The following is a 57,671-nucleotide window of genomic DNA, read 5'->3' as shown; positions in this document are numbered from 1 at the left end:
GATGATCGGCGCGTCCTTGACGGCGTCGTAGACCGTGCGGGCGACCGCGCGCGCTCCCGGGTCGGCGGCGAAGAGCCGGTCGGGGTGCGGGGCGAGCGGGGTGGCGGTGCTGAGCTGGGTCATCGTCGACTCCTTCAGGACGGGTGCGGGGCGGGCGCGGGGCCGGTGGACTCGCGGACGGTCAGGTGGGTGGGCAACGCGACGGCGCCGCTCATGTGCTCACCGGGCAGCTCCTCGGCGGGGATCGCGCCGAGTCGGCCCAGAAGCATGCGGATCGCGACCCGTCCGGCGCGCTCGATCGGCGACGTCATGGTGGTGAGCGGCGGGTTGCAGAAGTCGGCGCCGAAGATGTCGTCGCAGCCGACGATGCTCATGTCCTCGGGGACGCGGACGCCGCGCTCCCGCAGCCGGGTGAGCATGCCGATCGCGATGAGGTCGTTGAAGGCGATGCAGGCGGTCGCGCCGGCGTGCACGGCGGCGTCGGCGGCCGCGGCGCCGGAGTCCACGAAGGGGGCGTGCGGACCGACGCGGGCGACCCGCACGCCGAGCCGCTTGGCGACGCGCACGAGGGCCTTCCACCGGCGTTCGTTCGACCACGAGCTGTCCGGGCCGGCGACGTACAGGATGTCCCGGTGGCCGAGCGACACCAGGTGCTGTACGGCCTGCTCGACCCCGCCGGGGGTGTCGATCAGGACGGAGGGGACCCCGGCGGGCCGGCGGTTCACGACGACGAGCGGGGTGCGTTCGGCGAACCGGGCGATCTGCGCGTCGGAGAGTCGCGACGCGGTGAGCACGGCCCCGTCGGCCTTCCCGGCGATCGCGCTGAGGGCGGCCATCTCGGCGTCGGCGGACTCCTCGGTGTCGACGAGGAGCTGTGTCCACCCGGCACCGGCGAGCTGGTGCTGGGTGCCGCGGATGACGTCGAAGTAGAAGGGGTTCGTGATGTCGGAGACCAGGACGGCGACCGCTCGGGTCCGGCCGGACGTGAGCGCCCGCGCCTGCGAGTTCGGGACGTAGCCGAGCTCGCGGGCCGCCTGCTGGATGCGCTGCTGCGTGGTGTGGTTGACCCGGTCGGGGAGCGACAGCGCACGGGACACGGTCGACGGAGCCACACCGGTCGCGTCGGCGATGTCGCGGATGGTCACCCGCCGGGCGGTGTCGGTGTCTGCGCTGCTCACGCTGCCGAACGTAGGCCGGTCTGGCAACAAGTGGCAACCGGTTGCCGGATGTTGCCATGACGGGAACAGTGGTGTCACGCCGGGGGCACGACCACCCGGCACCCGGGACGCAGCGTCGCTCCCGGGAGGAGGTCTCGAGGAGGAAACCCCCGCATGAGCACAGGAAGACTCAGGACACGCACCCTGATCGGTGCCGTGGCCGTGGTCGCCCTCACCGCGCTGTCCCTGCAGGGGTGCGCCGTGGTGAACGGCAGCGGCGACGACCCGAACACCCTCCGCGTCATGATGGGCGCGGACACCACCTACCCCAAGGAACGCAAGCAGTGGCAGCAGGACGTCGCCGCCGAGTTCCAGCGCACCACCGGGGCGAAGGTCCAGTGGGAGACGTACTCCTCCGCGCAGGAGGAGTTGACGGCCATCCAGACGAGCGTCATCTCCGGGCAGGGCCCCGACGTGTACGCCATCGGCAGCACGTTCACCCCCACCGCGTACGCCACCGGCGCCTTCGTCGAGATGGACTCGAAGGACTGGAAGGCGGTCGGCGGCAAGGACCAGTTCGACCCTGCGTCCTTCGGCATCTCGGGTCCGAGCAGCTCGAAGCAGATCGGCATCCCGTTCGCCAGCCGTCCGTTCGTGATGGCCGTGAACAAGGACCTGCTCGCCGACGCCGGGATCGACTCGATGCCCACCACCTGGGACGAGCTCACCGCGGACGCGAAGGCCACCACCACGGGTGACCGGCACGGTATGGCGATCGCCTACGCGGACGGCTTCGACCCATGGAAGTTCGTCTGGGGCATGGCGCAGAACGCCGGCAACACGATCGTGTCGAAGGACGGCAAGGCCGAGATCGACACGAAGGCCGTCCAGAACGCCTACCGCACCTACTTCGACTGGGTCACCAAGGACGGCGTCGTCGACAAGGCCGCGATCGGGTGGAACAACGCCCAGGCCCTCGCGCAGTTCACCGAGGGGAAGGCCGCGTTCTTCCCGATGACGACGACCACCGCGATCAACTCGTTCAAGAACACCCCCGTGGACGGCAAGTACGAGTTCGCCCTGCTCCCGACGGTCCCACCGGGAGCCGACGAACGGCCGGCCGACGGCATCGAGGCCGCGAGCATCCTCTCCGGCGACAACTGGGTGGTGGCCGACTACGGGAAGAAGCAGGACCTGTCGTTCGACTTCATCAAGCAGCTCAGCACGCCGAAGGCCCAGCTCGAGTACTACAAGCTCTTCGGCAACCTGCCGACGAACACCGACGCCGCGGCCCAGCTCGCGGCGGCGAACCCGCAGCTCAAGCCGATCATCGACGCCGGGAAGCTCTCGAAGCCGACCGCCTTCACCGGTGCCTGGTCGGACATCCAGCTCTCGCTCGTGGACGTCGTCGTCCAGTCCATCCCGTCGCTGAAGAGCGGCGAGGTGACCGACGACCAGCTCCGGAAGCGTCTGCAGGACGCCCAGAAGGACGCCCAGTCCACGCTCGACCGGCAGAAGAACGGAGGCCTGTGATGACGCAGGTCCAGACCCCCGCACCGCGTGCGGGCGAGCAGCACGGCCGCGAGGTGCGGCCGCACGGGAAGACCCCGCTGTACAAGCGCGAACGTCCGCTCTGGATGCTCCTGCCCGGCGGCGTCCTCATGCTCGCCGTCATCGTCGTGCCGCTCCTGGTGGGCGTGTACATCGCGATGCTCGACCTCGACCAGTACACGCTGCGCCAGTGGTTCAGCGCCCCGTTCATCGGGTTCCAGAACTTCGCCGAGGCCTTCACCGACTCGCCGCTGCTCCACTCGATCTGGATCTCGGTGTCGCTGTCGGTGCTCGTCACCGCGGTCACCGTGCCGATCGGGGTCGCCGCGGCGATCTCCACGCAGAACCGGTTCCCCGGCCGCGGACTCGTCCGGTCGATCTACCTCATCCCGTACGTGCTCCCGGCGTTCGTCGTCGGCACGTTCTTCCGGACCATGCTCCAGCCGCAGGGCGTCGTGAACTCGATCCTGCACACCGACGTGCTCTGGCTGAACGGCTCGGCGTCGTACTGGGCGCTCGCCGGCGTGATGATCTGGACGAGCTGGCCGTTCGTCTACCTGCTCTCCCTCGCCGGACTGCAGGCCGTCGACAACGAGGTGCACGAGGCCGCCGCCCTCGACGGGGTGACCTGGTGGGCGAAGCTGCGCTACATCATCTTCCCGTACCTGCGCGGACCGCTGTCGCTCGCGATCATCATCTCGATCCTGCACAACATCAACAACTTCACCCTGCCGTTCGTGCTCTTCGGCATCCCGTTGCCGTCGAGCGTCGAGGTGATGCCCGTCCTGACGTACATCGCCAGCTTCCAGTCGTTCCGCTTCGGCCTGTCCGCGGCGATGGCGATCTGCTCGCTCGTGATCGTCGCCATCCCGCTGTTCGTCTACCTCCGGGCCGTCAAGCTCGACACCGGTGACGACGCCGGCCCCAACCGGAAGCAGCGCCGTGCCGACCGGCGCACCCTCGCCGCAGCGACCCCGGCCGCTGCCGCCGACATCGACGGAGCCCGAGCATGAGCGCCTTCACCACCTCCACGCGGACCCGTCCCACGGCGACGCTGACCGAGAGCATCACCGCCGGCGACCGCGGCCGTCGGCACAAGCGCCCCTACGACACGGACGTCACCCGGCTCCTGCCGCGCTGGCTGCTCGTGACCGTGATCGCCGTCATCATCGCGTTCATCGCGGTCCCGGTGCTCTACATCCTGTTCGGCTCGGTGAACTCCGACGTCGCGGTCGCCCGCGGCGAGTACTTCCCGTCCGAGTTCACCCTGTCGAACTACGTCAACATCTGGTCGACGGTCGCGCTCGGGTCCGGGCTGGTCAACAGCATCCTGACCGCCGGTGCCGTCGCCGTCGCGAGCGCCGCGCTCGCCGTGTCCACCGCCTACGTCCTCGTCCGCTTCCGGTTCCTCGGACGCCTGACGTTCCTGCGCGGACTGCTCGCGCTGCAGTCCATCCCCGGCACCCTGCTGCTCCTGCCCGTGTTCGTGGTGTTCTCGAACATCGCGAGCGCGACCGGCGTGCAGATCATCGGGACGCGCTGGGGCCTGTTCGTCACGTACCTGACGTTCGCCCTGCCGTTCTCGACCTGGGTGATGGTCACGTACCTCCGTGGCCTGCCGAAGGAACTGGAGGAAGCCGCCCGCATCGACGGCGCCTCATCGACGAAGATCCTCACGAAGATCGTCCTGCCGCTGTCGTGGCCGGGCATCGTCGTGTCGGCGATCTTCGCGTTCCTGCTCGGCTGGAACGACGTCCTGTTCTCGACGATCATGACCACCCCGAACACGCGCACCGTGGCCGTGGTCCTGCAGGTGCTCGGCACCACCCAGGAGGGCGGGGCCGTCCCGATCTACGGCCAGATGATGGCCGCGTCCATCGTCTGCGCCGTACCGGTCGTCGCCCTCTACCTGATCTTCCAGCGCTACCTGGTCGGCGGTCTCACCGCCGGTTCCGTCAAGTAGCGCTGTGGAGTCTGCCGAACTCTCCACAGACTGCCTGGAGGCGCGGTGCCAGCCCGCCCCGCGCCGCCAGGCTGGTCTTCCGGTCACCACGAAGGGAATGCAATGACCCAGCTCAGTTGGGAGCTCTCCGGTTTCGGCGACGAGATCGACGCCGATCCCGCGATCCAGGTCGCGGTCCTCCAGGCGCTGGGAGCCAGCGCCATCGAGGTCCGCAGCGCCTGGGGCGTGAACGTCGTCGATCTCGACGAGGACCAGCGCGCCGGCCTGCACCGCCTGTTCCAGGAACGCGGGCAGACCGTCTCCGCGATCGCCTCACCGATCGGCAAGGTCGCCGTCGACGAGCCCGTCGAGCACGAGGTCGAGCGACTCGGCCGCGCGATCGCCGCCGCACACGCGCTCGGCACCACGAACATCCGGATCTTCTCGTTCTACTTCGAGGGCCGCGCGCCCGAGGCCGTCCGCGACGACGTGCTCGTGCGGATGCGCGCCCTGGCCGACCTCGCAGAGCGCGAAGGCGTCACGCTGCTGCACGAGAACGAGAAGGACATCTACGGCGACGTCCCGGAGCGCGTGCTCGACATCGTCGAGAGCGTCGGGTCCTCGGCGCTCCGCCTGGCGTGGGACAACGCGAACTACGTGCAGTGCGGCGTCAAGCCGTTCACCGACGGCTGGGCCCGGCTCGCGCCCTACGTCGACTACCTGCAGGTCAAGGACGCTCTCGCCACCGACTCCTCCGTGGTACCCGCGGGCGAGGGCGACGGCGAGCTCCTCGAGACGCTCACCGCGCTCCGCGACGCCGGGTACTCCGGCTACGCCTCCCTCGAGCCGCACCTCAGCGACTTCACCCACCTCGGCGGGTTCTCCGGTCCCGCGGCCTTCGGTCGCGCCGGCCGCGCCTTCCGGACCCTCACCGACCAGATCGGAGTCACCCTGCGATGACCACCCCACTGAAGTTGGCAGTCGTCGGCGCCGGCGTCATCGGACGCCACCACGCCAAGGTCGCCGTCCACCACCCGGACCTGCAGGTCGTCGCCCTCGTCGACGCCGTCCCCGCCGCGGCCACGAGCGCCGCCGACGAGATCGAGGCGATGGGCGTGGCGCGCCCGATCACCACCGAGACCATCGAGGAAGCGATCGCGCAGACCGACATCGACGTCGTCGCGATCTGCTCGCCGTCCGGCATGCACGTGCAGCTCGCCGAGGCCGCCTTGGCCGCGGGCAAGCACGTCGTCATCGAGAAGCCGCTCGACACCACCATGCCGCGCGCCCGGCAGATCGCGTCGCTGGCCACTGCTGCCCGTGACCGCGGCCTGGTGACGAGCGTCATCAGCCAGCACCGCTTCGACCCGGCGTCCGCCGCCGTCGCGGCAGCCGCCCACGACGGCGGGTTCGGCACGGTGACCTCGGGCCTGGCGAGCGTCGCCTGGTACCGGTCGCAGGGCTACTACGACTCCGGCGACTGGCGCGGCACCTGGGCCCTCGACGGCGGCGGTGCGGTGATGAACCAGGGCGTGCACACCGTCGACCTGCTCGTCTGGGCACTCGGTCGACCGGTGGAGATCTCAGCGCAGACCGGGCTGCTCGCGCACGACCGCATCGAGGTCGAGGACACCGCCGTCGCCACCGTCCGGTTCGCCGGCGGGGCGCTCGGGGTCATCCACTGCACGACCGCGGCGTACCCGGGCCTCTCCGCCCGCTACGCCGTGTACGGCACGCACGGGTCCGCGATCGTCGACGACGACCGGCTCGCCTACTTCCACATCGCACCCGACAGCGCGACGCTCGAGTCCGCCTCGACGACCTCGAACGCCTCTGCGGTCGAGGGAGCGGTCGACCACAAGGACCAGGTCGTCCCGCCGGAGCACGTCGTCGGCGGCCCGGCCGAGCCCGACCACTTCGCCGCCGGACACGGACGGCAGTACACCGACATCGTCGCCGCGATCCGCGAGGGTCGTGACCCCGGCGTGACCGTCGACGCAGCCCTCGTGTCCCTCGCCACCGTCCGCGGCCTCTACGTCAGCGCGACGCTCGGCAAGCCCGTCCGGATCGACGACGTGATCGAGGGCGCCTACGACGACGTCGTCCCCGTCGTCGGCGCACACGCAGCAGAAGGAGCCAACCGATGAAGTTCTCCGTGTTCACCGCGTCCACCCCCGACTGGACCCCGTCGCAGGCCGCCTCGACGCTGGCCGAGCAGGGCTGGGACGGCATCGAGTGGCGCATCGTCGACGACCGCCCGGCCGACGGCGCCGAGGTGCCGAGCGGCCGCTCGTTCTGGGCTGGCAACAACTCGACGTGGCAGTTCACCGGCATCGAGGACAACATCGGTGAGATCGCCCGCATCACCGACGCCGCCGGGCTCGAGTACTCCGGCATCGGCGGGTACCAGCAGGCGTCGAACCGCGACGGCGTCGACACGATGCTGCGCGTGACGAGTGAGCTCGGTGCCCGCCAGGTCCGCGTCTCGATGCCGATGTACCGGCAGGAGAAGGAGCGGACGGGGGAGACCTACGCGCAGATCTTCGACCGCACCCGCGCCGACCTCGAGTGGGCGGTCTCCCGTGCGACGGAACTCGGGGTGAAGGCCCTCGTCGAGCTGCACCACATGACGATCACGCCCTCGGCGTCGGCCGCGCTCCGGCTCGTGGACGGCCTCGACCCGGCGCACGTCGGGGTCATCCACGACCTCGGGAACCTCGTGATCGAGGGGCAGGAGGACCACCTCGCGGCGTTCGAGCTCCTCGGCCCGTACCTCGCGCACGCCCACGTGAAGAACGCCCGCTGGGTCGACTCCGGCGACACCCGGGCCGACGGCAGCACCGTCTGGCGGAACGAGTGGGCACCGCTCCGGACCGGCCAGGCGTCGGTGTCCGAGTACCTCGACGCCCTGCGCCAGGTCGGCTACGACGGCTGGGTCACCATCGAGGACTTCTCCACCGACCTCCCGCTCGAGGCCCGGACCGCCGACAACCTCGCCTACCTCAAGTCCCTCGTCCCGGTGTCGGCATGACCGATCGCCGACCCGGCATCGTCCACCTCGGGGTGGGTGCGTTCGCGCGTGCCCACCTCGCCTGGTACACGCAGCACGCGGGGGAGTGGGGCATCACCGCCTTCACGGGTCGTTCGCCGGCCGTCGCCGACGCGCTCGTCGCCCAGGGCTGCCGGTACACGCTCGTCACGCGTGCCGCGTCGGGTGACGACGCCGCCGTGGTCGACGCGATCGTGGCGGCGCACCCCGGCAGCGACGACACGGCCTGGAGGTGCGCGGTCGCGTCCCCGGAGACGACCATCGTCACGCTGACGGTCACCGAGCAGGGCTATCGGGCCGGTTCCGACGTCCCGGCTCGCCTGGTCGCAGGGCTCGACGCGCGGCGTGCCGCCGGCTCCGGCCGGATCGCGCTGATCAGCCTCGACAACCTGACCCACAACGGCGACGTCCTGCGCGACGCCGTCCTCGGAGCCACCACCGACGCCGGACTGCGCTCGTGGATCGAGGCGAACGTCTCCTTCCCGTCGTCGATGGTGGACCGGATCACCCCCGCCACGACCGAGGCCGACGTCGCGGACCTCGCCGCGCTCCCGGGAGCGCTCGACGGCGACCGTGTGCCCGTGGTCACCGAGCCGTTCTCGGAGTGGGTGCTCGAGGACGCCTTCGACGACATCGACCGGCCGTCGTGGGAGACCGCCGGCGTCCGCATCGTCGACGACGTCACCCCGTACGAGCAGCGGAAGCTCTGGCTCCTGAACGGTTCGCACTCCCTGCTCGCGTACCTCGGCCTGCAGCTCGGGCACGAGACCGTCGCGTCCGCGATGGGCGACCCGGTCTGCCGCGCGGCCGTCGAACAGCTCTGGGACGAAGCAGCGCTCGAACTCCCGCTTCCCTCGGCCGAGATCACCGCAGCTCGCGATGCCCTCGTCGACCGGTTCGCGAACCCCCGCATCCGGCACACCCTGCGGCAGATCGCGTCGGGAGGCTCCGAGAAGCTCCCCGTCCGGGTCGTCGACGTGCTCCGGCACCGGCTCGCCCGCGACCCGTCCGCCGGCATCGGTCCCGGAGCCGCGACCGCGATCGCCGCGTGGTGGCTGCACGTCACCGACCAACCCGAGTTCGTGAGCGACGCCGGAGCGCCCGGGGCAGACTCGGACCTGCACGACGTACTGCGCGTCATCGCCCCCGACCTCGACACCGAAGCGACCGTGACGGCGGTGACGGCCGCCGCCGACCGCATCCGTGCCAGCACCACCACCCGCACCGACGAAGGAGTCCCCGCATGACCGACACGACCACGAACCCCGCGGCCCCGGTGCCGGGTGCGGCGGACACGGGTGCCGCGAGCGACCCGACCGCCGGCCGCCCGGACACGTGGGCGTCCACGGACCGCGGCCAGCTCATCGAGCGCGCCGAGGTCATCGTGACCAGCCCGAACCGGAACTTCGTCACGCTGAAGATCACGACCGTCGACGGTGTCACGGGTCTCGGCGACGCGACGCTGAACGGGCGCGAGCTCGCCGCAGCCGCGTACCTGTCCGAACACGTCGTCCCGCTCCTCATCGGTCGTGACGCGAGCCGGATCGAGGACGCGTGGCAGTTCCTCTACCGCTCGTCGTACTGGCGCCGGGGTCCCGTCACGATGGCCGCGATCGCCGCCGTCGACATGGCGCTCTGGGACATCAAGGGCAAGGTCGCGGGGATGCCCGTGTACCAGCTGCTCGGCGGGGCCTCCCGCACCGGGCTGATGGCGTACGGGCACGCATCGGGCAAGGAACTGCCGGAGCTGTTCGACTCCATCCGGGAGCACCAGGCCGAGGGCTACCGGTCGATCCGCGTGCAGACGGGCGTGCCGGGCCTCGAGTCCATCTACGGCATCGCGTCGAACAAGACCACGGTCGGCAACGACGGCGTCCGGTACGACTTCGAGCCGGCGCAGCGTGGGGCGTTCCCGGCGATGGAGGACTGGGACACCCGGGCGTACCTGCGGCACGTGCCGACCGTGTTCGAGGCCGTCCGCAACGAGTTCGGCCCCGAGCTGCCGCTGCTGCACGACGGCCACCACCGGATGACCCCGCTGCAGGCCGCGAAGCTCGGCAAGTCGCTCGAGCCGTACGACCTGTTCTGGCTCGAGGACTGCACCCCCGCCGAGAACCAGGAGGCACTCAAGCTCGTCCGCCAGCACACCACCACGCCGCTCGCGATCGGCGAGGTCTTCAACACGATCTGGGACTTCAAGGACATCATCCGCGACCAGCTCATCGACTACGTCCGCGGCGCGGTCACGCACATGGGCGGCATCAGCCCGCTGAAGAAGACGATGGACTACGCGGCGATGTACCAGATCAAGTCCGGGTTCCACGGGCCGACCGACATCTCCCCGGTGGGCCTCGCGGCGCAGATGCACCTCGGGCTCGCGATCCACAACTTCGGCATCCAGGAGTACATGCAGCACGGGCCGAAGACGAACCAGGTGTTCCGGCAGACGTTCACGTTCACCGATGGGTACCTGCACCCCGGCGACGAGCCGGGCCTCGGGGTCTCGCTCGACGTCGACGAAGCGGGCAAGTACCCGTACGAGCAGGCCTACCTGCCCTTCAACCGGCTGGCCGACGGAACCGTCCACGACTGGTAGCGGGCAAGCTGGGCCGCATGGGGTTCGCGGACGTGGCGAGGGAACTGCTCCTCGTCGCGCCCGCGGACTTCGTGGCCGAGCGGACCGCACGGCAGCGCGCGGCCCGGAAGGACGACCGCGACCTCGCGACGGCGATCGGTGCGCTGCGGAAGCCGGCCCCGGCCGCGTGGGTGATCGACCTCCTGGCGGACGAAGGTGCACTCGACGACGCCGTCGACCTCGGACCCGCACTGCGGAAGGCCCAGGCGGACGCCGACCCGACGGAGATCGCGACGCTCCGCCGGCAGCGGTCCGGTGTCGTCGGAGCACTCGCCCAGGCAGGCGCCGACCTCGCCGAGCAGGCCGGACACCCGGTGACGAGGGCGGTGCTCGACCAGGTGCGAGCGACGATCGAGGCCGCGATGGCCGATCCGCACGCCGGAGCCGCCGTCCGGTCGGGGCTGCTCATCCGGCCGCTCGAGAGCGTGGGGTTCGACGAGGTCGACCTCGACGGCGCACTCGCGGATCCCGATGCAGTGCCGGATGCCTGGTCCGGCAGCGACGCACCACCGATCCCCATCGACCAGGCGCGCCGTTCCCGGAAGCCGAGCCGCGCCTCCAGGCCTGCTCCCGCACGGGAACCGAAGCCGGCGCCGCAACGCGAGCCGAAGACCGACCCGGCGGCGGAGCGCCGGGCTGCCCGCGAGGCCGAAGCCGAGGCGCGCACGGCCTCCCGCGAGGCAGATGCCGCGCTCGACCGCGCGGAGAGTGATCTGGAAGCCGCGGAAGACCGTCGCGCCGAGCTCGAACGCGCGCTCGCAGCGGCGACGGCCGAGGTCGAACGCCTCGAGCGCAGCCGCGACGACGCCGAAGCCGCGAGCGACCGCGCACGCGATGCCTTCACCGCAGCGCGGAAGGGACGCCGGGCCTAGAGCGAGATCTGCATCCCGTCCGACGTCCGGTGGGGGCCGAGCGTGCCCGTTCCTTCCCATAGCGGTCGAGGTAGCGAGCGGAATCTCGCGTACCGGGTCGGAAGGAACGGCTGAGTACGCCCGGAACGGCCAGGTACACGCGGAACGGCCAACCACGCGCGGAACGGCACACCACGAGCGGAACGGCCTCCTACGCGCGGAACGGCCCCGCCGCCCACATCGTTACGCAACAGTTGTCGTTCTTGACGACGGGCGTTGGAGCGGTCTAATGTCGGGCACCATGCCTCGGGCCGGCGATGGTCCGCCGGGGATCGGCACGCGCGGCACCCGCAGCAGCAAGCGCACGCCGCAGCACGCCGCCCCGGGTTCAGGACCCACATCATCGCCGAAGATCGACCACCCGCAGCCACTGCGCGGGTGGCGTCACGGTGCGCGGCGCACCCCGGAGAATGCCGCGATGCGGGTCGAGCACTCCGGGGGCCCACCAGGAGAGACGACCACATGTCGGAACCCCGCACCAACCGAACCAGCACCCTGACCCCGCCGAACGGCGTCCCCGCACCCGTAGCGGGACCCGCCACGCGCACGCCCACGCAGCGCACCCCGTTCCTCGCCCGCCTCGGCATCCCGCACCCACTGCGCTGGGGCTTCCTCGGCGTGCTCGTCTTCATGACGGGCGACGGCATCGAGTCGAACTTCATCTCGCCGCACATCGCGGGCGTCCTGGGGAGCGGCGGGGCCGACAGCGCCGCCATGGTCATCGGCATCTACGGCGTGGCGGTCCTCGTCGCGTCGTACTTCGCCGGGGTCCTCTCGGAGCTCTGGGGTCCACGCCGCGTCATGACCATCGGCGCCGTGCTCTGGGTCGTGTTCCAGGTCGCCTTCCTCGCGGCGCTGCCCACGGCGTCCGTCGGGCTCATCGCGCTGACGTACTTCCTCCGCGGCCTCGGCTTCCCGCTGTTCGCGTTCTCGTTCCTCTGCTGGATCAACCACACCGTCGCCCGGGAGCGGAACGCCACCGCCGTCGGCTGGTTCTACGTCGTGTTCACCGGCGGCCTGCCGACCCTCGGTTCGCTCATCGCCATCGGCACGATCCCCGCGTTCGGCGGCGGCTCGCTCGGTGAGACCTGGTCGATGGCGGCCTCGCTGGTGTTCGTCGTCGCCGGGTGGCTGATCGTCCGCTTCGGCGTGCACGAGTCCACCGGCCTCGGTCGGATCGCTCCGCGCGAGCACTCCGCGGCCCGGGTCATCGCGTCCGGCATCGAGGTCTGCATCCGTCGCCCCAAGGTCCTGCTCGCCGTCGTGATCCGGCTGGTCAACACGGCACCGGAGTTCGGCATGTTCGTGATCATGCCGGCGATCATCGGCACGGAACTCGGCTGGGGGCAGTCGAAGTGGCTGACCATGACCGTGATCGTCTACGCGGGCAACATCCTCTTCAACGCGTTCTTCGGCGCGCTCGGCGACCGCATCGGCTGGATCCGCACCGTGAAGTGGTTCGGCATCGCGGCCTCCGCGGTGGGGCTCCTCGCCTGGTGGTACGTCCCGCACCTCGTGCCCGCGGGCTCCGAGTGGGGCTTCTGGCTCGCGACGGCGGCCGGCACGGTGTTCGGCATCATGCTCGCCGGCTTCACCCCGATGGGTGCGATCGTCCCGGCCTTCGCGGGCGAGGAGCGTCGCGGCCCGGCGATGGCGATGTACGCCACCGCGGCCGGCGGCGCGACCTTCCTCGGCAACGCCGTCGTCAGCGCGGTCCTGCCCTGGGGCGGCCCTGGTGGCGTCGTGTGGACCTTCGTCCTCCTGTATGTCCTCGCGTTCGTGGTCCTGTGCTTCCTGAAGGTGCCGGAGGGCGCGGAGGCCGCCGGCCACTAGGCGACCCACGAGCGGTCTGGAGGCGCGGTGCGGGCCCGCCACGCGCCTCCAGGCCGCCCTGTACCCACGTCCAGGGCGTGGGCCGACACGCCCGGACCGGTGCTGCTAGACTCGGTGACTGACTTCGGCGAGGGCCGCGCATGCGCGGCCGTGATCGACGCGGTGGGAGAGCCGGCCCAGTCCTGGGAGCGTTCCTCACGCGTGTACGCGTTCGAGTTGCAACACCACAGACCCCCACGATGCCGGCACCCCGGTGTCGCCCCCGAGACCAGGAGACATCATGGCCGACTACACCAAGCTCGCAGCGGAAGTCCGCACCAAGTTCGGCAAGGGCGCTGCTCGCAAGCTCCGTGCCGCCGACAAGATCCCCGCGGTCGTCTACGGCCACGGCACCGAGCCCAAGCACATCACCCTCCCGGGTCACGAGACCATGCTGCTCGTCCGTACCGCCAACGCGGTCGTCGACCTCGACATCGAGGGCGCGGCGCAGCTCGCCCTCGTCAAGGACGTCCAGCGTGACCCGGTGCGCCAGATCATCGAGCACATCGACCTCGTGGTCCTCCGCCGCGGCGAGAAGGTCACGGTCGACGTGCCCGTCGTGGTCGAGGGCGAGTCCTTCTCCGGCACCATCCACGTGCAGGACCTCAACACGGTCTCGCTGCTCGTGCTCGCGACCGACATCCCCGAGCACGTCGTGGTCGACGTCGAGGGCCTCGAGGACGGCACGCAGATCCACGCCTCGCAGCTCACCCTGCCCGAGGGCGCCGAGCTCGAGACCGACGCCGAGGCCCTCGTCGTCGCGATCGTGACCCCGCGTGGCACCGCTGACGACGACGCCGCCGACGAGGCAGCTGCCGAGGCCGGCGCCGAAGCCGGTGCCGAGGGCGGCTCCGCCCCGGTCGACGGCGAGTAACACCCCCTTCGCGGACATCTGGTCGACGCTGTGGCGGATCGCACCCTGATCGTGGTCGGGCTCGGGAACCCCGGGCCCGGCTACGCGGGGAACCGTCACAACGTCGGCCAGATGGTCCTCGACGAACTCGCTGCCCGGATGGGCGCGACGTTCAAGAAGCACAAGACCCCGAACCAGGTCGCCGAGGGGCGTCTGGTCCCCGGCGGCCCCAAGCTCGTGCTCGCCAAGCCGGGATCGTTCATGAACACCTCCGGCGGTCCGGTGTCCAGCGTGCTCGGGTTCTACAGCGCCCCCCCGGAGTCGCTCGTCGTCGTGCACGACGAGCTCGACCTGCCGTTCGACACCGTGCGGCTCAAGGGCAGCGGCGGTCACGGCGGGCACAACGGCCTGCGCGACATCATCAAGGCGACCGGGACGAACGAGTTCACCCGCGTGCGGATCGGCATCGGCCGACCCCCCGGGCGACAGGACCCCGCCGACTACGTGCTGCGTGACTTCTCGCCGACCGAGAAGAAGACGCTGCCGAACCTGCTGGCCGACGGCGCGGACGCTGTGGAGGCGATCGCGGACCTCGGACTCCTCGCCGCACAGCAGCGGGTGCACGCCCCGTCCTGACCTGTCCCATCGGCGCACGGTCCCCGAACTGGGGGACCCCCGCGTCCCCCGGCCCCGGTAGCTTCACGCCGGGGGAAGCGCCCCCGTGACGACGACCGGGAGCACCGATGGGGAGCCGCGCGACCACGCCGCAGCGCAGGAGAGGGCCCGTCGTGCTGCCGTGGGCAGCGTCCGTCTGCGTCCTCGCGCTCGTGGCCCTCGGCCTCGCCGGCGCCCTCACCACCACCCGAGCGGCCGCGGCCGGCGTCCCGTGGCGCGTCGACGGCGTCCACACTGCGGCACCTCCGGTCGCATCGTCGTTCGTCGCGCCGAACGACGTCGCGTTCGACGACATCGGCAGGCTCGTCGTCGCGGACTTCGCAGCCAACGGCGTCCTCCGCCAGGGCACCGACGGCACGTGGGAGACCATCGCCGGCTTCGGGACCCACGCCGCAGCGATGTGGAACCCATCGGCGGTCGCCGCCCTGCCGGACGGTGGGTTCGTCGTGGCCGAGGCCGGCCGTCGCACGGTCACGGTGCTCGACGCGACGGGAGCCGTGGTGCGTCGGGTCCCCGCGCCGCCGACCCGCCGTGCCGTGTCCGAACTCGCGGTGGAGGGCTCGACGGTGTGGGCGGCCGCGCCGGGCAGTGGCGCGCTCTGGACGGCCGACCTCGGCGTCGGCGCGTGGACGGCGGTGGACGGGCCCTGGAGCGACCCGGCGGGTGTCGCGCTCACACCGGACCGGACGGCGCTGGTCGTGAGCGACGCCGTCACCGACGAGGTCTGGCGGCTCGCACGTGGTGAAGACGAGCCGTCGGCGGAGTCGCTCGGGTTCCCGACCGTCGACCGTGCGCGGTTGCTCGGTGTGGCGGTCGACCCGAGGGGCGCCGTGTACGTGGTCGACAACGGCGGCGGTCGTGTGTGGTCGCTCGGCGTCGACGGGTGGTCGGTCGTGCTCGACGCGGCACCGGACGGCAGCGTCCTCGTGAACCCCACCGCAGTGTCCGTCGGTGCGGGACGCCTGGCGGTCGCGGACTACAACCGGCAGCGGGTGGTGACGGCCGCTCGGGTGGACGAGGGCAGCGCGTCGGGGACGGCGTCGTCTCCGCAGGACACGGCGTCACCGTCGCAGGCCGTGCCATCGCCGTCGGAGGCAGTTCCGTCGGCGTCGGAGGTGGCGTCGTCGCCGCCGGCGGCCGCCCCGTCACCCGGTGGTACGCCCCCGACGACCGCGGTTCCGACCGGCACGGTCCCGACCCGCGCGGCCCCGACGGGCGCGGACCCGACCGGTGCTGCGACGGGGCCGGCTGCGTCGGCGACGCCACCGCACGGGTCCGGCGCTCCGGTGCTCGCGATGACCGGGACTGCGCTCGTCGTCCCCGGGGCCGCACTCGCGGTGTCCGCCGTCGTCGCCGGTGTCGTCCTCGGAGCGGTCGGCCGTCGGCGTCGCCTCCGCTGACCGCCCCGTTCGCCAGCTGCGCACGCCCGGTCCGGTGTCGGACCTCCCCGGTACCATGTCCTGAGTGACGATCTCGGGCATCATCCCTGCGCTCTCGCGCGCCTCCGCGTTCGATCGCGTCCTCCGCACCGCGAACCGTGACGCCGACTTCTCGGTCGTCGACGGCCTGCGCGTGCCGCTGCTGGGCGCGCTCCTGGCCGAGCGGAACGGGCCGCAGTGCCTCTTCGTGGTCACGGCCACCGGGCGCGAGGCCGAAGCGGTCCGCGACGCGCTCGGCAGCTACCTGCCCGACGCCGAGGTCCTCGAGTTCCCGGCGTGGGAGACCCTGCCGCACGAGCGGCTCAGCCCGAGCGCGCAGACCGTGGGCACGCGCATCGCGACGCTCCGCAAGCTCGCCGCGTGGCAGGACGCCGCAGCGGGGGAGCGCCGGACCACCGTCGTCGTGGCCAGCGTCCGCGCGGCGCTGCAGCCGATCGCGGGCAACCTGACCTCGCTCGCTCCGGTCGTGCTGCGGACGGACTCCCGGGGCAACGACCTCGGAACGATCGCCGGGCAGCTCGTCGACATGGCGTACGCGCGGGTCGACCTGGTCACCCGCCGCGGTGAGTTCGCCGTGCGCGGTGGCATCCTCGACGTCTTCCCGCCGACGGCGGACCACCCCGTGCGCGTCGACTTCTTCGGCGACGAGATCGAGGCGATCAAGGCCTTCTCCGTCGCCGACCAGCGCACCACGGACGACGAGCTCGGCACGGTCGAGCTCACGGCCTCGCGCGAACTCCTGCTGAGCGACGACGTCCGGCAGCGGGCGCGCGAGATGCTGCACGAGTTCCCGAACCTGTCCCAGATGCTCGCGAAGATCGCCGAGGGCATCCCGGTCGAGGGCATGGAGTCCCTCGCACCCGCCCTCGTGCAGGACCTCGTGCCCGTGACGCACTACCTGCCGACCGACGCCGTCATCACGGTGCTCGGGCCGGAGCGGGTCAGCGGGCGCGCGCACAGCCTCGCCGAGACGAACACCGAGTTCCTGCAGGCCGCGTGGAGTGCCGCGGTCGCCGGGGCCCAGGCGCCGATCGACCTCGACGCCGGCAACTTCCTGTCCGTGCAGCAGCTCAAGAACGGCCGCGGGCAGCGCACCTGGTGGACGGTGTCGCCGTTCGACTCCGGGCTGGACGAGGGCGACACCGAGCGCGTCCTCACCGACGCCGAGGCGGTGGCCGAGGCCGGGGACTACATCCGCGTCCGGGCCGAGGCCGTCCCGAGCTTCGCCGGCAGCGCCGACGGGGCGATCGCGCACGTCAAGCAGCTCACCGACGACGGATGGGCCGTCGTGGTGACCGCCCAGGGCCAGGGGCTCGTCGAGCGGGCGGTGCAGGTGCTCGCCGACGCCGGGGTCGCAGCCCGTGCCGAAGCCCTCACCGCGCCTCCCGAGCCCGGCGTGGCCATCGTCACGACCGCCACCGTCGAGCACGGCTTCGCCACCCCGGATCCGCGCATCGCGCTCCTCAGCGAGGCCGAGTTCTACGGTCGCAGCGTCCAGCAGGGCGCCCGCACGGTGAAGAAGCTCGCGAGCCGGCGGAAGAACGTCGTCGACCCGCTGCAGCTCAAGCCGGGCGACGTCGTCGTGCACGCCACCCACGGCATCGGCAAGTTCGTCGAGCTCGTCTCGCGCGAGGTGTCCAGCGGCGGCCGCAACGCCGTGAAGACGCAGCGCGAGTACCTCGTGCTCGAGTACGCGCCGTCGAAGCGCGGCTACCCGGGCGACAAGCTGTTCGTGCCCACCGACCAGCTCGACCAGCTCTCGCGCTACGTCGGTGGCGAGTCCCCGACCCTGTCGAAGATGGGCGGCAGCGACTGGTCCGCGGCGAAGAGCAAGGCGCGGAAGGCCGTCCGCGACATCGCCGTCGACCTCGTGAAGCTCTACTCGGCGCGCATGGCGTCGAAGGGGCACGCGTTCGGCCCGGACACCCCGTGGCAGCGCGAGCTGGAGGAGGCGTTCCCGTTCGCGGAGACCGCCGACCAGCTCACCACCATCGACGAGATCAAGCGCGACATGGAGCGGCCGATCCCGATGGACCGCCTGCTCTCCGGCGACGTCGGCTACGGCAAGACCGAGGTCGCGATCCGTGCCGCGTTCAAGGCCGTGCAGGACGGCAAGCAGGTGGCCGTGCTCGTCCCCACGACGCTGCTCGTCCGCCAGCACATGGAGACCTTCCAGGAGCGCTTCGCGGGCTTCCCGGTGCACCTGCGGGCCCTGAGCCGCTTCCAGACCGAGAAGGAGTCGAAGGAGACGATCGCGGGCCTCGCCGACGGCACCGTCGACATCGTCATCGGCACCCACCGGATCCTGTCCCAGGGCATCCAGTTCAAGGACGTCGGCCTCGTCATCATCGACGAGGAACAGCGGTTCGGCGTCGAGCACAAGGACCAGCTCAAGAAGCTCAAGACGAACGTCGACGTCCTGGCGATGTCCGCGACCCCGATCCCGCGTTCGCTGGAGATGGCGGTGACCGGCATCCGCGAGATGTCCACGCTCGCCACCCCACCCGAGGACCGGCACCCGATCCTGACGTTCGTCGGACCCCAGTCGGACCTGCAGGTCGCCGCCGCGATCCGCCGCGAGCTCCTGCGCGAGGGCCAGGTGTTCTACGTGCACAACCGCGTCAAGGACATCCAGTCGGTCGCCGCGCACCTCGCCGAGATCGTGCCGGACGCCCGCATCGCCGTCGCCCACGGGCAGATGTCCGAGTCGACGCTCGAGCAGGTCATGGTCGACTTCTGGGAGCGTCGGTTCGACGTCCTCGTGTCGACCACGATCGTCGAGACCGGCCTCGACATCGCGAACGCCAACACGCTCATCATCGACAAGGCCGACAAGTACGGGCTGTCGCAGCTGCACCAGCTGCGCGGACGTGTCGGTCGTGGCCGCGAGCGTGGCTACGCGTACTTCCTGTACGACGCCGACAAGCCGCTGTCCGAGACCGCGCAGGACCGCCTCGAGACCATCGCCGCGAACAACGAGCTCGGCGCGGGCATGCAGGTCGCCATGAAGGACCTCGAGCTCCGCGGCGCGGGCAACCTGCTCGGTGGCGAGCAGTCCGGACACATCGCGGGCGTCGGGTTCGACCTCTACCTCCGCATGATCGGCGAGGCCGTCTCGCAGTTCCGCGGGGACGTCGCCGAGGGGCAGACCGAACTCCGGCTCGAGATCCCCGTCGACGCGCACATCCCCGAGGACTACGTGGAGTCCGAACGGCTCCGGCTCGAGGCGTACCAGAAGCTCTCCGCCGCCTCGGCCCCCGCGGCGCAGGCGGAGGGGATCGACATGGTCCTCGACGAGCTCACCGACCGCTACGGCCAGCCGCCGCAGCCGGTGCTCACCCTCGTCGAGGTCTCGCGGCTCCGGCGGATGGCGCAGCAGGTCGGCCTGTCCGACGTCGTCGTGATGGGGTCGAACCTGCGGGTCGCGGGCAAGGAGCTCCCGGACTCGGCACAGGTGCGGCTCAAGCGGATGTTCCCGGGCGCCCGGTGGTTCCCGCAGCAGGACGCCGCGAGCATCCCGCTGCCGAAGCCGCACGGCGAGACCCTGCCGGACGACGCGCTGATCCAGTGGGTCGAGAGCATCCTGACCGCCGTCTACGGGGCGTCGAAGGCGCCCGCCGAGACGCCCGCGGCGTAGCGAGGGCGGCGCACGGAACGCGCCTGACGACGGACTGGAGGCGCGGTGCGGGCTGGCACCGCGCCTCCAGTCCGTCGGTGGTCCCGTCCAGTGGCGTCCGTGGTGCGCGGCGGCGCGGACCCGGTGCGACATCTCCGATGTCGTACGACATCGGAGATGTCGCAACCGCGCGTCCGCGACTGCCCGCGTCCGCAAGGAGCGACTTCGTCGCTGTCGTACGACAGCGACGAAGTCGTTCGGAGTCGATCGGTCAACGCGAGTCCCGGCACGGACGCACCCGCGCGCGGGCTGCTACTCGGTGGCCTCGGCCTCGGAGAGCTCGCGTCGTGCCCGGTAGCGGCGCGCCCGCACGCTGACGACCACGGCCGAGGCGACGATCGCGATGCCCGAGCCGACCAGGACCGCGAGGACGCCCTCGTCGAGGATCTCCTCGTTGCGTGCGAACGCCAGCTCGTTCATGAGCAACGACACCGTGAAGCCGATGCCGCCGAGGACGCCGACCGTGACGATGGACCAGAAGGACAGCGTCGACCGACCGGGAGCCCGGAAGATCCGCGTCGCGACCGCCCCGAACAGCGTGATGCCGATCACCTTGCCCACCGGCAGCGCGAGCACGACGGCCCAGAACGTGGGGGAGAGCTGGCCGATGCCCACTGCCGGAACGACGACGGCAGCCGAGGCGAACGCGAACACCGGCAGGACGATCGCGTTGGACCACGGCTCGACGTTCCCGTGCAGGGTGTGGCCGGGGCGGCGCGGCAGCACGAGTCCGAGCGCGACGCCGGCGATCGTCGCGTGCACGCCAGAGTGGTAGACGAGCCACCACGTCAGGAGCCCGAGCACGACCATGCCCGCGATGACCCACGCCTGGCCGGAACGCCCGGGGCGCAGGGCCTTGCCGAGCAGCCAGAAGGCCGCGAGCACCACCACCGCGCCGGCGAGCGCGAGGAAGTCGGTGTCGTGGGCGAACACCACCGCGATGATGACGATCGCGATGAGGTCGTCGAGCACGGCGAGTGCGAGCAGGAAGACCCGGAGCGTCGAGGGCAGCCCGCGGCCGAACATCGCGAGGACACCGAGGGCGAAGGCGATGTCCGTCGCGGTCGGGATCGGCCAGCCGTGCCCGTACGGGGTGCCGGCCGTCACCGCGAGGTACACGCCGGCGGGGACGACGACACCGCCGACCGCGGCGATGGCGGGGATGACCGCCGTCTTCGGGTTGGACAGCTCCCCGACGACGAGCTCGTGCTTCAGTTCGATCGCGACCAGCAGGAAGAACACCGCGAGCAGGCCGTCGCTGATCCAGTGCGACACCGAGAGGTCGAGACCGACAGGGCCCCACGGGGCGTGGACGTGCAGGACGTGCTCGAGGCCGGGGCCGAGCGGGGAGTTCGCCACTGCAAGACCGAGGAGGGCTGCAGCGAGGAGGGCGACGGCGCTGAACCGAGGGGAGCGGAAGAGTGCGGACATGGAGCTCCGTCGATCGGGATCGGGTGATGGTCCGTCGACCAGACTTCCCGACACGCCACGTCCAGCATACCGGCCGCGTCCAGCCGCCGTCCAGGCATCCCGGCGTGACACGATGACGACATGACCGCCGTCTCGGACCTCGTCGAAGTCGTCGACCGCCTGCTCGCCCCGTCCGGTGGATGCGTGTGGAACCGGGCGCAGACCCACGCCACGCTCGCGCGGTACGCCGTCGAGGAGTCGTACGAACTCGTGGACGCGATCGACGACGAGGACCCGCAGGAACTGCGTGAGGAACTCGGCGACGTGCTCTACCAGGTCGTGCTGCACGCGGGGCTCGCGGAGTCGTTCGACCTCGAGGACGTGGCCGCCGGTGCCCGCGACAAGATGGTCCGGCGCCACCCGCACGTGTTCGGGGCCGAGCACGCCGACACCGTCGAGGAGGTCGTCCGGGTCTGGAGAGCGGCGAAGGCGGCGGAGAAGTCGTCGCGGCGGAGCCTGTTCGACGGGGTCCCGCGGGCGATGCCGCCCCTGGAACGTGCGGTGAAACTGCTGGAACGCCTGGAGGAACGTGGCGATGCCGCCACGGTCGTCGCCACGGTCGTGGCGGACGTCCAGGACGACGTGGTCGCGTCGGGCGGCCCGGTCACGCGTGACGGCGATTCCAGGGCCGTCGACCGATCGTGGGGCGCGGCGCTGCTCGCGTCCGTCGCGGACGCGCGGGACGCCGGGATCGATCCGATCGCGAGCCTGCGTGCTGCGGTCACCGACCTGGAAGCGGCCGGTCGCGCGAGGGACTGAGCGGGGGAGGAGTGCCGCCCGCGCGCATCGCAGCGGCGCGACGATCGGGTCCGCGGACGGCGGGAGAGTGCGGGCGTCCTCCCAACCCGAAAAAAGGAGGACGCCCGCGAGCGGGCAGACGACACCACCAGGGATAGAGGTGTCGGCAGGGAAGCCCGCTCGAACCGCGGGGCACACTGCAGCACGTTGCCCACGCGATCGGTTCGACGAATGGATCAGGCATCCGTCGGACCGAGGTTCTGGATTCAGAATATCACCCGGTCGGGAGGTGCGCAAGCCCGAGTTGCCCATCTGCCAGAATTGCCGCATGGCTTCGACCGTGACGGCACCCCGTGGCATGCGTGACTTCCTCCCGGCGGACAAGGCCCGGCGCGAGCACGTGCTCGGAGTCATCCGCGGCGTGTACGCCCGGCACGGGTTCGACGAGATCGAGACCCCCGTCGTCGAGGACGCCGCGCGCCTGCACTCGGGCCTCGGGGGCGACAACGAGAAGCTCGCGTTCGCGGTGATGAAGCGCGGGCTCTCGACCGAGGACCTGCAGCGTGCCGAGGCTCCGCTCGACCTCGCCGACCTCGGACTCCGGTTCGACCTCACCGTGCCGCTGGCCCGGTTCTACGCCTCGCACCGCGCCGAGCTGCCGTCGGTGTTCCGGTCCGTGCAGATCGCTCCGGTCTGGCGTGCCGAGCGCCCGCAGAAGGGGCGTTACCGCCAGTTCGTGCAGTGCGACATCGACATCCTCGGCGAGCCCGGACAGCTCGCCGAGATCGAACTGATCCGCGCGACGACGGCGGCGCTCGACGCCCTGGGGATCGCTGGCACCACGATCCGGATCAACGACCGCCGCGTCCTGCTGGCGCTCCTCGCCTCGTGGGGGATCACCGAGCCGGCCGCCGCGGACCGGGCGCTCATCACGATCGACAAGCTCGACAAGATCGGCCCGGACGGCGTCGCGGCGGAGCTCCGCGAGACCATCGGCGCCGAGCTGCCGGGGCTCGAGGACACGATCCGCGCGCTCGAGTCCGCCGACTGGGACGCGGTGACCGGCGCCGAGTGGCTCGACGCCGACGCGTTCGACGACCTGCTGCGCCTCCGCTCGGCGCTGCCCGGGGTCGACCTGCGCTTCGACCCGACGCTGGTCCGGGGCATGGGGTACTACACCGGGACGATCTTCGAGGTGGCGCACCCGGACTTCGGCTACAGCCTCGGCGGCGGCGGTCGGTACGACGGCATGATCGGCCGGTTCCTCGGTCAGGACGTGCCAGCCGTCGGGTTCTCGCTCGGCTTCGAGCGCCTGGTGGACCTCGTCACGCTGCCCGAGTCCGCGGAGTCCGACGCCGTCGTGCTCGTGTACGACAAGGACGTCGACCCCGTCCGGCTCGCCGCGCTCAAGGCCGAGGCGCTCGAGTCGCACCGTCGTGTCCGGCTCGAACGGCGGACCAAGAACACGAAGAACCTGCTCTCCGGGCTCGTCGAGCAGGGCTTCGACGCGTTCGCCTCCGTCCGTGCCGACACCGAGTCGCTCGAGGGTGTGGAGTTCCGCCCGCTGGCGTGAGTTGTGCACAGGGGGCGTCATGCGCGCCTCGCGTTCACCCGGCGTCGGTAGGATCGATCCCGCAATCACCACAACCGAACGTGTAGGGAGTACCCCGTGGCCGTGATCGATGCCGTAGGAGCACGCGAAGTCCTCGATTCCCGAGGCAACCCGACGGTCGAGGTCGAGGTCCTCCTCGACGACGGCGTCGTGTCCCGCGCGCTCGTCCCCTCCGGTGCCTCCACCGGTGCGTTCGAGGCGTACGAACTCCGTGACGGAGACAAGGCCCGCTACGGCGGCAAGGGCGTCCTGAAGGCCGTCGACGCCGTCCTCGACGAGATCGGCCCGGCGCTCGAGGGCTTCGACGCCACCGACCAGCGCCTCGTCGACGCCGCGCTCATCGAGCTCGACGGCACCGAGAACAAGTCCCGTCTCGGCGCGAACTCGATCCTCGGCGCCTCGCTCGCCGTGGCCCGTGCCGCCGCCGACTCGGCCGACCTGCCGCTGTTCCGCTACCTCGGTGGCCCGAACGCGCACACGCTGCCCGTGCCGCTGATGAACGTCGTCAACGGTGGTGCGCACGCTGACACCAACGTCGACATCCAGGAGTTCTTCCTGGTGCCCTACGGCGCCGAGTCCTTCTCCGAGGCACTCCGCTGGGGTGTCGAGACCTACCACGCCCTCAAGGGCGAGCTGAAGAAGCAGGGCCTGGCGACCGGCCTCGGCGACGAGGGCGGCTTCGCGCCGGAGCTCGCGTCGAACCGTGCCGCGCTCGACTTCCTCCTCGCCGCGATCGAGAAGGCCGGCTTCACCCCGGGCAAGGACATCGCCCTGGGCCTCGACGTCGCCTCGACCGAGTTCTTCAACGACGGCAAGTACTCGTTCGAGGGCAAGCAGCTCTCGAGCGAAGAGTTCACGGCGTACTTCGCCGAGCTCGTCCGCGACTACCCGCTCGCCACGATCGAGGACCCGCTGGCCGAGGACGACTGGGCCGGCTGGACCCACCTGACCGCCGAGCTCGGCGACAAGGTGCAGATCGTCGGCGACGACCTGTTCGTCACGAACCCGAAGCGTCTGCAGCGGGGCATCGACGAGAAGGCCGCGAACTCGATCCTCGTCAAGGTGAACCAGATCGGCACCCTGACCGAGACCCTCGACGCCGTGTCCCTGGCGCACCGCCACGGCCTCACGTCGATCCTGTCGCACCGCTCCGGCGAGACCGAGGACACCACCATCGCCGACATCGCGGTGGCGGTCGACGGCGGCCAGATCAAGACCGGCGCCCCGGCGCGCTCGGACCGCGTCGCGAAGTACAACCAGCTGCTCCGCATCGAGGAAGAGCTCGGCGACGCCGCGGTCTACGCGGGCCGCTCGGCCTTCCCGCGCTCGGCTTCCCTGTAACCAGCGCACCCCACGAGACGCCGTCCTCCTCCAGGAGGGCGGCGTCTCGTCGTGCACGCGGGGCTGCGCGCGAGGTCGCACGACAGGCCGCCCGCAGGACGTCGAGGTCGCACGACATGCCGCTCGCGCCGGGCGCAGGCGACAGATCGTGCGACCTCGGCGAAGCGCGCGCGGCGTGTGACGCGACCACGGGGCGGACGTGAGCGACGTGGCGGGGGCGAGCCGCGCCTCCAGGCCGCCTGAGAGGGCAACGAACGGCCGCGTGCCGACCGCCCGACGCACCGCAGTCGGGTTATCGTCGGACCGTGCCCAGCCAGAAGCCCCGCGTCCGCCGCGTCCCCGTGGCCATGCCGGAGGGCGGCACGCCCGACCAGCCGTGGTACCGCTCGATCCGGTTCTCCGGCTTCAGCCTGCTCATGCTCGTGATCATCGTGCTGTTCGTCGTGGTCCTCGCCCCGTCGCTCCGGACGCTCATCCAGCAGCAGGAGCAGATCGCCCAGCAGCAGCGTGAGGTCGCGAGCCAGAAGGCCGACGTCGCGCAGAAGAAGAAGGACGTCGCCCGCTGGGACGACCCGGCGTACATCGAGGCGCAGGCGCGCGACCGGCTGCTCTACGTGTACCCGGGCGAGGAGAGTTACCTCGTCATGGGTGCGGAGAACCCGAGGGCCGACGGGCAGCCGACCACAGACTCCGGGACGCCCGTGAGCTCGACGGTGCAGACGCCGAAGGTCGACTGGGTGCAGGCGATGCTGTCGTCGGTGCTGACGTCGGGCCTCACGGACGAGACCACCCAGGACCTCGTCGCGCCGGACGTCTCCGGCACCGGTGACACCAAGTAGGACCTGACGCGGGACTCCGGTAGGCTCACGTTCCCGTGACGACCCCTCCCTTCGACCCGCCCTCCGACCGCGACGTCCAGGTCGTGTCGGCGCAGCTCGGCCGACCGGCGCGCGACGTCATCGGGATCGCGGCACGCTGCGTCTGTGGCAACCCCACGGTCGTCTCCACGAAGCCCCGTCTGTCGAACGGCACCCCGTTCCCGACGTTCTACTACCTGTGCCACCCCGCGGCCACCGCCGCGGTCAGCACCCTCGAGGCGAACCAGGTGATGCCGGAGCTGGCAGCACTGCTCGAGGACGACACCACCGCGGCTGCGTACCTCGCGGCCCACGAGTCCTACCTGGCCGATCGCGAGTCGATCGAGCACGTCGACGAGATCGACGGCATCAGCGCCGGTGGCATGCCCACCCGCGTGAAGTGCCTGCACGCCCTCGTCGGTCACGCCCTCGCCGCCGGACCCGGCGTCAACCCCATCGGCGACCTCGCGCTCGAGCGCGCGGACTGGTCGCCCTCCCGGTGTGAGTGCCGGGCGTATGATGGCGGTGCAGACGCTGGAGTCGGGGCGGGTGGCGGCGAAGTCTGACTCGACTCCGAAACCCCCATCCAAGGAGATCATCCCCCGTGCCCAAGATCCTCGTCGTCGGCGGCGGTTACGCCGGTTTCTACACCGCCTGGAAGCTCGAGAAGCACCTTCGCCAGGGCGAAGCCGAGGTCGTGATGGTGGACCCGCTGCCGTACATGACGTACCAGCCGTTCCTCCCCGAGGTCGCGGCCGGTTCCATCGAGCCGCGCCACGCGATCGTGTCGCACCGTCGCCACCTCAAGAAGACGCGCGTCGTCACCGCGAAGGTCACGAAGGTCGACCACGCCACCAAGACGGCGACCATCACCCCGGCCGAGGGCGAGGCGTGGGAGGAGTCCTACGACCAGATCGTCATGACCGCGGGTGCGGTCTCGCGCACCTTCCCGATCCCGGGCGTCGCGGACGAGGCCATCGGCCTCAAGACCATCGAAGAGGCCGCGGCGATCCGCGACAAGATCCTCACGAACTTCCACAAGGCCGCGAACCTGCCGGCCGGTCCCGAGCGCGACCGCCTGCTGACCGTCGTGGTCGTCGGCGGTGGGTTCGCCGGCATCGAGGTGTTCGCCGAGCTCCGCTCCTTCGTCACCGACCTGCTGAAGAGCTACCCGCAGCTGTCCTTCGACGACACGCACTTCCACCTGGTGGAGGCCATGGGCCGCATCATGCCCGAGGTGTCGCTCGAGACGTCGCACTGGGTGCTCAAGAACCTCGCGCAGCGCGGTGCCACGGTGCACCTCGAGACCCAGCTGGCCTCCGCGGTCGGTGGCGTCTGCGAGCTCAAGACCACCGACGGCGCGATCGAGAAGATCGAGTCCGACCTCATCATCTGGACCGCCGGCGTCATGGCGAACCCGATGGTCAAGGGCACCGACTTCCCGCTCGAGCAGCGTGGACGCATCCGCGTGCAGCCCGACCTCCGCGTCGTCGACGACAACGGCGTGATCGCCGATGCGTGGGCCTGCGGTGACGTCGCGGCCGTCCCGGACCTCACGGGTGGTGGCGTCGGCGGCTTCTGCGTGCCGAACGCCCAGCACGCGGTCCGTCAGGCGAAGCAGCTCGCGAAGAACCTCGTCGGCACCCTCCGCGGCGAGGCGACGAACGACTACAAGCACGAGAACCTCGGCGCCGTCGCGGGCCTCGGTCTCGGCATCGGCGTCTTCCAGTCGGGCAAGTTCGCGATGAAGGGCTTCCTCGCGTGGGGCGCCCACCGCGGCTACCACGGCATGGCGATGCCGTCGTGGGAGCGCAAGTGGCGCGTCATCGGCGACTGGGTCGGTGGCTTCTTCCTCGGCCGCGACATCGCGTCGCTCGACGACCGCGAGACCCCGCGCGCCGCGTTCGAGGCGTTCGCGTCCCGTCCGAAGCCCGCTGCCGAGGCGCCTGCCGCTCCGGCAGCCGCGCAGGCTCCCGCCGAGGGTCAGCCCGCCGGGACCGCTGGCCCGGCGTACGGCGAGCCGGCGAAGGACGTCTCCAACGACGCCGAGCCCGTGAAGGCCGAGGCCTCGGCCGACGCCAAGTAGCGACACGCTCCACACGAGGCGGTCACTCCCGACGGGGTGGCCGCCTCGCTGCGTCCCGGCTGTCGGTAGGCTGTTGCGGCCCGCCCCCGTGGCCCAATCGGTAGAGGCATGCGACTTAAAATCGCCGAGTTGTGGGTTCGAGTCCCACCGGGGGTACCGAGTGCGCAGGGTGCCGGGCGTGCGTGGGGCGCCGGGCGTGCCGAGACTCGGCCTGAGCGACAGTTCTCGCGCTCCGACGTGCGAGAACCGTCGCCTGGCGCGAGACTCGGCCTCGCGCCGCGCGCGCACTACGATCGACTCTCGTGGTCGGAATCGGAAGCGCACTCGCGAACCTGCGGAACGCCATCAACCGACCCGAGGCGCACGTCGAGGTCGTCGACGGCGAGACGGTCCCGGTCGGGATGCTGCTCGGCACGCTCGGCGCCCTGCTCCTCGACGCCGGCAGCTCCGTCACCGACGTCCGGTCGGCGCTCGAGAAGGCGCGTGACGCCGCCGGGGTCGGACCGACGCTCGCGGTCGGGGTCCTGCCCGCCCTGGTGATGGTGAGCGAGGTCGCCACCGGCGCCGCCACGATCGTGAACGCCGAGGGCGTGGAACTGTCCTCGCGGCAGGCCGCCCGGGCGAACCGGCTCGTCCTCGGCCTCGAGAGCGGGTCCATCGCCCTCGCGGAGATCCCCGCACGCGTCCGGGCCATCCGCGCCGGCACCGTGCCGCCACCCGCGCTGCCGTGGATCCTCGGCAACGCCCTGACCTCCGCCGGCCTCGCGGTCGTGTTCCGCTGCCCGTGGTGGGCGATCCTCGTCGCCCTCGGTGTCGGTGCGCTCGTCGGGGTGATCGGCCTGGTCCTCCGGCGCTTCCGCGAGGCCGTCGCGATCATCCCCTTCCTCGCGGCGTTCGCGTCGACGACGATCGTCGGGCTCGTCGCTGCCGGCACCGGGTTCGACCACGTCCCGCTCTTCGCGGTGTGCGCCCCCGTCGCGGTGTTCGTGCCGGGGGCGCTCATCACCAACGCCCTGCTCGAACTCACCGCCGCGGACATCGTCACCGGGTCGTCGAGGCTCGTCCAGGGGCTCATCATGCTGGGCTTCATGGCGGCGGGGATCGCCGCTGGCAGCGCCCTGACCGGGCTGCACGTCGACCCGTCCTCGGCGGCGCTCGTCGGCGAAGTCGCCGGCGTCGGCACGGACCGCGGCGGGTGGGAGGCGGTGCCGTCCTACTGGGTGTCGTGGGTCGCCGTCGCGGGTCTCGCCGTCGGTCTCGGCCTGGTGTTCCGGTCGGGCTGGCGGCTGACGCTCGTGTCCGTCGCGGTCATGGTCACCGCCTACGCGCTCGTGAGTGGAACCACTCCGCTGTGGGGGAGCGTCGTCGCGACCGGGGCGACCGCCGCACTCCTCTTCGTGGCGACGCGCCTGCTGGAACGGCTCGTGCCGGCGATCCCGGCGACGGTGTCGTTCTTCCCGGCGTTCCTGCTGCTCGTGCCCGGGACAGTGGGACTCGTCGCCGTCGCGACCTTCGACCCGGTGGCGTTGGCGACCCCGCTCGCCACGTTCGTCAGCCTGTGCATCGGCACGAAGATCGGCGGGCTGCTGCCCGGCCTGTTCGCGCGGAACGCGCCGCACCGCGGGGTGGACGCGACCGGGTGACGGACTGGAGGCACGGGGCGGCGCCGCCACGTGCCTCCAGTCCGCTACGGCTCGAGCAGCAGGCCCGCGGCCTGGTCGTCCGCGGCCGTCGCCTTGGCGACGTAGTGCACCTTCTTGCCCGTCGCGTTGTAGGGCAGCTCGGTGACGAACCGGTACCTGCGCGGCCGCTTGTAGCGGGCGAGCCCGGGGTGCGTGCCGGTCCACTCCTCGAGGGCGGCTGCAGCGGCCGCGTCGTCCTCGGGCAGCCGGCCGGGCGCGCGCACGACGTACGCGGTCACGACCTCGCCCCAGCGCTCGTCGGGGACGCCGACCACGATCGAGTCCGCGACGCCCGGGTGCTCCTGCAGGGCGGCCTCCACCTGTACCGGGTGGACGTTCTCGCCGCCGGAGATGATCATGTCGTCCTTGCGGCCCACGATGGTGACGCGCTCGTGCTCGTCCCACGTCGCGAGGTCGCCCGGGTAGAACCAGCCGTTCGCGAACTTCTCGGCCTCGAGGCCCGGGTTGCGGTAGGAGTAGCCCGACTTCACCGTGCGGACCGCGAACTCGCCGATCTCCGTGCCGTCCTTCGGCACCGTGTCGCTCGGATCGGCCAGACGGTCCTCGTACACGCGGACCACGGCGACGTCGTCGTCGGTGCTCGCCCGGCCCGTGGAGCCGGCACCGTCGGGGAAGTCCTCGGGGCGGAGGAACGTGTTCCAGAAGGTCTCCGTCGTGCCGTAGCCGTTGAAGATCCTCGGCGACAGGAGCTCCTGGTAGCGCAGGGCGGCTGCACGGTCGAGCGGGGCGCCCATCGTCACGATGCCGTGCAGGGACGAGAGGTCGCGCGGCTTCGACTCCTGGGCGTTCGCGAGCTGCACGAGGTTCGGCGGGGCACCGATGAGGAAGGTGAGGCGCTCGGTCTCGACGAGGTCCAGCACCCGGTCGGCGTCGAAGTGCCGGAGCGTCGTGAGTTCCGCGCCCACGTAGAACACCGGGTTCGGGCCGCCTGAGTAGAGCCCGCCGCGGTGGAACAACGGGGACATGTTGAGGGTCTTGTCGAACGGGCTGAGCGGGAAGTGCATGATGACGTCGTGGGCGCTGAGCACCTCGACGAGGCTCGGGAGCGGCACCGGCTTCGGACGCCCGGTGGTGCCGCTCGTGTAGAGCCGGGTCGTCTCGTCGTAGGTGCTGCGCGGTTCGGTGGCGGCGAGCTCGTCGGCGGTGACGGGGTCGGCACCGAGGACCTCGGCGAAGGGGACGGCGCCGTCGTCCGACACGTCGCCGACCACGACCACGTGCTCGGGGGCGTGCGGGGCACTGGCGAGTGCGGCCCGGATGTCGTCCGCGCGGGCGGCGTCGTACACGAGGACGACGGGTGCGGAGTCCTCGATGATGAACCCGACCTCGTCCGGAGCCAGGCGGAAGTTGGTGGGGGAGAACACCGCGCCGATGCGGTGGCACGCCAGGTACAGGATCGCGAACTCGGGGGAGTTGAACAGCTCCGCCATGACGACGGAGCCGCGGCCGACCCCGTGCCGAAGGAGCCAGCCGCCCACCCGGTCGACGTCCGCGCCGAGCTCGGCGTAGGTCCACGTCCGGCCGCTGTCCGGTTCCCGCAGTGCGGGACGGCCGGCGAAGCGGTGGGTGTTCCGGGCGAAGCCGTTCGCGTACGTGTAGCTGGTCTCGAAGACGTCGCGGAACCGCGTCGGGTCGTAGTCGGATCGGGTCTCGGTCATCGTCGCTCCCTGAAGCGGTCGTGCTGGTGCACCGCGCACCGTTCGTCAGCGTATCCGCCGGACCGGCTCGGGGAAGCGCCTCGCTCGGACGAGTCGTGCCGGCGTGTCAGGCGCGGCTGTCCGCTCGTGCACCGCGCGTCCACAGGGTGCTCGCGACGGCCGCCGCGGTGCAGGACGCGGCGATGACCGCGAGCGCGACGGGGGAGACGTGCGTACCGGCGGTCCCGGAGTAGACCGCCGCGGCCAGGGCGACGGCGACCGCGGCGATCGCGACGTAGCGACCACGGGACTGCGTGAGCAGCGCGTGGCCGGCCGATCCGGTCAGCGGCAGCAGCGTGGCCACCACCGCTCCGAGGCCGCCGACGCACAGGGTGATGGCGAACTCGGACACGAACGAGATCCAGAAGCCGGACCCCGGCGTCAGCGAGTGCAGGACCCACCCAGCGGCCGCGACGACGAGCAGGGCGACCGACCGCCAGGTCGCGCTCCGAGCGCCCGCGACGATCGACGACCCGAGGCGGAGGGCCGCGGTGTCGAGGTCAGGTCGGCCGATCGGGACCAGGACGACTCCGACGATCACCGCCGGCGACAGCTCGAACGACCGGGTCACGGCGCAGGCGACGAGTGCCGCGAGGACCAGCCACGGCGACACCCGGAAGCCGATCGTGCGGCGGTCGGACCCGGCTGCCCACCGCGCGGCGAGCACGACCGTTGTCGTGAGGACCGCGGCACCGAGCAGGACGGCGATCGCCAGGCGGACGTAGCGGGCTTCGAGGGAGACCCCCACGCCGAGGACGGTGCACAGCGCGACGACCACCACGGCGATGCTGATCGAGACCCACGTCGGCAGGACGTCGTCCCCGCGTCGCCGCTCGTCCCGGGAGCGGTTCCGCCCCAGCACACCGGCGAAGGGGTTGTGGACCCGACCCCGGACGGCGCCGGCGACGAGGGCGAGCGGGCCGGCGATGAGCACGAGGAACCCGGCCGCGACCGCGGTGGCCACGAGGACGGTCCGCCACGAGAACGCGGCCTGGATCGTCGGGACCGTGGTGTCGTACGCGGTGGACGCGGTCCAGTCGCCGGCCGGTCCGGACCAGTCGAGGCCTCCGTGCGCGGAACCCGCACCGGTGCCGCCGACGCCGCCGGCGCCATCGGTGGGGCCGTTCGACGTGCCACCGGTGCCCGAGCCGGAGCCGGTGTCGCTGGAAGCGCCGGTCGAGGTCGGATCGCCGTCGGGCGAGCCCGGTCCGGTGCCGTTCCCGGACGCCGTGCCGGTGGCGCTCGTCGGCCCGGAGGCGCTCCCGGTCCCGGGTGCCCCCGGCGTACCGGGACCGCTCGACGAGCCGGTCGGCTCGCCGGACGACTGGGAGACCCGCACCCGCACGGCAGCCGACGACGTCGAGAAGTTGCCGGCGGCGTCCTGCTGCGTCGCGGTGATGCTCCGTGTGCCGCCGAGCAGCGTCGACCCCGCGGTCGAGCAGGACCACCGGCCCGAGGCCGGGACGTCCGTGCGGCACACCGGCGCACGGTCGACGTACACGGTCAGGACCGCGCCGGGCTCACCGGCGCCGGACACCGTGGTGGCCTGGGACCCGATCCGTCCCCCGGTCGCGGGAGCGGTGATGCGCGGGGCGGCCGGGGCGGTGCGGTCGAGCGTGATCGTCACGGGTGCGGAGGCCGCACTGCGCAGGTCGGACCGGTACCCGGCGGCGGTGCTCGCGGTCTGCGTCGCGGTGACGACGGGCCGGGCGTCCCCACCGGCGCCGGGCGTGGCGCCGCCGAGCGAGATCGTCCACCGACCGTCGCGGCCCACGGTCGCGGTGCGGTCGGTCGTCGAGCCGGACACCGAGAGGATCACCGTGGCGCCGGCGTACCCGGTGCCGGACACCGGTCCGTTGGTGGGGCGGGAGGTCGTGACGGCCGGCGGGACGATGACGTCCGACGCCGGGGCCGACGCGGACCCGACCTCGGCGGTCGTGCGGTCCTGGACGGTGAAGACCTGCTGCGGCCCGGACCGGACGGCCGCGACGCACGACCACGAGCCGTCGTCGCGCACGGTCGCCGGACACCCGGCAGAACCGGTCGCGACGGGCCCGGTGACCCGGAGGGCATGACCGGGCGTCCCGGTGCCGTGGAACCGGGCGGTGCTGCTCGTGATGTCACCCGGGTCCGCGATCGTCGGTCGGACGGGCCGTCCGGTCGGCGGCGAGGTGGGTGTACCCGGCGCGGGCGTGAGCTGGTTCTGCGGCACCGGGGTCGACGTCGGCGCGGTTGTCTCCGCGACAGCGACGGACGGCGCTGCGGTCTCAGCGACCGCGACGGACGGCGCCGAGGTCTCAGCGACCGCGACGGACGGCGCCGGGGCCGCGATCACGACCGCCGGGATCGCGATCGCCGCGAGCAGGCCGGCGACCAGGGCGGCCGCGGACATCGCGAGCACGGTGAACCGGGATCGCCGAACACGGCCGTCGCCCCCGACTGCCTGTCCGTCCACGTTCTCCCGCAGCGTGTTCATCCGCCTCCATCCCACGTGATCGAACGGCTGCGGTCAATACGCCGAACGGATGATGTCCGCCGACCGAGCGACACGCCGCTGAGCCCGAACGCCTGGTGTGTGCGACTCGGGAATCGGCCGTGAACCGACGTCCCGGGCGGGAGCACCCGTGCCCGCTCGGTACAATCAATCCCGGCCGTTCTGCGGTCCCCGAACCACCGCGGATCCCGACGCGCAAAGGAGTACGACCTCATGGACACCGGACTCATCACGACGCTGATCGTCGTCGGAGTGGTGGTGGTCCTCCTCGTGATCATCGGGATCTACCTCTGGGTCACGTACAACTCGCTCGTCACGCTGAAGGTGCGCGTCGACGAGGCGTGGAGCGACATCTCCGTCCAGCTGAAGCGTCGCGCGGACCTCATCCCGACCATCGTCGAGACGGTGAAGGGCTACGCCACGCACGAGAAGTCCGTCTTCGACGACGTCACGAAGGCACGCTCCGAGACGCTCAGCGCCGGCGACGCGTCGACGGCCTCCGCTGCCGAGGGGCACATGCAGAAGGCCCTGAAGAGCGTCTTCGCCGTGGCCGAGGGCTACCCGCAACTGCAGTCGAGCCAGAACTTCCTGCAGCTGCAGTCCGAGCTCGTCGACACCGAGGACAAGATCCAGTCGGCCCGGCGCTTCTACAACGGTGGCGTCCGCGAGCTCAACACGAAGATCCGGGTGTTCCCGAACTCCTCGTTCGCGAAGAGCCGTGGCTTCACCGAGGCATCGTTCTTCGAGACCGCCGAGCCCGCGGCCATCGCCGAACCGCCGCGCGTCCAGTTCTGATCCCTCCGGCGTCGTCCTGACGTGTACAGCGCCATCGCGCGGAACAAGCGCAACACCGTCCTGATCGTCCTCGTCTTCCTGCTCGTCATCGGAGCCCTCGGCTTCCTCGGCGGGTACCTCGCCGGCAACGTCTCCATCGGCGTGATCGTGCTCGTCGTCGCGCTCGGGTACGCGGTGCTGCAGTACTTCCTCGCCGGCAGGCAGGCCACGGCGATCGCGGGTGGCATCGAGATCGACCGGAACACCGAGCCGCGGCTCTGGCGGACGGTGGAGAACCTCGCGATCGCGACGGGCATGCCGATGCCGCGGGTCTTCGTCATCGAGGACCCGTCGCCGAACGCCTTCGCCACCGGCCGCGACCCGGACCACGCCATCGTCGCGGCCACCACCGGTCTGCTCGCGATCATGGACGACCAGGAGCTGCAGGGCGTCATGGCGCACGAGCTCGGGCACGTCCGGAACTACGACATCCGGGTCTCGACGATGGTGTTCGGGCTCGTCGTCGCGGTCGGTCTCATCGCCGACGTGCTCCTGCGCATCTCGATCTTCAGCGGCCTCGCCGGCGGGCGGAACCGCAACAACGACAACGGCGGCGGGAACAACCCGATCCTGCTCATCGCGGGCATCGTTGCCGTCATCGTCGCGCCGATCGCGGCCGCGGGCGTCCAGGCAGCGGTGTCGCGCCAGCGCGAGTACCTCGCCGACGCGACCGGCGCGATGACGACCCGGCACCCCGAAGGACTGGCCCGCGCGCTCGAGAAGCTCGGCGCGTACGGGCGACCGATGCAGACCCAGAACTCGTCGATGGCGCACCTCTGGATCGCGGACCCGATGCGTCCGGGCGTGATGGACCGCCTGTTCTCCACGCACCCGCCGCTGCAGGACCGCATCGCTCGGCTGCGCGGCAGCCTCGACCGCTTCTGAGACGGCCTGGAGGCGCGGTGCGGGCCCGCCCCGCGCCTCCAGGATTCAGACGGCCGGTTCCAGGGCCGCGGTCGCCTCGGCGTCGTCCGCCGCGACGTGCGGGACGAGCGCGACGCCGAGCGCTCCCGCGACCGCTGCGGCGGCCGTGCCGCGGTCGGTGACCTCGACCCCGTCGAGCCCCTGCCACGCCGCGGTCCGACGCAGGGTGTCGGCAAGTCGGTCGGGATCGAGTCGTTCGCCCGGTTCCTGCCACGCCGTCCGGACGCGGAGCACCCCGCGCTGCCGATCGCTCTTCAGGTCGATGCGTCCGACCAGCCGGTCGTCCTGCAGCACCGGCAGCACGTAGTACCCGAACACCCGCTTCGGCGCGGGCGTGTAGATCTCGATCCGGTAGTGGAAGCCGTACATCCGCTCGGCCCGTCGCCGGAACCAGACGACGGGGTCGAACGGGCTGAGGACGGCGTCCGCGGTCAGGCGACGGGGGACCCGGGCGTCGGCGTGCATCCAGGCGCGCTCGCCCCATCCCTCGACCGTGACCGGGACGAGCTCCCCGGCGGCGACGAGTTCGGCGATCGCGGCAGCGGTGTCGTCGGAGCGCAGTCGGAAGTAGTCGGCGATGTCGGCGCGGGTGCCGATGCCGAGCGCACGGGCGGACCGGCGGACGAGCTCCCGGATCGCGACGGGCCGTGCGGGTGCCGTCTCGAGGGTCCCCGCGGGCAGGACCTGCTCGGGCAGCGCGTACACGCGTTCGAACCCGGACCGCCCGGCGCTCACGACGTCGCCCCAGCGGAACATCTGCTCGAGTCCGAGCTTGACGTCGCTCCAGCCCCACCACGGCCCGCGGCGGACGTTCGACTCGTGCTCGACCGCGCTCGCCGGCATCGGTCCCTCGGCCCGGAGCAACGCCTGGAGTTCGCGGCGGACGCCCTCGGTCCGGGTGACGCTCTCGACCCGGGTGGGCCAGGAGTCCCGGTCGCGCAGCGCGTCCATCCGCCACCGGAAGAGCGGGAGGTCGGCGCGGTCGACGAACGCTGCCTCGTGCGCCCAGTACTCGGCGTAGGGACCGCGTTTCGCCATCGTCAGCCGGTCGAGCGTCGCCTTGTCGTACGCGCCGAGCCGGGCGAACAGTGGGAGGTAGTGACTGCGCTCGAACACGTTCACGGAGTCGATCTGGAGCAGCCCGAGCCGCGCGAACCCGGCGTTCAGCGCCCGGGTCGAGACGGAGTCGGCCGGCGGCTGCCCGAACCCCTGGGCGGCAAGTGCGACACGGCGGGTCTCGGCAGCGGAGAGCGTGGTCCTGACCATGCGCACGACGCTACCGATCGCCGCCGACACCGCACGTACCCCGGCGTATGCCGCATCTGGTACCTGTCGGTCAGCACATCGGTACACTCCAGGAATGGCATGGGGCAGAAAGCAGCAACCGACGCATCCCGACCCCGTGGTCGAGGACTCGGTCCCGACGGGCATGCGCATCGCGGGTGCCTGGTCGTGGCGGATCCTCGTGGTCATCGGCGTGATCGCGGTCTTCATCTGGCTGATGACGATCTTCAGTCAGATCCTCATCCCGTTCCTCGTCGGCATCGTCGTGTCCGCGCTGCTCGTGCCGATCTCGAACTGGATGCAGCGACACCACGTGCCGAAGTGGCTGGCGGTCGTGATCAGCCTGCTCGGCGGGCTGGCAGCGATCGGTGCTCTCGTGTGGCTCGTCGTCGACCAGATCATCGCGTCGTACCCGTCACTACGTGACCGAACCGTCGACCAGTACGCGAACATCAAGGACCTGGTCCTGAACTCCGGCCTCGGCATCACGCAGAGCGACGTCAACGGTTGGCTGGACGACGGCACGAAGTGGCTGCAGGACAACTCGGCGTCGATCCTGTCCGGCGTCGCGAGCGCGGGTTCCGGCGCCACGCACGTGTTCGAGGCGCTCTTCATCATCCTGTTCACCACGATCTTCCTGCTCATCGACGGCAAGAACGTCTGGCGCTGGGCCGTCCGGCTCTTCCCGAAGAAGGCCCGTGCGACCGTCGACGGCGCCGGTGTCGCCGGGTGGATCACCCTGACGAGCTTCATCCGCGTGCAGATCTTCGTCGCGTTCGTCGACGCGGTCGGCATCGGCCTCGGCGCGTTCATCGTCGGACTGTTCTTCGGCGGGATGCCGCTCGTCATCCCGATCGCCGCGTTCGTCTTCCTCGGCGCGTTCATCCCGGTGGTCGGTGCGATCGTCACCGGCTTCCTCGCCGTCTTCGTCGCGTTGATCTTCAACGGGCCGGTCGCCGCGGTGCTCGTGCTCGCCGTCGTCCTGCTCGTGCAGCAGATCGAGGGGCACATCCTCCAGCCGCTCGTGATGGGGAACGCCGTCAAGGTGCACCCGCTCGCCGTCGTCCTCGGCGTCACGGCGGCGTCCGGGCTCGCGGGCATCGCCGGGGCGTTCTTCGCCGTCCCGCTGATCGCCACCGTGAACACCATGGTCATGACGATCGCGAGCGGTCGGTGGCGCGGACTCGACTCCGAGCACGTGCTCGAAGCGACTCCGAAGCGTGGCCAGCACGGGCAACTCCAGCTCCGCCGGGGCCGTCGCCACAAGGTCGGCGACCCGGTCCCCGCGCCGGGCAGCAAGCCGGAACCCACCGCGGCTGAGGGCACTGCCAGCACCAACTGACGTCACGGGTTCGTCACGAGCGTCCGGACCGAGGATGATGGGACGGTGACCGACACGACTACGCCGCTGATCCCCACGCTCGACGACATCGAGAAGGCGCGCGAGACGATCGCCGGGGTCGCACGGGTCACGCCGATGGAGACGTCGCAGTTCCTCGCGGAGCTGCTCGGGTCCCCGGTGCACCTCAAGTGCGAGAACCTGCAGCGGACCGGTGCCTACAAGGTCCGCGGGGCGTACAACCGCCTGTCGACCCTCACGCCGGAGCAGCGCGCTGCGGGCGTCGTCGCCGCGAGCGCGGGCAACCACGCGCAGGGCGTCGCCCTCGCCGCCCGTGAGCTCGGCATCCCCGCCACGATCTTCACCCCGGTCGGTGTCGCACTGCCGAAGCTGCAGGCCACACGGCACTACGGCGCCGAGGTCGTCCTCCGTGGACACTCCGTCGAGGAGGCGCTGAGCGCCGCCAAGGACTTCGCGGCCCGGACCGGCGCGGTCTTCATCCCGCCGTTCGACCACCCCGCCGTGATCGCCGGCCAGGGGACCCTCGGCCTCGAGATCCTCGACCAGGTGCCCGACGCCGACACCGTCATCGTGCCGATCGGCGGCGGCGGGGTCATCGCCGGCATCGCCCTCGCCGTGAAGGGCGTCGCCGAGCGCCTCGGACGTCCGATCCGCGTGATCGGCGTCCAGGCCGAGAACGCCGCCGCCTACCCGAGCTCGCTCGAGGCGGGCGAGCCGGTCACGGTCACCACGAAGCCGACGATCGCGGACGGCATCGCCGTGGCGCGCCCCGGCGACCTGAACTTCCCGATCATCCGCGACCTCGTCGACGACATCGTCACGGTGTCCGACGACGACGTCGCCCGTGCGCTCCTGGTGCTCCTCGAGCGCGCCAAGCTCGTCGTCGAGCCGGCCGGTGCGGTGGGCGTCGCGGCGATCATGTCGGGCGCGGTGCGGGACACGGGCCGCACCGTCGTGCTGCTCAGTGGGGGCAACATCGACCCGCTCATGATGGAGCGTGTGATCACCCGCGGTCTCGTCGCGGCGTCGCGCTACATCGGCATCCGGATCATGCTGCCGGACCGCCCGGGGCAGCTCGCACGCGTCTCGCAGGTCATCTCCGACGCGGGCGCGAACGTCGTCGAGGTGCTGCACACTCGCCACGGCCAGGGACTCGTGATCAACGAGGTCGCGCTCGACCTCTCGATCGAGGCGCGCGGCCCGGAGCACGCGCAGGAGGTCATCCACCGGCTGCGCGAGGTGGGCTTCCGTCCGGAGCTGCTGGAGCACTGAAACGAGACCCCAGGACGGACTGGAGGCGCGGTGCCAGCTGGCACCGCGCCTCCAGTCCGTCTGCGGTCGCCCGCAGGGCACGCGACCTACGGGACGTAGCGCTCGACGTTCGTCACCTCGACGGCGATCTCCTTGCCGTTCGGCGCGGTGTACGTGGTCTTGGCACCGGGACGGAGGCCGACGATCGCGGCGCCGACCGGGCTGACGGGGCTGTAGACGGTGAGGTCCGAGCCCTCGCCGACGATCTCGCGGTTGCCGACGAGGAAGGTCGACTCGTCACCGGCGATGACCGCCGTGACGACGGTGCCGGGCTCGACGGTGCCGTCGAAGTCCGCCTCGCCCACGGTGGCGTTCTTCAGGAGCTCGGTGAGCTGACGGATGCGGGCCTCGATCTTGCCCTGCTCGTCCTTCGCAGCGTGGTAGCCGCCGTTCTCCTTCAGGTCGCCTTCTTCGCGAGCGGCCTCGATGCGGTCCGCGATCTCCTGACGACCAGCACCGGAGAGCGTCTCGAGCTCGGCCTTGAGTCGGTCGTGCGCCTCCTGGGTCAGCCAGGTGACCTGCGTGTCGTTGCTCATCGTGAATCCCTTCAGCAAAGAACAAGACCGGCCGGTGTGGCCGGTCTTGTCCGCGAATCACAGCAGTCTAGGGAACCCAGCAGTCGTGGATCAACCCGGTGACGCCGCGGGACACGGTCTGCACGGGCGTGCTGACGCTCCGGGTGCGCTGGTCGATCGCGGGGACCCGGATCTCCTTCCAGCCGACGATCGTGTACGACTTGTCGAGCACCTGCACCGCGCACTTCGCTGCCGTCCCGGGGTCCACCGAGATCTGCGAGTGCACGACGGTCTCGTGGTCGGAGACGACCTGGTACCCGATGTCGTCGGTGTCGAGGCCGTGGCTGGTCTGTCCCGGGCCCGCCCAGATCACCCAGACGACGAAGACGAGGGCGACCGCGGCTGCGGCGACGATCCCGATGAACCGTGTCCGGCGGGCGCGTCCGGGGGTGCGGCCGTAGCGGTCGTCCAGCGTCGCGGTGGTGGCGGCGGACGGCTGAGGTGCCGATGGGTGCTGCGGTTCGGACAGTTCGGGGCTCCCGGGGTGATTATCCTGATGACCAGGGTAGTTCACGTGACGCTGTGCGCTGCCCGCGTCCGCCGCACGACCGAGTGAGGATCCCCACGTGCCGTACCGCCTGATGGCCGTCCACGCCCACCCCGACGACGAGTCGAGCAAGGGAGCGGCGACCGCGGCGAAGTACGCGGCCGAGGGGAACGAGGTCCTGGTGGTCTCCTGCACGGGTGGTGAGGCGGGGGACATCCTCAACGACCAGCTCGGCGAGCCCGCCACGAGCCGCGCGCACCGCGACATGGCCGGGTACCGCCGCACCGAGATGGCGGCCGCGCAGGCCGCGCTCGGCATCGACCACGTCTGGCTCGGCTACCACGACTCCGGGCTGCCGGACGCCGAGAAGGGCGAGACGGTGCGTCCGGGCACGTTCTCCACGGTGCCGCTCGAGTACTCGACCGAGGCGCTCGTCCGCGTGATCCGGCGCTTCCGGCCGCACGTGCTCGTCACCTACGACGAGAACGGCGGCTACCCCCACCCCGACCACATCCGGACGCACGAGGTCTCCGTGGCGGCCTGGACCGCCGCCGCCGACCCGGAGGCGTACCCGTCCGCCGGGCCCGCGTGGTCGATCTCCAAGCTCTACTACGAGCGCACCATGAACCCGCGCCGGTTCCGGACGATCTTCGAGGCCCTGCGGGAACGCGACCCGGACAGCCCGGCCGTCGAGCAGCTCCGCGAGTGGGTCGAGCGGTTCGCCGATCGTCCCGACCTCGCGACCACCCACGTCGACGTGCACGAGTACTTCGACGCCCGCGACGCCGCGCTCCGGGCGCACGCGAGTCAGGTGCCGCCGGACAGCGCCTTCTTCTACTGGCCGAACGACCTCCTCGCGACGGTGTGGCCGACCGAGGACTACCAGCTCGTCGAGGCACGCGTGCCCACGTCGATGCCGGAGTCCGACCTGTTTGCGGGGATCCCTGTCGACAAGGACACCACTGCGTGAGCACCATCACGGCGGTACTCGCCGCCACCCCCAGCCCGAGCCCGACCTCGACCGTCCCCGACGTCGACGTGACGCCGGGCGTCGCGGGCTTCATCGCGATCGCGCTCGTCGCGGTCGTGACGATCCTGCTCGTCATCGACATGACCCGGCGCATCCGCCGGACCCGCTACCGGTCCGAGATCCGGGAGCGGCTCGAGGCTGAGGCAGGCGGGGACGACGGTGTCGCGACGGACGAGCCGGAGCGCCGCGCGGCCGAGGACGGCCGGGCCGACGTCGGCGACGACACGGAGCGCGGGTAGACGCGGGCTGTTCCGCGCGCAGGAAGTCGTTCCGCTCGTAGGAGGTTGTTCCGCTCGTGGAAAGCTGTTCCGCGCGTAGGAGGCCGTTCCTTTCAGCCGCCTACGCGCGATTCGGCTTCCCACCGCGGGCGTGATGGGTCGGAACGCACACCGCGCCGGGCTGGGCGTGCCCGGGGGAGGCGAGTCGTGCCTCCAGGCAGTACCCGCACGGCGGGACGAACCCGCGCGGCGGGAGCAACCCGCTCGACGGGACCGACACCCGCGTCAGCGGACCGGGTGCAGGGCCACCAGGAGCACGCCGACCCACTGCGCGCCGAAGGCGACGACGGTGAGGGCGTGGAAGACCTCGTGGAAGCCGAACACCGTCGGTGACGGGTTCGGACGCTTGAAGCCGTACACGAGTGCGCCGAGGATGTACGCCACACCACCCGACAGGATCAGCACGGTCATCGGGACGCTGGCGGCGAAGAACTGCGGCAGGAGCCCGAGCGCCGCGCAGCCGAGCACGAGGTAGATCGGCACGTACAACCACCGCGGTGCCCCGATCCAGAGCACCCGGAACGCGATGCCGAGGGCCGCCCCGGACCACATCACCCAGAGCACGACGACCATCAGCGTGTGCGGCAGGGCGCAGATCGCCACCGGGGTGTACGTGCCGGCGATCAGCAGCAGGATGTTGGTGTGGTCGATGCGCTTCAGGACGGCCTTGACCGTCGGTCCCCACGGGAAGCGGTGGTAGGTCGCCGAGACGCCGAACATCGCGAGCGAGGTGGCCATGAACACGGCACTGCCGACCTTCGCGGCGGGGGACCCGGCGAGGGCGATGAGCACGATGCCCATCGCGATGGCGAACGGGAACGCACCGAGGTGGATCCACCCGCGCCAGGCCGGTCGGGGCTCGGGGCTGCGGGCGTCCGCGGTGCTCGCGGCCTCCTCGGTGAAGGGGACGTGGGGGAGCGTCCCGGTGTCGTTCTCGGCCTGCATGGTCCGACCGTAGGGGCCGTTGCCGAACGAACGCCGAACACGCCCTTCCGAGGTGCGGTGCACTATGTTCGTTCCGTGACCGGCACGGTGGGATGGGCAGGACGGGGAATCCTCTACCGCGCCTACCAGAGCCGCATCCGTCGGCAGATCGACGATGCGGCGAAGCCGAAGCACGTCGCCATGATCGTGGACGGCAACCGACGGTGGGCGAAGCAGCTCGGGCTCGAGTCCGCCGCGCACGGTCACCGGGCCGGCGCCGCGAAGATCCCCGAGTTCCTGACCTGGTGCGACGACCTCGGGATCGAGGTCGTGACGCTCTACCTGCTGTCGTCCGACAACCTCACGGGTCGCGGGGGCGACGAACTCGAGCAGCTCGTCGGCATCATCGCGGACCTGGCCGGCACGCTCGCCGACCACCGGGACTGGCGGGTGCAGCACGTCGGGTCGAACGAGGGGCTGCCCGCGGCGCTCGTCGAGGCCCTCGCTGCGGCCGAGACCCGGTCCGCGGACCACACCGGGCTGCACGTCAACCTCGCGGTCGGGTACGGCGGACGCCGGGAGATCGCGGACGCCATGCGCAGCATCGTGCGGGCGCACGGCGAGGGCGGCGGCACGCTCGACACCCTGGCCGAGGTGCTCACCCCGGAGCTCATCGGCGACCACCTCTACACGCAGGGACAGCCCGACCCCGACCTGGTCATCCGGACCTCGGGCGAGCAGCGACTGTCCGACTTCATGCTGTGGCAGAGCGCGCACAGCGAGTTCTACTTCGTCGAGGCGTTCTACCCGGACCTGCGCGAGGTCGACTTCCTCCGAGCGGTCCGCGACTTCGGGCTGCGTTCCCGGCGCTTCGGCGGCTGACGTCCGCCGATCCCCGCGCTGCGACGACCGACGGGCTTCGATCCCAGTAGACTCACAGGGTTTTTCGTCCCATGGAAGGTTGCCCCTGTGAACATCGACGAGTACGCCGCAGGCTTCGCTGAGGAGCCCGGCTACCTCGACCACGCCGCGTTCGGTCCCGTGCAGACCGCGGTCCTCGAGGAGCAGCGCGTGCTCGGCACGATCCAGGAGCACATGCGCTTCGGCGCCATGGAGACCCTCGACGAGCAGGATGCCCGGGTCCGCACGGTCGCCGCGCGGCTCGTCGGCCGCCGCGAGGACCAGGTCGTCTCGCAGACCGCCACCACCCCCGGGCTCCTGCACACCGCGTTCGGGCTCACCGGTGGTGTCCTCGTCGCCGCGGACGAGTACCCGTCGCTGCCGCTCGCCCTCGCCAGCGCCGCCTCGGCCACCGGCGGGCGCGTGCAGCCCGTCGTCGTCGAGTCCGGTGCCGGGTGGATGACGCCGTCGCTCATCGAGTCGCGGCTGTCGGACGACCTCACCGCCGTCGCGGTCTCGCTCGTCGACTGGCAGACCGGGTACCTCGCCGACCTCGCCGCCATCCGCGAGGTCATCGGCGAACGCCTGCTCATCGTGGACGCGATCCAGGGCTTCGGCGTCGTGGACGCCCCCTACGAGCTCGCCGACGTCGTCGCGACCGGCGGCCAGAAGTGGTTGCACGCCGGGTGGGGGACCGGGTTCACGGCCTTCAGCGACCGGGCCCTGAACCGTCTGCGCCCGGCGTTGTCCGGCCCGCACGGCACGTCCGGCTGGCCGACCGAGGTCCCCTCCGTCCGCCCGGGAGCCGCCGGCTTCCAGATGACGCGCATCGACCCCGTGGCGCAGGCTCGGATGGCCGTGTCGCTCGACCGGCTGACGGCCGTCGGGGTCGCCGCCGTCCAGGAGCGCGTCGCCGACCGGGTCGAGCGGGTGTTCGACATCGCCGACGAGTTCGGGCTGTCCGTGGAGTCCAGCCGCGACCCGCGCGAGCGGGCGGGCATCGTGGTGCTCCGGCCGCCGCAGGGGCGCCTCACGGCGCTGTCCGCCGCGTTCCACAACCACGGGGTCACCGCGACGACGCGGCTCGGCGTCGCGCGCGTGTCGGTGTTCGCGTCCACGACGGACGAGACGCTCGACATGTTCCGCGACGCCTGTCTGTCGTACGCCACGATGCAGTAGCGGCTGCGTCGCGTCGCGTCGCGCCGCGGCGCCCCGCCCGTGTCGTCCCGTGAAAGCGACAGTCCGCGCCCGACGCGAGCCGTCCTTGTCGCGAAAGCGACACTTCTGCGTCGACGGTTCGCGGGACTCTGTCGCTTTGGCGAGTGGGGCAGTGGGGCCGGCTGCGCCGCTTCGGACTGGAGGCGCGGTGCGGGCTGGCACCGCGCCTCCAGTCCGACAGGCGGCTGCGTTGTTCACGTGACCGTAACTCGGGAAACCGCGTGTCGCTGGTGTCGTGTCGGGGGTCGGACGTAGCTTGTCCCCATCGGGCACCGCGCCCGATCGAAGCGGCCACAGTCGGTGCTTCGGGACCCGCTCCACGGCCGCGTTCGAGGACATGGACCGGGCCGAGCGCGGCCCGGGGATGGAGTGGTCGTGACCTCTCAGAACGTCTCTCGCGGAACACAGCAGCAGCACACCGCGGACTCGTCCACATCGGTCGCCCAGCGCACGTACGTGCTCGACACCTCGGTGCTCCTCAGCGATCCGCGGGCACTGTTCCGCTTCGCGGAGCACGCGGTCGTCCTGCCCGTCGTGGTCGTCAGTGAACTGGAGTCCAAGCGCAACGACCCGGAGATCGGGTACTTCGCCCGACAGGCGCTCCGGCTCCTCGACGAGCTGCGCATCGAACACGAACGGCTCGACTTCCCGATCGCGATCGGCGAGGGCGGCTCGTTCCGGGTCGAGCTGAACCACTCCAACCAGTCCGTGCTGCCGTCCGGGCTGCAGCTCGGCGACAACGACTCGCGGATCCTCGCGGTCGCCTCGAACCTGAAGAACGACGGGCTCGACGTCGTCGTCGTGTCGAAGGACCTGCCGCTGCGCGTCAAGGCGTCCTCGATCGGCATGGCGGCGGAGGAGTACCGCGCCGAACTCGCGGTCGACTCCGGCTACACCGGCATCACCGACCTGCAGGTGTCGGGCGAGCAGATGTCCGACCTGTACGAGAAGGAGGAGATCCGCTCGACGCAGCTCGACGGGGTCCCGGTCAACACCGGCGTCGTCATCCACTCCGAGCGCGGGTCGGCCCTCGGTCGCGTGCACACCGCCGGTGCGGTGGCGCTCGTCCGCGGCGACCGCGAGGTCTTCGGCCTCCGCGGCCGGTCCGCGGAACAGCGGCTCGCCATCGACGCGTTGCTCGACCCGGAGATCGGCATCGTGTCCCTCGGCGGCAGCGCAGGCACCGGCAAGTCGGCGCTCGCGCTCTGCGCCGGACTCGAAGCCGTGCTCGAACGGCAGCAGCACAAGAAGATCATGGTGTTCCGCCCGCTGTACGCCGTGGGCGGTCAGGAGCTCGGCTACCTGCCCGGGGACGCCTCCGAGAAGATGAACCCGTGGGCGCAGGCGGTGTACGACACGCTCGGTGCCCTGGTGTCGGACAACGTGCTCGACGAGGTCGTCGAGCGGGGCATGCTCGAGGTGCTCCCGCTGACGCACATCCGCGGGCGCTCCCTGCACGACGCGTTCGTGATCGTCGACGAGGCGCAGTCCCTCGAGCGCAACGTCCTGCTCACCATGCTGTCCCGGATCGGTCAGAACTCCCGGGTCGTCCTCACGCACGACGTCGCCCAGCGCGACAACCTGCGGGTCGGTCGGCACGACGGGGTCGCCTCGGTGATCGAGCGGCTCAAGGGGCACCCGCTGTTCGCCCACGTGACGCTGACACGCTCCGAGCGGTCGGCGATCGCTGCGCTCGTGACGGAGATGCTCGACTCGCCGGACCTGGTGTAGCGAGCGGCGGGTGGCCCGGCGTCGGCGTCGGCCCGGCGTCGGCGAGTCTCGGCCTGAGCGACAGTTCTCGCGCTGATCGGCGCGAGAACTGTCGCTGGGCGCGAGTCTCGGGGCAGCGTCAGTTTCGGGGCAGCGTCAGTTCGGGTGCGTCATGGACAGGACGTCCAGTGCGCTGTCGAGCTGCTCCTCGGTGACCTCGCCGCGCTCGACGTGCCCGAGCGCGATGACGGCCTCGCGCACGGTGATGCCCTCGGCGACGGCGAACTTCGCGACCTTCGCCGCGGCCTCGTACCCGATCACGCGGTTGAGCGGCGTGACGATGGACGGCGACGACTCGGCGAACGCGCGGGCCCGCTCGAGGTTCGCCTGCAGCCCGTCGATCGTCTTGTCGGCGAGGACCCGGGAGCTGTTCGCCAGCAGCCGGATCGACTCGAGGAGCGCCGTGCCCATCACCGGGATCGCGACGTTCAGCTCGAACGCACCGGAAGCCCCGGCCCACGCGATCGTGGCGTCGTTGCCGATCACGCGCGCGGCGACCATGAGGGTGGCCTCGGGGATGACCGGGTTGACCTTGCCGGGCATGATCGACGACCCCGGCTGGAGGTCCGGGATGTGGAGCTCACCGAGGCCGGTGTTCGGCCCCGAGCCCATCCAACGGAGGTCGTTGTTGATCTTGGTCAGGCTGACCGCGATGACCTTGAGCGCGCCGGAGGCCTCGACGAGGGCGTCACGCGCGCCCTGCGCCTCGAAGTGGTCGAGCGCTTCGGTGATCGGCAGACCGGTGTCGCTCGCGAGCTGGGCGATCACCCGCTGCGGGAAGCCCTTCGGGGTGTTGATGCCGGTGCCGACCGCGGTGCCGCCGAGCGGGACCTCGGCCACGCGGGGGAGCGTGGCGTTCACGCGCTCGATGCCGAGGCGGACCTGGCGCGCGTAGCCGCCGAACTCCTGCCCGAGGGTGACCGGGGTGGCGTCCATCAGGTGCGTGCGGCCGGACTTCACGGCGTCGGCCCAGAGCGTCGCCTTCGCCTCGAGCGACTCGGCGAGGTGCTCGAGTGCGGGGACGAGCGTGCGGAGGAGGGCTTCGGTCACCGCGACGTGCACCGAGGTCGGGAAGACGTCGTTCGACGACTGGGAGGCGTTCACGTGGTCGTTCGGGTGCACGGCCGAACCGGCGATCTCGGACGCCAGGGTCGCCAGGACCTCGTTCATGTTCATGTTCGACGAGGTGCCGCTGCCGGTCTGGTAGACGTCCACCGGGAACTGGTCGTGGTGGGCGCCGCCGATGATCGCGTCGGCGGCCTCGGCCACGGCGTCGGCCACGGCGGGGTCGACGATGCCGAGTTCCCCGTTGACGATCGCCGCGGCACGCTTGATCCGGGCGAGGGCGACGATCTGCGCCGACTCGAGACCACTGCCCGAGATCGGGAAGTTCTCGACCGCACGCTGCGTCTGCGCCCGGTAGAGCGCCGACTTCGGCACCCGTACCTCGCCCATGGTGTCGTGCTCGATGCGGTAGTCGCCGTCGCTGTCGGTCACGGTGGTCGCGGTGGTGTCGGTCACGTCGTCGTGGTCCTTCCTGGAGTGCTCGCCGGCCGCGGTCGCGCCGGCTGGTGTGGTGTCCGGGTGGCGGGGTCTCCGCCGGTGCCCGGGACGGTCGTCGTGGCGGTCGGTCAGGCCTGGCCCACGACGGTGTCGATGGTGACCTCGCCCGTGGTGAGGTCGTAAGTCGCCCCGACGACGGCCAATCTACCCTCGGCGATCGCGTCGGAGACCGCGCCGGAGCGTTCGAGCACCTGGCGCAGGGTGGCCTCGAGGTGGGCGGCGCCGACGGATTCCTGGGGGACGTCGGCGTCGGTGGCGCGCACGCGCTCGACGCTCGGGGCGATGGCGTCGACGAGGGCCTGCAGGTGGGGCGCCGGGACGGGCTCGCCGGAGCGGGCGGCCGCGACGGCGCCGCACTTGGTGTGCCGGAGCACGACCACGAGCGGGGTGCCGAGCGCGACGACCGCGAACTCGATCGAGCCCAGCACGACGTCGTCGACGATCTGCCCGGCGTTGCGGATGGCGAAGAGGTCACCGATGCCGGCGTCGAACACGTGCTCGAACGGCACGCGCGAGTCCGAGCAGCCGAGGACGGTCGCGAACGGCGCCTGCGATCCGGCGAGCTCCGAGCGGCGGTCCGGGTCGATCCGGCCGGTGCGGCGCTTGTCCGCGGCGAAGCGGGCGTTGCCGTCGACGAGGAGACGGAGGGCGTCGGACGGAGTGGCTGCGGCGCGGTCGGGCATGGGGCTCCTCGGGTACTGGTCTTCGGGGGACGTGCTGCGGGTGGGTCCGGTCGCCGGTCAGTCCGCGAACTGCTTGCTGACGGCGGTGGCGACGGTACGGAACGAGGACTGGTCGGCGGTGCCGGACAGGACGATGGTGTTCGAGCCGAACGTCGACACGAGCGAGTACGCCTGGTTGGCGGCGTCCTTGCCCTCGGACCGTCGGTCGTACACGGTCCACTTCGTGCCCGCGATCGTGCGGGAGCCGGTGGCCGCGTGCTGGTCGAGCTGGTTCGACACCCACGTGTCGTTCGCCCTGATGCCCTGCTGCAGCCCGATGTACTGCTTGTCGGGCGTGATCAGTCCGACGGTCCAGACGCTGACGCCGTCGGTGGTCTTGTCCTTGTAGTCGGCGCGGTTGGACGAGAACGTGTCGGGCAGGGCCGGTGCCGCCAGGGTCACGCCGGGGACCTTCGCCTGCGCCGCGACCTTCTGGTAGTCGACGTCCCGGTCGACGACGGTGGTGTTCGGTCGGACCACGACGGCGACGAGGAACAGCACGATCCCGAGCGACGCGATGAGCGCGATCACGAGGTTGAACGCCGTCTGGTGCTGCCGTCGCGCGGTGCGTGCGGCGTCCTTCCGGGCCCAGGTCTCCTCCGCCGTCTCGGGGCGACCGAGCTCGGCGACGATCGGGCGGCCGTCGGGGTCGGTCATCGGGCGGCGCCGTCCTCGGTCTCGGAGGCGGCACGGGCGGCGTCGAGGCGTGCACGTGCACCGACGAGCCATTCCTCGCACCGAGCGGCGAGGGACTCGCCCCGCTCCCACAGCGACAGCGACCGTTCGAGCGTGGCGGAACCCTGCTCGAGCTCGGCGACGACGCGCACGAGTTCGTCGCGCGCGGCTTCGTAGCTCAGCGACTGGACGTCGGCCTGCTCGGGTTCCTGCTGGGATGACACACCTCGATCCTACCGAGGCTCCACCGACGTGCGGTCCGTCCGCGCAACCTGTGGACAGCCGGGCGGCGAGTAGGTTCGCGTGCATGACGGACCTCCCCGACGGCGCGACCTGGTACCCGGCCCCGACCATCCCGGACCCCGCGAACGCGAACGCGACCGCCGACGCGCGACCCGCTCTCGCCCTCGTCCTGCCCGGCGGCGGCTACCACGGGCACGCCGCCCACGAGGGCGAGGGCTACGCCCGGTGGCTCAACGCCATCGGCATCCCCGCAGTCGTCTTCGAGTACCCGGTCGTCCCGCACCGGTACCCCGACGCCGTGGTCGCGACCCGCGCGCTCGTCCGCAGCCTGCGCGCCGGAGCCCACCCGGGCCTCCCGTCCGATCCCCGGATCCTGCTGGTCGGTTCGTCCGCAGGCGGCCACCTCGCCGCCCTCGTCTCGAGCGCGCCGACGCCCGGGGAACGCGCCGTGTCGGACGTCGACGACCGGCCCGACCTCGCGCTGCTCTGCTACCCGGTGATCTCGATGACCGACCACCAGCACCGCGGGAGCGCCGACAACCTGCTCGGGAAGGGAGCGACGGTGTGGGCGCAGGGTGCGCTCGACACCGAGCTCATGGTCGACGCCGCGACCCCGCCGACGTTCCTCTGGCACACCGCCGAGGACCCGGCCGTGCACGTCACGCACTCGCTCCTGTACGGGCAGGCGCTCGCGCGGCGGGCGGTGCCGTTCGAGCTGCACGTCTTCGAGCGCGGGGCGCACGGGATCGGGCTCGCCGAGGGGACCGGGACCGCGGCGGCGTGGCCGGGTGTCGCCGAGGCCTGGCTGCGCGACCGCGGGTGGTGACGGCCGCCGGAGCCGCACACGCGAGCCCGTACGCGCGCGACGACGCCCGCGGGCACGCGCGCGACGACGCCCGCGGGCACGCGCGCGGCGGCGTCCGTGCGCGCCGGTCCGGTCAGACCCCGTCGGGGCCGGGCCCGTCCGGCGCGAGCGTCCCCGTCGCCGTCCCGGCGCCGAGCGTCACGTGCACCGGCGTCGCGCCGACGAGGTCCTCCGAACCGCGCACCACGCCGCCGTCCGAGGTCTGCACGATCGCGTACCCGCGGCGCAGGGTGTCCCGCGGCGACAGCGCCCGGAGTCGCGCCGTGAGGTGCCCGACCTCGGAGTGCGACCGTTCGAGCCGTCGGTCCAGGAGCTCCCGGGCGCGGGAGAGGTCGCGTGCGACCTCTTCGGCGCGGGTGTCGACGAGCCACGCGGTCGACGCGAGGGCCGGCCGGGAGCGCAGCGACGCGATGCGGTCCGCCTCGACCGAGAGCGTGTGCGACAGCCGCAGTCCGAGCCGTGCACGCGCCGCGCGGACGTTCGCGAGTTCCTCTGCCACGTCCGGAACGACCCGCTTCGCGGCGTCCGTCGGGGTGGAGGCACGGAGGTCGGCGACCTCGTCGAGGATCGGCCGGTCGGCCTCGTGCCCGATCGCCGAGACGATCGGCGTGCTCGCCGCCGCTGCGGTCCGGACGAGTCCCTCGTCGCTGAAGCCGAGCAGGTTCTGGAAGTCGCCGCCACCGCGGGCGACGATGATCACGTCGACCTCGGGGTCGGCGTCGAGTTCGAGGATCGCCGCGGTGACCTCGCTGACGGCGCGCTCGCCCTGCACGGCGGTGTGGACCGTGCGGAACTCGACCTGGGGCCACCGGAGCTGCGCGTTGCGCTTGACGTCCTTCTCGGCGTCGGAGTCCTTGCCCGTGATCAGGCCGATGCGGTGCGGCAGGAACGGCAGGCGCTTCTTGCGCGCGGGGTCGAACAGGCCTTCCTCGCCGAGGGTCCGTCGGAGTCGTTCGAGTCGTTCGAGCAGGTCCCCGAGCCCGACGTGCTTCATCTCGACGACCTGCATCGTCAGCGAGCCGCCCTTGACCCAGTAGTTCGGCTTGACGGCCGCGACGACGCGGTCACCCTGCTTGATGTCCGCCGGCACCCGGGAGCGCACGCTCGACCAGATGGAGAACGACACCGTCGCGTCGACCTCGACGTCCTTGAGCTTGCCGTAGACGTTGCCGCCGGCGACGTTCCACTGGGTGATCTCACCCTCGACCCAGGCCGTGCCGAGCCGGTCGATCCAGTCCCGCAGCTTCGCGCCGAGCAGCGCGACGGGCCACGGGTTGTCGGCCGTCGGGGGTCCCTGTTCGATCGCCATGGCCCCCATGCTGCCGCATCCCGGCGACACCGGGCCCGCACCCGCCCGGCGACACCGGGCCCGCGCGCTCGGCGACACCCAGGCCCCGCGCGCGCTCGGCACCTATCATCGGGGACGTGACGATCACCAACGGCCACTCCGTTCCGCTCGCCCCGCCGCGGGTCCTCGCGGCGCGCGGCCGCCTGCGGGACGAACCGGTCGCCGGCACGAAGAAGGTCCTGCTCGCCGCGCCCCGCGGCTACTGCGCCGGTGTCGACCGTGCCGTCGTGGCCGTCGAGAAGGCGCTCGAGCAGTACGGCGAGCCCGTCTACGTCCGCAAGCAGATCGTCCACAACGTCCACGTCGTCTCGACCCTCGAGCAGCGGGGAGCGGTCTTCGTCGACGACGTCGCCGAGGTCCCGCGCGGCTCGCACGTCGTCTTCAGCGCGCACGGCGTCTCGCCCGCGGTGGTGGCCGGCGCCGCCGACCGCGACCTGCACGCCATCGACGCGACGTGCCCGCTCGTCACCAAGGTCCACCGCGAGGCAACGCGCTTCGCCAAGGCCGAGCGCACCATCATCCTCATCGGCCACGCCGGCCACGAAGAGGTCGAGGGCACCATGGGTCACGCCCCCGAGCGCACCATCCTGGTCAACGGACCGGAGGACGTCGCCGCACTCGAGGTCCCGGACCCGGACAACCTCGTCTGGCTGTCGCAGACCACACTGAGCGTCGACGAGACGATGGAGACCGTCCGCCTGCTGCGCGAGAAGTTCCCCGCCATCGAGAACCCGCCGTCGGACGACATCTGCTACGCCACCCAGAACCGCCAGGTCGCGATCAAGAAGGTCGCTCCCGGAGCCGACCTCGTGATCGTGGTCGGCTCGGCGAACTCGTCGAACAGCGTCCGCCTGGTCGAGGTCGCGCTCGAGCACGGCGCCCACGCAGCGCACCGGGTGGACTACGCCTCCGAGATCCAGCAGGACTGGCTCGACGGCGTCCGCACGGTGGGTGTCACGAGCGGGGCGTCCGTCCCCGAGGAACTCGTCGCCGAGGTCCTCGACCAGCTCGCGGACGCCGGCTACGGCACCGTGGAGGAAGTGGTCACCGCGCACGAGGACCTCATGTTCTCGCTGCCGAAGGAGCTCCGCACCGACGCGGCGGGCAACCCGACGCGCGCCCTCGGCGGGCGTCGCTCGTGAGCGGCGGGACGGACGGCTGGTCCGCGGTCCCGGCCCGTGACCCGGGTCACGTCGCCGAGACGGCAGACGGCCTGGAGGCGCGGCGCACCCCCGCTACGTCGGCCGCCGGTGTGCAGGACGGTCGTGTCCACGGCCGCCCGGCACCGCAGTACGGCGAGTACGCCCCGGAGGGCTGGGTGAACCCGGTCATTGAGCACGAACGGCGCGAGCAGCAGAGGCTCGAGCAGGCCGAGCGTCCGGCGGAGCCGGTCACGGCGACGGAGGCTCCGGCCCGCGCGACCCCGGCCGCCGGACACTTCGGTGCGTCGCCGCTCGACTTCGTGCTGACCGTCGGCCTGCTCGTGATCGGCCTCTTGACCGTCGTCCAAGCCCTGTCCGTGGGGAAATTCGCGTCAGCGTTCCGAATCGGCATCGAACGTCAGTCCACCGAGCTCGCCGATCCGGGAGCACTGTCCCAGGCGGCCGCCGTCCGTGCCGTCGTGATGGCGATCGTGTTCGTGCTGGTGGCCTGGTGGTCCATCCGACGTCTCCGTGCCGGTCGTCGCACGTTCTGGGTGCCGCTCATCGGCGGAGTCGTCGCGACCGTGCTCGGTGTCGTGCCCTTGTTGATCGTGCTCTTCCAGGACCCGGCGTTCATGGACTACGTGCACCGGATGACCCCGGGCGGCTGACCCGCCCGACTGCCCTGCCGCAACTGCGCGGCCGGACGACGAGTGTTCGTGGTGCGCCCTGCGCAGTTGTCGTCCTGATGTGCGCTTGCGCGGCTCCGGCAGGCACCGCGCACTCTGGTCAGCCGGCCAGGACTCAGCCGGCCAGGAACGCGGCGACGGCGCCGTGCAGGGCCGCGAGGTCGTCGACGTGCACGAGCTCCCGGACCGAGTGCATCGACAACAAGCCGACGCCGATGTCGATCGTCGGGATCCCGAGTCGGGTCGCCGCGATCGGACCGATGGTCGAGCCGCCGGGGATCGTGTTCACGTTGACGAACGGCTGCCACGGCACTCCGGCCGTGTCGCACGCGGCGGCCCAGACGGCCTCGCCCTTCGCCTCGGTCATGTAGCGCTGGTTCGCACTGATCTTCAGGAGCGGACCACCACCGGGGCGCGGACGGTTCGTCGGGTCGTGCTTCTCCGGCTGGTTCGGGTGCACCAGGTGCCCGGCGTCGCTCGACAGCAGCCACGAGGCACGGAACGCCCGCGCGGCCTCGGAGCGGGTGGCGCCGAGGCCCTCCTGCACTCGGCCGAGCACGTCCTCGAGGAACGGCCCACCGGCTCCGGACGGCGTCGACGAGCCGATCTCCTCGTGGTCGAACGCCGCGAACACCGGGATGTGGTCGCCGTCGGTCGGCGCGGCGATGACCCCGCGGATGCCGGCGTGCACGCTCGTGAGGTTGTCCATCCGGCCGGAGGCGAGGAATTCGCGGTCGATGCCGATCCGGGCGGGAGGCTGCGTGTCGGCGAGGAAGAGGTCCCACGACACCGCGTCCGCGCCGACTCGGGCGCGGAGCCACGACACCACGTCGGTGCCGCCAGCGTCGCCGTCCACGCCGACGATCGGCAGGGTGTGGCGCTGGCGGTCGATCTCCTTGCCGTCGTTCACGCCGCGGTCGAGGTGGATCGCGAGGTTCGGGATCCGGGCGACGGCGTCGGTCGACACGAGGCGGACGGTGCCGTCGGCGTCGACCACCCGGCCGGCGATCCGGAGGTCCCGGTCGAACCACGTGGAGAGCAGTGCTCCGCCGTAGACCTCGACGTTGAGCTGCTCCCACCCACCGGTCCGGACGCCGGGGTTCGGCTTGATGCGGAACCCGGGGGAGTCGGTGTGCGCGCCGAGGATGCGGAACGGCGTCGTGCTCGTGGCGCCGGACGGCAGTCGCCAGGCGATGACCGCACCGTCGCGGACCACGACGTAGGCACCGGCCTCGGTCGGCCACGCGTCGAGTTCGGACAGCTCGGTGAACCCTGCCTCGACGAGTCGGTCCCGGGCCGCGGCCGCCGCGTGGAACGCGGTGGGGGACTCGATGACGTACTGGGCGAACTCGAAGGCGATGGCGTCGGCGGTCACCCGCCCATCGTGGCACGCGGTGGAGGCGACCGGACGTAGAACGGGGCGCGTCCGACGGACGCGCCCCGTTCCTCCAGGCAGTTGCTCTGGGTGTCAGCCCTTGGTGTGCCCGGCCGAGCCGAGCACCTTCGCGGCTTCGCCCACGCGAGCCGCCATGGCGGACTCGGCGACCTTGCCCCAGGCGCGCGGGTCGTACTGCTTCTTGTTGCCGACCTCGCCGTCGATCTTCAGGACGCCCTCGTAGTTGGTGAACATCGAGCCGGCGATCGAGCGCGTGAACGCGTACTGCGTGTCCGTGTCGATGTTCATCTTGATGACGCCGTTGCGGACAGCCTCGTGGATCTCGTCGTCGGTCGATCCCGAGCCGCCGTGGAACACGAGGTCGAGCGGGTTCTCGCCGGTGCCGTGCTTGGCCGCGACGGAGGCCTGGATCTCGCCGAGGAGCTCGGGGCGGAGCTTGACGTTGCCCGGCTTGTAGACGCCGTGCACGTTGCCGAAGGTGAGCGCGGCGATCCAGCGGCCCTTGTCTCCGAGGCCGAGCGCGTCGACGACCTTCTCGACGTCGTTCGGGGTCGTGTACAGGGCGTCGTTCGTGCCCTCGTGCTCCACGCCGTCCTCCTCGCCGCCGACGACGCCGATCTCGACCTCGAGGATCGCGTTGATGTTCCGCGTCTTCTCGATCATGGTCTTCGCGATCTCGATGTTCTCGTCGAGCGGCACGGCCGAACCGTCCCACATGTGCGACTGGAAGATCGGGTTGCGGCCGGCACGGACCTCTTCCTCGCTCGCCGCGATGAGCGGGAGGACGAAGCCGTCGAGGGCGTCCTTCGGGCAGTGGTCGGTGTGCAGGGCGACGGTGATGTCGTAGTTCTTCGCGACCTCGTGGGCGAACTTCGCCATCGCGAGCGCACCCGCGGCACGGTTCTTCACGGTGTGGCCGGCGAAGTAGTCGGCGCCACCGGTGGTGACCTGGAGGATGCCGTCCGAGCCCGCCTCGGCGAGGCCCTGGAGGACCGCGTTGATGGTCTGGGACGACGACACGTTGACGGCGGGGTACGCGAACTTGCCGGCCTTCGCTCGTTCGATCATCTCGGCGTACTGTTCCGGCGTTGCGATGGGCACTGGGATCTCCTTCGACGTGGTGGTGTCCGGTCCGAGCCTAGTCAGCCCCACCGGAGTGTGACCCGGACGGACGTCGGGGCAGCCGTCGGTAGGCTGGAGGCTGTGACTCCCACCACTGAGACCGGCAGCCTGTTCCTCCAGCCCGACCGCAACCTGGCGCTCGAGCTCGTGCGTGCGACGGAGGCCGCGGCGATCCGTGCGCAGCCGTGGGTCGGGCGGGGTGAGAAGAACCTCGCCGACGGTGCCGCCGTCGACGCGATGCGGAAGTTCCTCGGTACGGTGAACTTCGACGGCGTGGTCGTCATCGGTGAGGGCGAGAAGGACAACGCCCCGATGCTCTACAACGGCGAGCACGTCGGCAACGGACACGGTCCGGCCTGCGACATCGCCGTGGACCCGATCGACGGCACCTCGCTCACCGCCGCTGGTCGCCAGAACGCCATCTCGGTCATGGCCGTCTCGGACCGCGGCTCGATGTACGACCCGTCCGCCGTGTTCTACATGGACAAGATCGCCGCTGGTCCCGAGGGCCGTGGCGTCCTCGACCTCGAGAAGCCGATCGGTGACAACATCCGTGCGCTCGCGAAGGCGAAGGGCAAGGACCTCGAGGACATGCAGATCGCCGTCCTCGACCGTCCCCGCCACGACGAGCTCATCCGTGCGATCCGCGCGACCGGTGCCGGTACCCGACTGCTGCTCGACGGTGACGTCGCCGGTGGCATCGCCGCGGCGCTGCCCGGCTCGACGATCGACATGTGCGTCGGTGTCGGCGGTACTCCGGAGGGCATCATCACGGCGTGCGCGATCAAGGCGCTCGGTGGTGTGATCCTCGGCAAGCTCCAGCCGAAGGACGACGAGGAGCGCGAGAAGGCGATTGCTGCCGGACACGACCTCGACAAGGTCCTCGACCAGGACGACCTCGTCACGGGCGACAACACGTTCTTCGTCGCGACGGGTGTCACCGACGGTGTCCTCGTCGACGGTGTCCGCCGGTCGCGTGGTGTCATCCACACCGACTCGCTCGTGCTCCGGTCCCGCTCGAACACGATCCGCCGCATCCAGGCGGACCACCGCGCGGAGAAGTGGTTCTGATCCGCTGAGCCGGTCGTGATCTGGACCGATCGCGCCCCGATGTGAACATTGCGCCCCGTCACGACGGGGCGCAATGTTCGTTCGGGGGCGCGATACCGCGAGGGCGGCAGCGGCAGCGGCAGCGGCAGCGGCAGCGGCGGCAGCGGCGGCCGGGCCGGGCCGGGCGGCAGCCGCGCCGGGGC

50 protein-coding genes and 1 tRNA gene (1 of these 51 running past the window's edge) are annotated in these 57,671 nt (G+C 71.4%); 35 read left to right on the top strand and 16 right to left on the bottom strand.

Annotation, left to right across the window (positions count from 1 at the left end):
• On the bottom strand, positions 1–123 hold the beginning of the coding sequence (gene uxaC / locus FS532_RS14175; RefSeq protein ID WP_144755649.1) for a glucuronate isomerase. It extends 1,374 nt beyond the left edge of the window; only the first 123 of its 1,497 coding nucleotides appear in the window; the start codon lies at positions 121–123; its stop codon lies beyond the left edge, outside the window.
• Positions 124–134: 11 nt separating this feature from the next.
• Positions 135–1,178 carry a LacI family DNA-binding transcriptional regulator gene (locus FS532_RS14170; RefSeq protein ID WP_144755646.1) on the bottom strand — a complete coding sequence of 348 codons (1,044 nt, stop codon included), beginning with the start codon at positions 1,176–1,178 and terminating at the stop codon, positions 135–137.
• Between the two features lie 153 nt (positions 1,179–1,331).
• Here FS532_RS14170 and FS532_RS14165 point away from each other — a divergent pair, with 153 nt between their 5' ends.
• The 14 genes from FS532_RS14165 (at position 1,332) to mfd (ending at position 19,721) form a co-directional block, all read left to right on the top strand.
• Positions 1,332–2,690 (top strand): ABC transporter substrate-binding protein, encoded by a 1,359-nt coding sequence (locus FS532_RS14165; RefSeq protein WP_144755643.1) that lies wholly within the window; start codon positions 1,332–1,334, stop codon positions 2,688–2,690.
• Positions 2,690–3,721 (top strand): carbohydrate ABC transporter permease, encoded by a 1,032-nt coding sequence (locus FS532_RS14160; protein WP_144755639.1) that lies wholly within the window; start codon positions 2,690–2,692, stop codon positions 3,719–3,721. Before FS532_RS14165 ends, FS532_RS14160 begins: the two co-directional genes overlap by 1 nt.
• Positions 3,718–4,671 carry a carbohydrate ABC transporter permease gene (locus FS532_RS14155; RefSeq protein ID WP_079238347.1) on the top strand — a complete coding sequence of 318 codons (954 nt, stop codon included), beginning with the start codon at positions 3,718–3,720 and terminating at the stop codon, positions 4,669–4,671. Before FS532_RS14160 ends, FS532_RS14155 begins: the two co-directional genes overlap by 4 nt.
• A 102-nt stretch (positions 4,672–4,773) precedes the next feature.
• Positions 4,774–5,610: a sugar phosphate isomerase/epimerase family protein gene (locus tag FS532_RS14150; protein WP_144755636.1), complete on the top strand. Its 837-nt coding sequence runs from the start codon at positions 4,774–4,776 to the stop codon at positions 5,608–5,610.
• Positions 5,607–6,797 carry a Gfo/Idh/MocA family oxidoreductase gene (locus tag FS532_RS14145; RefSeq protein WP_144755633.1) on the top strand — a complete coding sequence of 397 codons (1,191 nt, stop codon included), beginning with the start codon at positions 5,607–5,609 and terminating at the stop codon, positions 6,795–6,797. Before FS532_RS14150 ends, FS532_RS14145 begins: the two co-directional genes overlap by 4 nt.
• Positions 6,794–7,681 (top strand): sugar phosphate isomerase/epimerase family protein, encoded by an 888-nt coding sequence (locus tag FS532_RS14140; RefSeq protein WP_144755630.1) that lies wholly within the window; start codon positions 6,794–6,796, stop codon positions 7,679–7,681. The genes FS532_RS14145 and FS532_RS14140 overlap by 4 nt, the downstream gene beginning before the upstream one ends.
• On the top strand, positions 7,678–8,946 hold the full coding sequence (locus FS532_RS14135; protein ID WP_144755628.1) for a mannitol dehydrogenase family protein: 1,269 nt from the start codon (positions 7,678–7,680) through the stop codon (positions 8,944–8,946). The genes FS532_RS14140 and FS532_RS14135 overlap by 4 nt, the downstream gene beginning before the upstream one ends.
• Positions 8,943–10,295, top strand: a complete 1,353-nt coding sequence (manD, locus tag FS532_RS14130; RefSeq protein WP_260852746.1) for a D-mannonate dehydratase ManD — start codon at positions 8,943–8,945, stop codon at positions 10,293–10,295. The genes FS532_RS14135 and manD overlap by 4 nt, the downstream gene beginning before the upstream one ends.
• Before the next feature lie 17 nt (positions 10,296–10,312).
• A complete protein-coding gene (locus FS532_RS14125; protein ID WP_144755625.1) occupies positions 10,313–11,206 on the top strand; it encodes a hypothetical protein in 894 nt (297 codons plus the stop codon).
• Between the two features lie 501 nt (positions 11,207–11,707).
• Positions 11,708–13,078: an MFS transporter gene (locus FS532_RS14120; RefSeq protein WP_144755622.1), complete on the top strand. Its 1,371-nt coding sequence runs from the start codon at positions 11,708–11,710 to the stop codon at positions 13,076–13,078.
• Positions 13,079–13,358: 280 nt separating this feature from the next.
• Positions 13,359–13,991, top strand: coding sequence for a 50S ribosomal protein L25/general stress protein Ctc (locus FS532_RS14115; RefSeq protein ID WP_079238354.1), 633 nt, complete (start codon positions 13,359–13,361; stop codon positions 13,989–13,991).
• Positions 13,992–14,021: 30 nt separating this feature from the next.
• The gene (gene pth / locus FS532_RS14110; RefSeq protein WP_144755619.1) at positions 14,022–14,606 is read left to right on the top strand and encodes an aminoacyl-tRNA hydrolase; all 585 of its coding nucleotides are present in this window, start codon (positions 14,022–14,024) and stop codon (positions 14,604–14,606) included.
• A 107-nt stretch (positions 14,607–14,713) separates the two neighbouring features.
• Positions 14,714–16,045, top strand: a complete 1,332-nt coding sequence (locus FS532_RS14105; protein WP_144755616.1) for a hypothetical protein — start codon at positions 14,714–14,716, stop codon at positions 16,043–16,045.
• 64 nt (positions 16,046–16,109) lie between these two features.
• Entirely contained in the window at positions 16,110–19,721 is a 3,612-nt protein-coding gene (mfd, locus tag FS532_RS14100; protein ID WP_144755613.1) for a transcription-repair coupling factor, read from the top strand.
• 291 nt (positions 19,722–20,012) lie between these two features.
• On the opposite strand, the gene nhaA is transcribed toward mfd, so the two are convergent.
• On the bottom strand, positions 20,013–21,191 hold the full coding sequence (nhaA, locus tag FS532_RS14095; RefSeq protein WP_144755610.1) for a Na+/H+ antiporter NhaA: 1,179 nt from the start codon (positions 21,189–21,191) through the stop codon (positions 20,013–20,015).
• Positions 21,192–21,311: 120 nt separating this feature from the next.
• Here nhaA and FS532_RS14090 point away from each other — a divergent pair, with 120 nt between their 5' ends.
• The 8 genes from FS532_RS14090 to FS532_RS14055 all read left to right on the top strand — a co-directional run bounded on the left by FS532_RS14090 (position 21,312) and on the right by FS532_RS14055 (position 29,507).
• On the top strand, positions 21,312–21,989 hold the full coding sequence (locus tag FS532_RS14090) for a MazG family protein (protein ID WP_144755607.1): 678 nt from the start codon (positions 21,312–21,314) through the stop codon (positions 21,987–21,989).
• Between the two features lie 307 nt (positions 21,990–22,296).
• Positions 22,297–23,541 (top strand): histidine--tRNA ligase, encoded by a 1,245-nt coding sequence (gene hisS / locus FS532_RS14085; RefSeq protein ID WP_144755605.1) that lies wholly within the window; start codon positions 22,297–22,299, stop codon positions 23,539–23,541.
• 96 nt (positions 23,542–23,637) lie between these two features.
• Positions 23,638–24,921: a phosphopyruvate hydratase gene (gene eno, locus FS532_RS14080; RefSeq protein ID WP_144755600.1), complete on the top strand. Its 1,284-nt coding sequence runs from the start codon at positions 23,638–23,640 to the stop codon at positions 24,919–24,921.
• Positions 24,922–25,226: 305 nt separating this feature from the next.
• On the top strand, positions 25,227–25,760 hold the full coding sequence (locus FS532_RS14075) for an FtsB family cell division protein (protein WP_186322049.1): 534 nt from the start codon (positions 25,227–25,229) through the stop codon (positions 25,758–25,760).
• Positions 25,761–25,795: 35 nt separating this feature from the next.
• A complete protein-coding gene (locus FS532_RS14070) occupies positions 25,796–26,344 on the top strand; it encodes a DUF501 domain-containing protein (protein WP_022906197.1) in 549 nt (182 codons plus the stop codon).
• Between the two features lie 38 nt (positions 26,345–26,382).
• Positions 26,383–27,864, top strand: a complete 1,482-nt coding sequence (locus FS532_RS14065) for an NAD(P)/FAD-dependent oxidoreductase (RefSeq protein WP_079238362.1) — start codon at positions 26,383–26,385, stop codon at positions 27,862–27,864.
• An 82-nt stretch (positions 27,865–27,946) separates the two neighbouring features.
• Positions 27,947–28,020, top strand: a tRNA-Leu gene (locus FS532_RS14060).
• A gap of 146 nt (positions 28,021–28,166) precedes the next feature.
• On the top strand, positions 28,167–29,507 hold the full coding sequence (locus FS532_RS14055) for a threonine/serine exporter family protein (RefSeq protein ID WP_144755598.1): 1,341 nt from the start codon (positions 28,167–28,169) through the stop codon (positions 29,505–29,507).
• A gap of 44 nt (positions 29,508–29,551) precedes the next feature.
• On the opposite strand, the gene FS532_RS14050 is transcribed toward FS532_RS14055, so the two are convergent.
• Positions 29,552–31,225, bottom strand: a complete 1,674-nt coding sequence (locus tag FS532_RS14050; protein ID WP_144755593.1) for a class I adenylate-forming enzyme family protein — start codon at positions 31,223–31,225, stop codon at positions 29,552–29,554.
• Positions 31,226–31,331: 106 nt separating this feature from the next.
• Complete coding sequence (locus FS532_RS14045; protein WP_144755590.1) at positions 31,332–33,740, bottom strand: hypothetical protein; 2,409 nt, start codon at positions 33,738–33,740, stop codon at positions 31,332–31,334.
• A 231-nt stretch (positions 33,741–33,971) separates the two neighbouring features.
• Between FS532_RS14045 and FS532_RS14040 the strand changes: the two genes are divergently transcribed.
• Positions 33,972–34,553 carry a LemA family protein gene (locus FS532_RS14040; protein ID WP_079238366.1) on the top strand — a complete coding sequence of 194 codons (582 nt, stop codon included), beginning with the start codon at positions 33,972–33,974 and terminating at the stop codon, positions 34,551–34,553.
• 21 nt (positions 34,554–34,574) lie between these two features.
• The gene (locus FS532_RS14035) at positions 34,575–35,477 is read left to right on the top strand and encodes a M48 family metallopeptidase (RefSeq protein ID WP_144755586.1); all 903 of its coding nucleotides are present in this window, start codon (positions 34,575–34,577) and stop codon (positions 35,475–35,477) included.
• 45 nt (positions 35,478–35,522) lie between these two features.
• Here FS532_RS14035 and FS532_RS14030 read toward each other — a convergent pair whose 3' ends face one another.
• Entirely contained in the window at positions 35,523–36,782 is a 1,260-nt protein-coding gene (locus FS532_RS14030) for a winged helix-turn-helix domain-containing protein (RefSeq protein ID WP_144755583.1), read from the bottom strand.
• A 94-nt stretch (positions 36,783–36,876) separates the two neighbouring features.
• Between FS532_RS14030 and FS532_RS14025 the strand changes: the two genes are divergently transcribed.
• The gene (locus FS532_RS14025; RefSeq protein ID WP_260852745.1) at positions 36,877–38,142 is read left to right on the top strand and encodes an AI-2E family transporter; all 1,266 of its coding nucleotides are present in this window, start codon (positions 36,877–36,879) and stop codon (positions 38,140–38,142) included.
• 45 nt (positions 38,143–38,187) lie between these two features.
• Positions 38,188–39,432, top strand: a complete 1,245-nt coding sequence (ilvA, locus tag FS532_RS14020; RefSeq protein WP_144755580.1) for a threonine ammonia-lyase — start codon at positions 38,188–38,190, stop codon at positions 39,430–39,432.
• Positions 39,433–39,518: 86 nt separating this feature from the next.
• Here ilvA and greA read toward each other — a convergent pair whose 3' ends face one another.
• Together greA and FS532_RS14010 are read right to left on the bottom strand one after the other, a co-directional pair.
• On the bottom strand, positions 39,519–40,007 hold the full coding sequence (gene greA, locus FS532_RS14015; RefSeq protein WP_144755577.1) for a transcription elongation factor GreA: 489 nt from the start codon (positions 40,005–40,007) through the stop codon (positions 39,519–39,521).
• A 67-nt stretch (positions 40,008–40,074) separates the two neighbouring features.
• Positions 40,075–40,560 (bottom strand): DUF4307 domain-containing protein, encoded by a 486-nt coding sequence (locus tag FS532_RS14010; protein ID WP_186322048.1) that lies wholly within the window; start codon positions 40,558–40,560, stop codon positions 40,075–40,077.
• A gap of 52 nt (positions 40,561–40,612) precedes the next feature.
• Between FS532_RS14010 and mca the strand changes: the two genes are divergently transcribed.
• On the top strand, positions 40,613–41,503 hold the full coding sequence (gene mca / locus FS532_RS14005) for a mycothiol conjugate amidase Mca (RefSeq protein ID WP_260852744.1): 891 nt from the start codon (positions 40,613–40,615) through the stop codon (positions 41,501–41,503).
• Positions 41,500–41,802, top strand: a complete 303-nt coding sequence (locus tag FS532_RS14000; protein WP_144755571.1) for a hypothetical protein — start codon at positions 41,500–41,502, stop codon at positions 41,800–41,802. Before mca ends, FS532_RS14000 begins: the two co-directional genes overlap by 4 nt.
• 264 nt (positions 41,803–42,066) lie before the next feature.
• Here FS532_RS14000 and trhA read toward each other — a convergent pair whose 3' ends face one another.
• Positions 42,067–42,786 (bottom strand): PAQR family membrane homeostasis protein TrhA, encoded by a 720-nt coding sequence (gene trhA, locus FS532_RS13995; protein WP_144755568.1) that lies wholly within the window; start codon positions 42,784–42,786, stop codon positions 42,067–42,069.
• Between the two features lie 75 nt (positions 42,787–42,861).
• Between trhA and FS532_RS13990 the strand changes: the two genes are divergently transcribed.
• From FS532_RS13990 to FS532_RS13980, 3 genes are all read left to right on the top strand, one after another.
• Complete coding sequence (locus FS532_RS13990; protein ID WP_186322047.1) at positions 42,862–43,647, top strand: isoprenyl transferase; 786 nt, start codon at positions 42,862–42,864, stop codon at positions 43,645–43,647.
• 87 nt (positions 43,648–43,734) lie between these two features.
• Positions 43,735–44,844, top strand: a complete 1,110-nt coding sequence (locus FS532_RS13985) for an aminotransferase class V-fold PLP-dependent enzyme (protein ID WP_144755564.1) — start codon at positions 43,735–43,737, stop codon at positions 44,842–44,844.
• A gap of 408 nt (positions 44,845–45,252) precedes the next feature.
• Complete coding sequence (locus FS532_RS13980; protein ID WP_186322046.1) at positions 45,253–46,614, top strand: PhoH family protein; 1,362 nt, start codon at positions 45,253–45,255, stop codon at positions 46,612–46,614.
• A 135-nt stretch (positions 46,615–46,749) separates the two neighbouring features.
• On the opposite strand, the gene FS532_RS13975 is transcribed toward FS532_RS13980, so the two are convergent.
• The 4 genes from FS532_RS13975 to FS532_RS13960 form a co-directional block, all read right to left on the bottom strand.
• Complete coding sequence (locus tag FS532_RS13975; RefSeq protein WP_260852743.1) at positions 46,750–48,174, bottom strand: class II fumarate hydratase; 1,425 nt, start codon at positions 48,172–48,174, stop codon at positions 46,750–46,752.
• Positions 48,175–48,284: 110 nt separating this feature from the next.
• On the bottom strand, positions 48,285–48,899 hold the full coding sequence (locus FS532_RS13970) for a carbonic anhydrase (RefSeq protein ID WP_144755561.1): 615 nt from the start codon (positions 48,897–48,899) through the stop codon (positions 48,285–48,287).
• 57 nt (positions 48,900–48,956) lie between these two features.
• Positions 48,957–49,595 (bottom strand): DUF4245 domain-containing protein, encoded by a 639-nt coding sequence (locus tag FS532_RS13965; protein ID WP_144755559.1) that lies wholly within the window; start codon positions 49,593–49,595, stop codon positions 48,957–48,959.
• Positions 49,592–49,837 (bottom strand): exodeoxyribonuclease VII small subunit, encoded by a 246-nt coding sequence (locus FS532_RS13960; protein ID WP_079238377.1) that lies wholly within the window; start codon positions 49,835–49,837, stop codon positions 49,592–49,594. The genes FS532_RS13965 and FS532_RS13960 overlap by 4 nt, the downstream gene beginning before the upstream one ends.
• 83 nt (positions 49,838–49,920) lie before the next feature.
• Here FS532_RS13960 and FS532_RS13955 point away from each other — a divergent pair, with 83 nt between their 5' ends.
• Entirely contained in the window at positions 49,921–50,682 is a 762-nt protein-coding gene (locus FS532_RS13955; protein ID WP_186322045.1) for an alpha/beta hydrolase, read from the top strand.
• A 112-nt stretch (positions 50,683–50,794) separates the two neighbouring features.
• Here FS532_RS13955 and xseA read toward each other — a convergent pair whose 3' ends face one another.
• Positions 50,795–52,030, bottom strand: a complete 1,236-nt coding sequence (xseA, locus tag FS532_RS13950) for an exodeoxyribonuclease VII large subunit (protein WP_144755553.1) — start codon at positions 52,028–52,030, stop codon at positions 50,795–50,797.
• A 116-nt stretch (positions 52,031–52,146) separates the two neighbouring features.
• On the opposite strand from xseA, the gene FS532_RS13945 reads away from it, so the two are divergent.
• On the top strand, positions 52,147–53,211 hold the full coding sequence (locus tag FS532_RS13945; RefSeq protein WP_440130718.1) for a 4-hydroxy-3-methylbut-2-enyl diphosphate reductase: 1,065 nt from the start codon (positions 52,147–52,149) through the stop codon (positions 53,209–53,211).
• A complete protein-coding gene (locus FS532_RS18720; RefSeq protein WP_186322044.1) occupies positions 53,208–53,882 on the top strand; it encodes a DUF6264 family protein in 675 nt (224 codons plus the stop codon). The genes FS532_RS13945 and FS532_RS18720 overlap by 4 nt, the downstream gene beginning before the upstream one ends.
• 133 nt (positions 53,883–54,015) lie before the next feature.
• Here FS532_RS18720 and FS532_RS13935 read toward each other — a convergent pair whose 3' ends face one another.
• Positions 54,016–55,275, bottom strand: a complete 1,260-nt coding sequence (locus tag FS532_RS13935) for a M18 family aminopeptidase (protein ID WP_144755548.1) — start codon at positions 55,273–55,275, stop codon at positions 54,016–54,018.
• Positions 55,276–55,368: 93 nt separating this feature from the next.
• The gene (fbaA, locus tag FS532_RS13930) at positions 55,369–56,397 is read right to left on the bottom strand and encodes a class II fructose-bisphosphate aldolase (RefSeq protein ID WP_144755545.1); all 1,029 of its coding nucleotides are present in this window, start codon (positions 56,395–56,397) and stop codon (positions 55,369–55,371) included.
• A 102-nt stretch (positions 56,398–56,499) separates the two neighbouring features.
• Here fbaA and glpX point away from each other — a divergent pair, with 102 nt between their 5' ends.
• A complete protein-coding gene (gene glpX, locus FS532_RS13925; protein ID WP_079238384.1) occupies positions 56,500–57,489 on the top strand; it encodes a class II fructose-bisphosphatase in 990 nt (329 codons plus the stop codon).
• Positions 57,490–57,671: the final 182 nt, after the last annotated feature.

The sequence above is a fragment of the Curtobacterium pusillum genome, assembly GCF_007673235.1.
In the GTDB taxonomy this organism is placed as follows: domain Bacteria; phylum Actinomycetota; class Actinomycetes; order Actinomycetales; family Microbacteriaceae; genus Curtobacterium; species Curtobacterium pusillum_C.
The sequence above is the reverse complement of the archived record's forward strand: the minus strand, read 5'-3'. Positions and strand labels throughout refer to the sequence as shown.

What these genes read in the sequence shown, in the direction of transcription:
- FS532_RS14150 (WP_144755636.1), top strand. Translation starts at nt 4,774, where the DNA reads ATGACCCAGCTCAGTTGGGAGCTCTCCGGTTTCGGCGACGAGATCGAC.
- FS532_RS14140 (WP_144755630.1), top strand. Translation starts at nt 6,794, where the DNA reads ATGAAGTTCTCCGTGTTCACCGCGTCCACCCCCGACTGGACCCCGTCG.
- FS532_RS14025 (WP_260852745.1), top strand. Translation starts at nt 36,877, where the DNA reads ATGGCATGGGGCAGAAAGCAGCAACCGACGCATCCCGACCCCGTGGTC.
- FS532_RS14165 (WP_144755643.1), top strand. Translation starts at nt 1,332, where the DNA reads ATGAGCACAGGAAGACTCAGGACACGCACCCTGATCGGTGCCGTGGCC.
- FS532_RS13955 (WP_186322045.1), top strand. Translation starts at nt 49,921, where the DNA reads ATGACGGACCTCCCCGACGGCGCGACCTGGTACCCGGCCCCGACCATC.
- FS532_RS14145 (WP_144755633.1), top strand. Translation starts at nt 5,607, where the DNA reads ATGACCACCCCACTGAAGTTGGCAGTCGTCGGCGCCGGCGTCATCGGA.
- xseA (WP_144755553.1), bottom strand. Translation starts at nt 52,030, where the DNA reads ATGGCGATCGAACAGGGACCCCCGACGGCCGACAACCCGTGGCCCGTC.
- FS532_RS14045 (WP_144755590.1), bottom strand. Translation starts at nt 33,740, where the DNA reads ATGAACACGCTGCGGGAGAACGTGGACGGACAGGCAGTCGGGGGCGAC.
- FS532_RS14105 (WP_144755616.1), top strand. Translation starts at nt 14,714, where the DNA reads ATGGGGAGCCGCGCGACCACGCCGCAGCGCAGGAGAGGGCCCGTCGTG.
- FS532_RS14125 (WP_144755625.1), top strand. Translation starts at nt 10,313, where the DNA reads ATGGGGTTCGCGGACGTGGCGAGGGAACTGCTCCTCGTCGCGCCCGCG.
- FS532_RS14030 (WP_144755583.1), bottom strand. Translation starts at nt 36,782, where the DNA reads ATGGTCAGGACCACGCTCTCCGCTGCCGAGACCCGCCGTGTCGCACTT.
- FS532_RS14040 (WP_079238366.1), top strand. Translation starts at nt 33,972, where the DNA reads ATGGACACCGGACTCATCACGACGCTGATCGTCGTCGGAGTGGTGGTG.
- greA (WP_144755577.1), bottom strand. Translation starts at nt 40,007, where the DNA reads ATGAGCAACGACACGCAGGTCACCTGGCTGACCCAGGAGGCGCACGAC.
- FS532_RS14090 (WP_144755607.1), top strand. Translation starts at nt 21,312, where the DNA reads ATGACCGCCGTCTCGGACCTCGTCGAAGTCGTCGACCGCCTGCTCGCC.
- FS532_RS13965 (WP_144755559.1), bottom strand. Translation starts at nt 49,595, where the DNA reads ATGACCGACCCCGACGGCCGCCCGATCGTCGCCGAGCTCGGTCGCCCC.
- hisS (WP_144755605.1), top strand. Translation starts at nt 22,297, where the DNA reads ATGGCTTCGACCGTGACGGCACCCCGTGGCATGCGTGACTTCCTCCCG.
- FS532_RS14120 (WP_144755622.1), top strand. Translation starts at nt 11,708, where the DNA reads ATGTCGGAACCCCGCACCAACCGAACCAGCACCCTGACCCCGCCGAAC.
- nhaA (WP_144755610.1), bottom strand. Translation starts at nt 21,191, where the DNA reads ATGTCCGCACTCTTCCGCTCCCCTCGGTTCAGCGCCGTCGCCCTCCTC.
- manD (WP_260852746.1), top strand. Translation starts at nt 8,943, where the DNA reads ATGACCGACACGACCACGAACCCCGCGGCCCCGGTGCCGGGTGCGGCG.
- FS532_RS13970 (WP_144755561.1), bottom strand. Translation starts at nt 48,899, where the DNA reads ATGCCCGACCGCGCCGCAGCCACTCCGTCCGACGCCCTCCGTCTCCTC.
- FS532_RS14135 (WP_144755628.1), top strand. Translation starts at nt 7,678, where the DNA reads ATGACCGATCGCCGACCCGGCATCGTCCACCTCGGGGTGGGTGCGTTC.
- FS532_RS14050 (WP_144755593.1), bottom strand. Translation starts at nt 31,225, where the DNA reads ATGACCGAGACCCGATCCGACTACGACCCGACGCGGTTCCGCGACGTC.
- FS532_RS14160 (WP_144755639.1), top strand. Translation starts at nt 2,690, where the DNA reads ATGACGCAGGTCCAGACCCCCGCACCGCGTGCGGGCGAGCAGCACGGC.
- trhA (WP_144755568.1), bottom strand. Translation starts at nt 42,786, where the DNA reads ATGCAGGCCGAGAACGACACCGGGACGCTCCCCCACGTCCCCTTCACC.
- FS532_RS14155 (WP_079238347.1), top strand. Translation starts at nt 3,718, where the DNA reads ATGAGCGCCTTCACCACCTCCACGCGGACCCGTCCCACGGCGACGCTG.
- FS532_RS14115 (WP_079238354.1), top strand. Translation starts at nt 13,359, where the DNA reads ATGGCCGACTACACCAAGCTCGCAGCGGAAGTCCGCACCAAGTTCGGC.